This window comes from Burkholderia sp. Se-20373 (assembly GCF_017104705.1).
Classification (GTDB): Bacteria; Pseudomonadota; Gammaproteobacteria; order Burkholderiales; family Burkholderiaceae; genus Burkholderia.
Genome location: NZ_JAAGPH010000033.1, coordinates 1 through 56,392 on the forward strand (window position 1 = coordinate 1; position 56,392 = coordinate 56,392).

Genomic DNA, 56,392 nt, shown 5'->3' on the forward strand with positions numbered 1-56,392 from the left:
TCGACCTGCTCGACCACCGATAGCTTAAAAGCCAGGCTGTAGTCCCGCTGCGTCCGCTTGATCTCTTGCTCCACTTGGCACCTCTTCGTTTCAGCGAAAAAGTGTCAACCTATTTCAGGACGGGTCAGTCAGCACCATGAAAAAAGCCCGACCGGTTCACGGTCGGGCTTTTTCGTTTGATGGCGGCCGCTGCCGCGCGCCGCTTACTGCCCGGCGATCGTCATCTGCTCGATCAGCACCGAGCCCGTTTCCTTCGTGCCGCGCACGATCGAATCGGCACCGATCGCAACGATATGCCGGAACATTTCCTGCAGCGTGCTCGCGACGGTGATTTCCTCGACCGGATACTGGATCACGCCGTTCTCGACCCAGAAGCCCGCCGCACCGCGCGAATAGTCACCCGTCACGTAGTTCACCCCCTGCCCCATCAGCTCGGTCAGCAACAGGCCCGTGCCGAGCTTCTTCAGCATCGCATCGAAATCGTCGCCCGCCTGCGTGTTCGAGCTGCGCAGCGCGAGATTGTGCGAACCGCCCGCGTTGCCGGTGGTCTGCGTGCCGAGCTTGCGCGCCGAATAGGTCGACAGGAAGTACCCTTCGACGACGCCGTCCTTCACGACGCTGCGCGCACGCGTGCGCACGCCTTCCTCGTCGAACGGCGCGCTGCCCATCGCGCGCGGCACGTGCGGATCCTCGACGACCTGGATGTGCGGCGCGAACACCGGCTTGCCGAGGCTGTCGACGAGGAACGACGTCTTGCGGTACAGCGCACCGCCGCTCACCGCCTGCACGAATGCGCCGAGCAGGCCGGCCGCGAGCGGCGCCTCGAACAGCACGGGCACCTTGCGGGTATCGAGGCGGCGCGCGCCCATCCGCGCAAGCGCACGCTCGGCCGCGTAACGGCCCACCGCTTCGGGCGCCGCGAGATCGATCGCACTGCGCTTCGACGAATACCAGTCGTCGCGCTGCATGTGACGGCCGCTGCCCGCGATCGGCGCGCATGCGATGTAATGACGCGAGTACGGGTAGCCGGACAGGAAGCCGCGCGACGTGGCCAGCACGAACTGCGAATGCTGGGCCGACACGCTCGCGCCTTCCGAGTTGCGGATCTGCGGGCTGACCGCGAATGCGGCGTCTTCTGCGCGGCGGGCGAGCTCGACGGCCTCGTCGGCCGTCAGCGCCCACGGGTGGTAGAGGTCGAGGTCACGCGGGTCGGTTTCGAGCAGCTCGGCCTCGGCCAGGCCGGCCGCCTCGTCCTCGGCCGTGAAGCGCGCGATGTTGTACGCGGCGGCGACGGTATCCTTGATCGCGCCCGGCGAGAAATCCGACGTGCTCGCGTTGCCGCGCTTCTTGCCGATGAACACGGTCACGCCGACCATCTTGTCGCGGTTGTGCTCGATCGTTTCGACTTCGCCGCGGCGCACCGACACCGACAGGCCGTCGCCCTCGGAGATTTCGGTCGCGGCGTCCGTCGCGCCGAGCGCCTTCGCATGGCGAAGGATGTCCGAGGCGATTTCCTTGAGCTGGTCCTGCGTGTGCGGGAAATAGCGCGCTTGTACGTCGAGATTGGCTGCCATCGTCTTGGTATCCGGTGGCGGGCGGGCGCCCGCATGTTCAAAATGTTGCGTATCCCGCGATCATAGCAAGGTCCGGGGCCGGACACCGACAAGCTTGGGGTGTCCGCGGCGCGATACAATGCCGTCCATGACACGCAAAACCCGAATCCAGCCGATCGAGCATGCCGCCGAAGACGACGACAATGGCTACGATCGCCCCAGCAAATCCCAGTTGAAGCGCGAGATGCACGAGCTGCAGGTGCTCGGCCAGGCACTCGTCGATCTGCCGAAAGACGCGCTGAAACGCATGCCGATGCCCGAAAGCCTCGGCGACGCCGTGCGCGAGGCGCGCCGGATCACCGATCACGAAGGCAAACGCCGCCAGCTCCAGTACGTCGGCCGCGTGATGCGCTCGCTGACCGACGACGAGACGGCCGCGCTGCGCACCGCGCTCGACGCGCAACGCGGCGTGAACAAGGCTGCGACGGCCCGCCTGCACTGGATCGAACGCACCCGCGAACAATTGCTCGCGAGCGACGACGCACTGACCGAATTCCTGCGCCAGCACCCGGAAGCCGATATCCAGGAAGGCCGCACGCTGATCCGCAACGCACGCAAGGAAGCGCAGCAAGGCAAGCCGCCGCGCTATTTCCGCGAGCTGTTCCAGTGGATCAAGACCGCCGGCGGCACGTCCCACGCGGACGACGAAGCGGCGGACGACGCCGGAGACGACCATGACGACGACGAAGCGTAACCACCCGGACGAACTCGTTGTCGGCCTCGTGTCGATCAGCGACCGCGCGAGCACGGGTGTCTACGAAGACAAGGGCATTCCGGCGCTGCAGGAGTGGCTCGCCGGCGCGCTGGTGTCGCCGTGGCGCGCCGAAACGCGCCTGATCCAGGACGACGCGCCGACGATCTCCGCCACGCTCGCCGAACTCGTCGACGTCGCGGGGTGCGACCTCGTGCTGACGACGGGCGGCACGGGCCCGGCGCGCCGCGACGTGACGCCCGAGGCCACGCTGGCCGTGGCGACGAAGGAAATGCCGGGATTCGGCGAACAGATGCGGCAGATCAGCCTGAATTTCGTGCCGACCGCGATCCTGTCGCGGCAGGTCGCGGTGATCCGCGAGACAGCCGACCATGCGGCGCTGATCGTCAACCTGCCCGGCCAGCCGAAGTCGATCCGGGAAACGCTCGAAGGGCTCCGCGACGCCGACGGCAAGTCGACCGTGCCGGGCATCTTCGCCGCGGTGCCCTACTGCATCGACCTGATCGGCGGCCCGTACATCGAGACCGACGCCGCGGTGGTCGCGGCGTTCCGGCCGAAAAGCGCTCAGCGCGCACCGCGCTAGGCGCGTGCCGGCCCGCTCAGGCGGCCGGCGCGGACTCGCCTGCCGAAGCCGACGCAGCCGGAATCAGGAAATGCTCGCGGTAGTACTTCAGCTCGTCGATCGACTCGTGGATGTCCGCGAGCGCCGTGTGCATCGCCCGCTTCTGGAAGCCCTTGTAGATCGCGGGCTGCCAGCGGCGGCACAACTCCTTGAGCGTGCTGACGTCGAGGTTGCGGTAGTGGAAGAACCGCTCGAATTCGGGCATCCAGCGCGCCATGAAGCGGCGGTCCTGGCAGATCGAGTTGCCGCACATCGGCGACTTGCCGGGCGACACGTACTGCGCGAGGAAGGCCTGCAATTGCTCGGCGGCTTCGGCCTCGGTCACGGTCGACGCGCGCACGCGGTCGATCAGGCCCGAGCGGCCGTGCGTCGACTTGTTCCAGTCGTCCATCTTCGCGAGCGTTTCGTCGCTCTGGTGGATCGCGAACACGGGGCCTTCGACGGCGATGTCGAGCGTGGAATTGGTCACGACGACCGCGATCTCGATGATGCGGTCGTTATCCGGGTCGAGGCCCGTCATCTCCATGTCGAGCCAGACGAGGTTCAACTCGTTGCGCACGAGCGCGGGCTGGCTGGCGGAAGCGGCGGTATCGGTCATGAGTCATCCTGGAAAATGGCGGACGGCGCGCGGCGCCGCCCGGGCGGCCGGCATCGCATCAGCGGGGCCGGTCCGCTAGAACATATAATTCTCGCATAGAACCCTTTGGCGCCTTCGATGTCACCCTTTTCGTTCACCCTGCTGTTCGCGCTCGCCGTGCTCGCGATGGTCGTCACCAAGCTGTGGCTCGCGTCGCGGCAGATCCGCTTCGTTGCGGCGCACCGCAACGGCGTCCCCGCGCAGTTCAGCGCAACCATCCCGCTGACCGCCCACCAGCGTGCGGCCGACTATACGGTCGAGCGCACCCGGTTGACGATGCTCGAAATCGTCGTCAGCGCGGCCGTGCTGGTCGGCCTCACGCTGCTCGGCGGCGTCGGCGCACTCGACACGCTGCTCACCGGCTGGATCGGCCGCGGCTACGGGCAGCAGGTCGCGCTCGTCGCCGCCGTGCTCGTGATCACGAGCGTCATCGACGTCCCGTTCGAGTATTACCGCCAGTTCGGGATCGAACAGCGTTTCGGCTTCAACCGGATGACCAAGCGGCTGTTCTTCACCGACATGCTGAAAAACTTGCTGCTCGGCGCCGCGCTCGGCCTGCCGCTGCTGTTCGTCGTGCTGTGGCTGATGAACCAGGCCGGCAGCCTGTGGTGGCTGTGGACCTGGATCGTCTGGGTCGCGTTCCAGATGCTCGTGCTGCTGATCTACCCGACCTTCATCGCACCGATCTTCAACAAGTTCGAACCGCTGAAGGACGACGCGCTGCGCGCGCGCATCGAGTCGCTGATGAAGCGCTGCGGCTTTGCAGCGAAGGGGCTGTTCGTGATGGACGGCAGCCGCCGCTCCGCGCACGGCAACGCATACTTCACGGGCTTCGGCGCGTCGAAGCGGATCGTGTTCTTCGACACGCTGCTCGCGCGCCTGTCCGGCCAGGAAATCGAAGCCGTGCTCGCGCACGAACTCGGCCACTTCAAGCGCCGCCACGTGATGAAGCGGATGCTCGTGTCGTTCGTGCTGAGCCTCGTGCTGCTTGCGCTGCTCGGCTGGCTGGCGCAACGCACGTGGTTCTACACGGGGCTCGGCGTCACGCCGTCGCTCGACACGAGCAACGCGGGTGCCGCGCTCGTGCTGTTTTTCCTCGCGATTCCCGTGTTCCTGTTCTTCGCAACGCCGTTCGGCAGCCTCACGTCGCGCAAGCACGAATTCGAGGCCGACGCATTCGCGGCCAGCCAGACCGACGCGCAGGATCTCATCAGCGCGCTCGTGAAGCTCTATGAGGACAACGCGTCGACGCTGACGCCCGACCCCGTCTACACGGCCTTCTACTACTCGCATCCGCCTGCATCGCAGCGGATCGACCGCCTGATGCAGCACGCATGAGCCGGCCGACCTCCCGCAAGCCGGCCCCGCGCGCGTCGAATGCGCAACGGGTCGAAGGCCGCGTGATCGCGGCGCACGGGCGCCACTACATCGTCGCGCCCGACGACGGCGGCCCGATGCTGCAGTGCTTCCCGCGCGGCAAGAAGAGCGACATCGCAGTCGGCGACCGTGTCGTGTACGAACTCGCATCGGCCGACCAGGGTGTCATCGTCGAGATCGGCGAGCGGCGCAACCTGCTGTACCGCTCCGACCAGTTCAAGTCGAAACTGTTCGCGGCCAACCTCGATCAATTGCTGATCGTGCTCGCGACCGAGCCCTACTTCAGCGAGGACCTGCTCGGCCGCGCGCTGATCGCCGCCGAGGCGAACGAGCTGAAGCCGCTCGTCGTGCTGAACAAGATCGACGTCGAAGCCGCGCTGCCGGTCGCGCGCGAGCGTCTCGCGCCCTACCGCGCCCTTGGCTACGACGTGCTCGAGCTGTCGGTGAAGGGCTCGCCCGACGACGCGCGCGCGCAGTTGATGCCGCACCTCGCCGGGCATTCGACGATCCTGCTCGGCCAGTCCGGGATGGGCAAGTCGACGCTCGTGAACCTGCTCGTTCCCGATGCCGAAGCCGCCACGCGCGAGATTTCGGCCGCGCTCAACAGCGGCCGTCACACGACGACGTTCACGCGCCTCTACCCATTGGCGGGCGGCGGTGCGCTGATCGATTCGCCGGGCTTTCAGGAATTCGGCCTCTACCACCTGACGGAAGGCCGTCTCGAGCGCGCCTTTCCGGAGTTTCGGCCGCTGCTGGCCGACTGCCGTTTCTATAATTGCCATCATCTGCACGAACCCGGCTGCGCGATTCTCGACGCTGTCGCCGACGGCCGCATCGCCCCGTCGCGGCATGCGCTGTATGCGCAGCTCGTGCACGAGGCGAGCCAGATCGTCCGCTGACCGCGCGGCACGCGCGCGGCGGCAGCCGGTACCATGCGGGCCGGCGTTCACCGACAGGAGCCGCGATGCGTTTCAAGGCACCCGATCTCGCGACGGCGCAGCATTGGGCCAACGTGCTTCAGGTGGCCGGCATCGGTTGCGAGCTGCATAACTGCTACGCGACCGGCGCGCTCGGCGGCCTGCCCGCCGACGCGTGCACGCCCGAACTGTGGCTCGACGACGAACGCGACGACGCACTCGCGCGCCGGCTCCTCGATGCAGCGTCGCAGGGCCCGTCGGCCGGCGCCGCGCCGTGGCGCTGCCGGCAGTGCGGTGAGGCACTCGAAGCCCAGTTCACCGCGTGCTGGCAATGCGGCGCCGTGCGCGATCCGGTAGAAAACGGCTGACCCACAGCAAAAAGACCGGCTTCAAGCCGGCCTTCTGCCTTTCATCGGGTACCGCACTGCCCCGTCACGACACCCAGACGGCGAGCGTCAGCATCAGCAGCAGAATCATCCACAGGATCACCGCACGCCAGACGAGGCCCACCGCCGATTGCAGCGTACGCGGCGTGCAATCGTCACCGACCGTCAACGGACCGCTGTCGCCGACTGCCAGCGCATCGAGGCTCGACGGTTCCGCGAGCGGCCCCGCGAGGCGGGCGCCGAGCGCGCCGCTGCCGGCTGCCAGCAGGACGCCATCGTTCGGATCGGGCCACTGGCGCGTGTGGTTGCGCCACGCATAGATCGCATCCTCGAAATTGCCGACGATCGCGAAGCCGAGCGCGGTCAATCGCGCGGGAATCCAGTCGATCACGAAGAACGCACGCTGCGCGAACGTCGAGAACGCCGCCGTGCGGTCATCGCCCGGCGTCGACCAGCTGCGCGCGAGGTATTCGGAAATCCGGTACAGCACGGCACCGGCCGGGCCGATCGGCAGCACGTACCAGAAGAACACGCCGAACACGTGGCGATGCGATGCGACCACGGCGTGAATCAGCGTATGGCGGACAATTTCGCCGACCGGCATGTCGACCGTGTCGATGCCTGTCCACTCGTGCAGGATTTCGCGCGCACGCGGCACGTCGTCGTTATTGAGCGCGAGGTGGATGTCGGTGAAGTAATGGCTGAACTGACGGAAGCCGAGCGTGAAATACACGACGACGACGTTCCAGATGAATGCGAGCACGAAGCTCACCTTGAACAGCAGGAAATAGATCAGCGCGACGATCAGCACCCACGGCAGCACGACCGCGAGCCAGGCAAGGATGCCGTGCTTCTGCTTGCCCGCGTCGAGACCATGCGCGACGGTTTCCGCATGAAACTGGAACAGCGCGAACACCGGATTGTTCGGCGACAACGCGCGGACCTGTTCGATGATGAGAGCGAGGAGAACCGAAAAGAAAGTCATGCGTGGCGCCGTCTTCGGAGTTATGTCATTTTTTGCATAACGATAGCACAGCGTAAGCACCGGATGGCTGCCGGTGCAGTCGCCCGGCAGCCGGCCGCGCGCCCCAGACGCCGTGTGCGCCTAGCCGGCGACCAAGAAGCGGTACAGATTGCGCAACATGCCGGCAGTTGCGCCCCAGATGAAGTAATGCCCGCCGGGTTCGCCATTCGGATAGGGCATCGCAAAAAAACGACGCTCGCCGCCTTCCCAGCGGAACACACGGACCTGATGGTTCGCGGGATTCATCAGGAACGCGAGCGGGACCTCGAAAATCTCGGCCACTTCGAACGTGTCGGCCTGCACGGTGAACGGCGGATGCACGAGGCCGACCACCGGTGTCACGCAAAAGCCCGTACCGGTCAGGTAGTCGGGCAGCGCGCCGAGGATCTCGACACGTTCGTCTGCCAGACCGATCTCTTCCTTCGCCTCGCGCAATGCGGTGGCGGTTGCATCGCGATCGAACGGCTCGCGACGACCGCCGGGGAAGCTGATTTGTCCGGCATGGTCGTTCAGGTGGTCGGCGCGCTGGGTCAGCAGCATGGTGAGACCGGACTCGCGAACGACGAGCGGCACGAGGACGGCCGCGCTGCGTGGATCGACGCCCTCCTGCAGCCTCGCCTCACTGGGCTCGACGCTCCACTCGAGCGTGCGCGCGAAACGGTCGCGCAGGCCGGACGGCGTCATCAGGCGGGAATCGATGGCCGGCAGGCCGGCGCCGGTACCTTCGACCGGCAGGACTTCGGGATCGATGATGGGGCGGCGATTCAATCGGGCTCTCGGGTTCGTGTCGTATCGAGCATATTCTCGCGCCAGAATGAAAAAAGCACCCGGTTGGGTGCTTTTTCCTTACAGCTCTTACTCTTGGGAAGCTGCTGCGGCGCGATCCTTCGACACCAGCTTTTCCTTGATACGAGCCGACTTGCCCGAACGCTCGCGCAGGTAGTACAGCTTCGCACGACGCACATCACCGCGACGCTTCACGACGATGCTTGCCAGCAGCGGCGAGTACGTCTGGAACGTACGCTCGACGCCTTCGCCCGACGAGATCTTGCGGACGATGAAGTTCGAGTTCAGGCCACGGTTGCGAATCGCGATCACGACGCCTTCGTAAGCCTGAACGCGCTTGCGGTTACCTTCAACCACGTTCACGTTCACGATCACCGTGTCGCCCGGGGCGAATTCGGGGATCGTCTTGCCGGCGAGCGCGCGCTCGATTTCTTCCTGCTCAAGTTTTGCGATCAGATTCATTACTGACTCCTTATGCCATCGTGTCGGCGTTCACACCCGCCTGCTTCCAGGCCTGGCCCCGATAGAGGATGGATTCACATCAGGCGCCGCACACGCATGTACGGCACCGCCAATTCCCGCTCGCGCAGCCGCCTCAGGAGGCGTCCTTCGCTTCGCGTGCGAGGTTCGCAAGCCACGCCTCATCGGCGCGACTCAACAACTTCTCGCGGCGCGCCCGGACGATCAGATCCGGCCGCTTCCGCAACGTATTCCTCAATGCCTCCTGACGCCGCCACTTCTCGATCTCGGCATGATGCCCGCCGAGCAGCACGTCCGGCACGCGCACGCCGTCGTATTCCTCGGGGCGCGTGTAGTGCGGACAATCGAGCAGGCCATCAGCGAAGCTGTCCTGCACGGCCGACAACGAATCGTTCAGCACGCCGGGCAGCAACCGCACGACTGCATCCATCATCGCCATCGCCGGCAATTCTCCGCCGGACAGGACGAAATCGCCGAGGCTGATTTCCTCGTCGACGCAACGATCGAGCAGGCGCTGGTCGATCGCTTCATAGCGGCCGCACAGCACGACGACACCAGGTTCCTGCGCCATCCGCACCGCACGATCGTGCGTGAGCGGCGCGCCCTGCGGCGACATCATCACGACACGCGTACTCGCGATGCCCTGCTCCGCCTGTGCCGCTTTCGCGGCATCGATGGCAGCTTCGAGCGGCCTGGCCAGCATCACCATGCCCGGACCGCCGCCGTACGGACGATCGTCGACCGTGCGGTAGTTGTCCGTCGTGAAATCACGCGGGTTCCAGGTGCGCAGCCCGAAGCGCCCTTGCTTGACGGCCCGGCTGGTGATTCCCCAGTCGGTCAGTGCACGGAACATCTCGGGAAAGAGCGTGACGACGTCGAACTGCACCGCGCTCTCGGTAACCTGGTTCATTTCAGTAATCGGCTTCCCAGTCGACGACGATGCGACGCGCCGCCTGATCCACCGTTTTGACGTATACGCCGACGAACGGAATCAACCGCTCGTCGGTGGTCGGCTGACCGTCTTTGCCGGTCGCCGGATACTCGACACGCATGATCGAATGCACGCCATTGTCGATCATCCCGCTCACCTTCCCGAGTGCCACCGATTGCTCGTTGACGACGTCGAGACCGATCAGGTCGACCCAATAGAATTCGTCCGCGGCCAATGCCGGGAAATCTTCCCGGCGCACGAACACGCGAAAGCCGCGCATCGCGTACGCGGCATCGCGGTCGCTGACGCCCGCGGGTTGCGCAACGACGGTGTCGCTGTGCGCCTTCGACTGCACGATGCGGACGGAAAGCCGCTCCGCTCCTCGTTCCAGCCACCAGTGACGCGCCTTGAGCAGCGCATCGCCACCGCGGCCGGCGTCGGCATGCGTCGCCACCTTGACCCAACCCTTCAGGCCATAGGCGTCGACCACCGCTCCGACCTCGACGGCATCGTCGGGCCAGGCTTGCGCCATTTCGAGACTGCCCTGCTGCTCGGCAGCCTGACCGGCGTTCGCGACAGCGTCGCGCTCGACCGGCTTGCGGACGAATGCGCCAAACGACGCACGCCCGCGCCTTGCATTACCGGAATCGTGACCCGCCATCAATGCACCTCACAGCCGGCACGACCGGCACACCGTGCCATGTTAGGCAGCCGGTTGCGCCTTTTGCGCTTCCTTCACGAGACGCTGGACGGTCGGCGACAGTTGCGCGCCAACACCTTGCCAGTACGTCAGGCGATCCTGAGCGATACGCAGCGATTCGCCCTTCGTAGCGACCGGGTTGTAGAAGCCGACGCGCTCGATGAAGCGGCCGTCACGACGGTTGCGCGAATCGGTAGCAACGATGTTGTAGAACGGGCGCTTCTTCGAGCCGCCACGAGCCAGACGGATGATAACCATATGATGTCCTTCGGGAAAACCGGGTTCGAAACTACTGAAACACGCGATTATAGCCGGAAACCAGAGGTACAACAAACACTTACGCGTAAAAAATCCGGAGGCGGCCCGTCCGCCGGGCATACAATCGTCGCGTCCGGGACGTTCCACACCGTCATGCCGCCCCTTCGCGCCGCCTCGATGCGCCGCGCGCAGCACCGTTTCGCGGCGCTGCTTGCCGGCCTTGCCTGCCTCGCGTCCGCACTGGCGTTTGCCGCGCCGTTGCCGGTGGGCGAACTCGTCGTGCCGCCCGGCTTCCACATCGAAGTGCTGGCCGACGCGGTACCGACCGCGCGCGAAATGGCGTGGTCGCCGCGCGGCATCCTGTATGTCGGCACCCGGGAAGGCCGCGTTCACGCGTTCGTCATGCACGAGGGCCGGATCAGCGCGCGCTATGTTGTCGCGTCCGGGCTCGACATGCCGGTCGGCGTCGCCTACCGTGGCGGCGCACTCTATATATCCGCCGTCTCACGCATCCTGCGTCTCGATCACATCGACGACCGGCTGGCCACGCCGCCCGCACCTGCCGTCGTCACCGACGCGCTGCCGACCGAACACCATCACGGCTGGAAATTCATCGCGTTCGGCCCCGACGGCAAGCTGTATGTACCGACCGGCGCACCGTGCAACGTCTGTCTCGCCGATCGCAGCCGCTACGCGATCATCGCACGCATGAACGCGGACGGCAGCGGGAATGAGGTCGTCGCCCGCGGCGTACGCAATACGGTCGGCTTCGCGTGGCACCCGGATTCGGGCGAGCTTTGGTTTACAGACAACGGGCGCGACATGATGGGCGACGACGTGCCCGACGACAAGCTGAACCGCGCACCGCGCGCCGGCCTCGACTTCGGCTTCCCGTACTGCCATGGCGGCGACACGCCCGACCCCGAATTCGGCGGCGCCGACGTATGCCGCCGCTATGTACCGCCCGTATTGAAACTCGGTGCGCACGTCGCAGCACTCGGCATGCGGTTCTATACAGGGCCGATGTTTCCGGCGTCGTATCGCAATAACGTCTTCATCGCCGAACACGGCTCGTGGAATCGCAGTACGAAGGTCGGCTACCGCGTGATGCGCGTCGTCGTCTCCGCGGATGGCAGCCAGGCGCGCCAGACCCCGTTCGTCACGGGCTGGCTGCGACCCGACGGCACGGTATGGGGACGCCCCGCCGACGTACTACCGCTGCCGGACGGCTCGCTGCTCGTCAGCGACGACCATGCGGGCGCGATCTACCGCGTGACCTATGCGGCACCTTGACGCAGGACAGGGGTGACCGGGCCCGACCGGGCATCGTAGAATGCGTGCCGGGCCGCGCGCCCGCGCCGGCCCGCCGGCCGCCCATGCCAACGACAATACGCCGCCATCCATGTCCAGCAGCACCGCACCGTCCCGCCACTTTCGCTCCAAGACGCTCACCGCCGCCCTCGCGTTCCTGTTCGGATCGCTCGGCGCGCACCGCTTCTATCTGTATGGCTTTCGCGACGTGTTCGGCTGGGCGCACCTGCTCGCGACGATCGTCGGCATTCCGGGCTTCCTCCTGCTCGCCGCAACCCAGCGCAGCGCGGGCCTCGGTTGGTGGCTTGCCGTTCCCGGCGCGATCTCGCTGCTGGCGGCGTTCCTTGCCGCGCTCGTCTACGGGCTGCGCCCCGATGAAAAATGGGACGCGCAATTCAACGCGGAGACAGGCAAGCACAGCAAGTCGGGCTGGACCGTGATCTTCGTGGTGATCTTCTCGCTGCTGATCGGTGCCTTCCTGCTGATGACCGCACTCGCGCTGTCGTTCCAGACGTACTTCGAGTCACAGGTCGAAGCGGCGAAGCAGATTTCGCAGTAAGCGTAGCGGCCGCTACACACCGGCGCCCTGCTTCGGTTTGGCACGCCGGTCAGAACAGGTTCAATTGCGAGTCGTCACGCGACTGCGTCGACCGCGTTGCGGCTGAACGAACAGCAACGCGCGGCGCCGCGGTGGCCGGCGCACTGCGAAACTGTGACAGATCGAGAATCCCGTTCGTGCGTTCGTTCAACCCGAGCCGCTTGACGGCCTGGCGGAAACGCTGCCGCAGCAGGTCGGCCCAGATCCCCTCGCCCTTCATCCGTTTCGAGAAATCGGAGTCGTAGTCCTTCCCGCCGCGCATGTCGCGCACGCGGTTCATCACGCGCTCCGCACGATCCGGAAAATGCGCGGTAAGCCAGTTCTTGAACAGCGGCGCGACTTCCCACGGCAGCCTCAGGATGATGTAGCTCGCATGCGTCGCGCCGGCTTCCGCGCACGCCTCGAGCACGCGCTCCATGTCGGGCTCGGTGACGAACGGAATCATCGGGGCAATGCTCACGCCGACCGGCACGCCCGCCTCGCTCAGCGCACGAATCGTACGCAACCTGCGCGCCGGTGTTGCCGCGCGCGGCTCGAGCGTGCGCGCGAGATCGGCATCGAGTGTCGTGATCGTGACCGCCGCCATCACCTGCCCGCGTTCGGCCATCGGCGCGAGCAGGTCGAGATCGCGCTCGATCAGCGACGACTTCGTGATCGCGGCGAACGGCAACCCGCGATCATGCATCACCTGGATCACGCTGCGCGTGATGCGCAGGTCGCGCTCGACCGGCTGGTAGGCGTCGGTGTTGACGCCGAGCGCGATCGGCTCCGGCACGTAGCGCTTGCGTGAAATCTCGCGCTCGAGCAGTTCGGCCGCATTGACCTTCGCATAGATGCGGCTTTCGAAATCGAGCCCCGGCGACAGGCCGAGATAACTGTGCGTCGGCCGTGCAAAGCAATAGATGCATCCGTGCTCGCAGCCGCGATACGGATTGAGCGATACGCTGAATGGAATGTCGGGCGACTGGTTGCGCGTCAGGATGCTCTTCGCACGCTCCTCGAAGACCTGCGTGCGCAGCGGCGCGGGGAAATCGGTATCGTCCGACTCGTGTGTCCAGCCGTCGTCGACCGCTTCGCGCTGCGCGATCTCGTACCGCCCCTGCAGGTTGTCGACCGCGCCGCGCCCCTTGCGGGGCACGGGCGGCGCTATCGGAAATTCGTTGTCGGATCGATCGTCCATGTGCCCACCCATTCGCCTGCACCCAATACTGTATATTTATACAGTATTGGGTGCAGGCTGCCAAGGGCGGGATAAAGGGCCCGACGGTCTGCCGCAGGCGCGTCAGTCGCCCACCGCGATCGTCAGCGTCTCCTTGATTTCTTCCATCACGACATAGCTCTTCGACTGCACGGCGCCGGGCAGCTGCAGCAGGATGTCGCCGAGCAGCTTCCGGTAGTCGGCCATCTCGCCGATCCGCGCCTTGATCAGGTAGTCGAAATCACCGGACACGAGGTGGCACTCGAGCACCTCGTCGATCTTCATCACTTCGCGGCGGAATTGCTCGAACATGTTGCCGCCCTTGTGGCCGAGCGTGATCTCGACGAACACCAGCAGCGCGGCATCCAGCTGGTGCGGGTCGACCCGTGCGTGATAACCGGTGATCACGCCATCCCGCTCCATGCGCCGCACGCGCTCGATACACGGCGTCACGGTCAGTCCAACCTGTTCCGCGAGGTCTTTCATCGCCATCCGGCCGTCGTCCTGAAGCAGTTTCAGGATGCGTCGGTCGAGCTTGTCGAGCGAGCGTACGGGCTGACGTTGCGTTCTCATTTGTTTATGCTGAAAACCTGAAAAATACGATAACAAAACCTACACATTCGACAATACCATAGCGCAAAAAACTAGATCAGCTAGAGGTTACACGGAGACGCAGGTGCGCCCGGCCTCGATCTGGTCCCTTCCATCTGGAGCAGCTATGCGAGTCGTCATTCTGGGCAGCGGTGTGGTGGGCGTGGCAAGCGCGTATTACCTCGCGCGCGCCGGCCATGAAGTCACGGTGATCGACCGGGAAGCCGGCCCGGCGCTCGAGACGAGCTTCGCGAACGCAGGCCAGATCTCCCCCGGCTATGCCGCGCCGTGGGCCGCACCCGGCGTGCCGCTGAAGGCCGTCAAGTGGATGTTCGAAAAGCACGCGCCGCTCGCGATCCGCCTCGACGGCACGCGCTTCCAGCTCCAGTGGATGTATCAGATGCTGCGCAACTGCACGGCCGAGCGTTACGCGGTCAACAAGGGCCGCATGGTCCGCCTCGCCGAATACAGCCGCGACTGCCTGCAGACACTGCGCGCCGATACCGGCATCCAGTACGAGGGCCGCACGGGCGGCACGCTGCAACTGTTCCGCACGCAGCAGCAACTCGACGGCGCGGCGAAGGACATCGCCGTGCTTCAGGAAGCGAACGTGCCGTTCGAACTGTTGTCGCCGGCCGACCTGAAGAAAGCCGAGCCGGCGCTTGCCGCCGTCTCGCACAAGCTGACGGGCGGCCTGCGCCTGCCGGGTGACGAAACGGGCGACTGCCAGCTGTTCACGACGCGCCTTGCCGCGCTCGCCGAATCGCTTGGCGTGAAGTTCCGCTACAACACGCCGATCGATGCGCTCGCGATCGCGGGCGGCAAGATCGCCGGCGTGCAGTGCGGTAGCGAAACGGTGCGCGCGGACGCGTACGTCGTCGCGCTCGGCTCGTACTCGACGAGCTTCATCTCGAACCTGATGAAGATCCCCGTCTATCCGCTGAAGGGCTATTCGATCACCGCGCCGATCGTCAACGAAGCGGCCGCGCCCGTGTCGACCGTGCTCGACGAGACCTACAAGATCGCGATCACGCGATTCGACCAGCGCATCCGCGTCGGCGGCATGGCGGAAATCGTCGGCTTCGACAAGACGCTGCGTGCCGCACGCCGCGAAACGCTCGAAATGTGCGTGAACGACCTGTTCCCGGGCGGCGGCGACACGTCGAAGGCAACGTTCTGGACGGGCCTGCGCCCGATGACCCCGGACGGCACGCCGATCGTCGGCCGTACGCCGGTGTCGAACCTGTTCCTGAACACCGGCCACGGCACGCTCGGCTGGACGATGTCGTGCGGCTCGGGCCAGCTGCTCGCGGATCTGATCTCGGGCAAGATGCCGGCGATCCAGGCCGACGACCTGTCGGTGCATCGTTACCTGAAGGACGTGGCCGGCCAGACGCGCCCGGCATACGCATAAGCCGACGCTGCCCGCAGCCATGCGGGCCGGCAGCATCAAAAGGAAAGGCGCCCGCGGGCGCCTTTCTCGTTTCACCGGATGCGTGACGGAATCAGAACTGGTCTTCCGCTCGGGTTGCGGTCGCTTTCGACGTTCAGCGGGGCCAGCACGTCGCCGCAGCACTTCGCGGATTCGTCGAGCACGGCCTGCGCCGTGTCGTAACCAGCATCCTCGAAGCCCGGCAACTGCGCAACGGCGTCGGTCGGCCAGCTCCTTCAGCACGAACAGCATGTCCTTGACGGGGGCGTGATTGCTCATGGTGCGCCCCTCCCTTCTCGCTTCTGTCGATGGCGAAAAAAAGGGGCGCTCATGGCGCCCCTCTTCTCGTGTGCTTACCGCTGAAGCGTCACACTGCTTTAGCTGAGCTCGGCTACGAGCTCCGGCACGAGCGCGAACAGATCGCCAACGAGGCCGTAGTCGGCCACGCTGAAGATCGGTGCTTCCGGATCCTTGTTGATCGCGACGATCACCTTCGAATCCTTCATGCCGGCCAGATGCTGGATCGCACCCGAGATGCCGACCGCGATGTACAACTGCGGCGCGACGATCTTGCCGGTCTGGCCGACCTGATAATCGTTCGGCACGTAGCCTGCGTCGACTGCCGCGCGCGAAGCACCCAGTGCTGCCGACAGCTTGTCGGCCAGCGGCTCCAGCACCTTCGTGTAGTTCTCGCCGCTGCCCAGACCACGGCCGCCCGACACGATGATGCTTGCGCTCGTGAGTTCCGGACGGTCCAGCTTCGTCACTTCACGGCTCACGAACTGCGACTTGCCGGCATCGGCTGCCGCGTCGATCTTCTCGACCGACCCGCTGCCGCCTTCCGCTGCCACCGGATCGAAACCCGTCGCACGTACCGTGATGACCTTGATCGGATCGCTCGACTGCACCGTCGCGATCGCGTTGCCCGCGTAGATCGGGCGCTCGAACGTGTCGGCCGAATCGACCGCCGTGATGTCCGAGATCTGCGCGACGTCCAGCTTTGCGGCGATACGCGGGGCGATGTTCTTGCCGTAGGCCGTCGCCGGCGCGAGGATGTGCGAGTAGTCCTTCGCGATGTTCAGCGCGGTCGCTTCGACGTTTTCCGCGAGGCCCGCTTCGAGTTGCGGTGCGTCGGCCAGGAGGACCTTCGACACACCTGCGATCTTCGCTGCTGCGTCAGCAGCCGCTTGCGCATTGTGGCCTGCGACCAGCACGTGAATGTCGCCGCCGATCTTCGCCGCCGCCGCCACCGTGTTCAACGTCGCGGCCTTGATCGACGCGTTGTCGTGTTCTGCAATCACCAGAATCGTCATTTCTTTGCGCTCCCTCTTACAGCACCTTGGCTTCGGTCTTCAGCTTCTCGACCAGCGTCTTCACGTCCGGCACCTTCACGCCGGCTGCGCGCTTCGGCGGCTCGACCACCTTCAGCGTCTTCAGACGCGGCGTAACGTCGACACCCAGGTCTTCCGGCTTCACGGTTTCCAGCGGCTTCTTCTTCGCCTTCATGATGTTCGGCAGCGTCACGTAACGCGGCTCGTTCAGGCGCAGGTCGGTCGTGATGACGGCCGGCAGCGACAGCGACAGCGTTTCCGCACCGCCGTCCACTTCGCGGGCGACCGTTGCCTTACCGTCGGCCACCGTGACCTTCGATGCGAACGTCGCTTGCGGCAGGCCGGCCAGCGCAGCCAGCATCTGGCCCGTCTGGTTCGAATCGTCGTCGATTGCCTGCTTGCCGAGGATCACCAGTTGCGGCTGTTCCTTGTCGACCAGCGCCTTCAGGATCTTTGCGACGCCCAGCGGCTCGACGCCATCGTTCGATTCGACGAGGATCGCGCGATCCGCGCCGATCGCCAGCGCCGTACGCAGCGTTTCCTGCGCTTGCGCGACGCCTACCGACACGGCGATCACTTCGGTCGCCACGCCTGCTTCCTTCAGGCGCACGGCTTCTTCAACCGCAATTTCGTCGAACGGGTTCATCGACATCTTCACGTTCGCGATGTCGACACCCGTGTTGTCCGACTTCACGCGGACCTTGACGTTGTAATCGACCACTCTTTTCACTGGCACCAGGATTTTCATGCACACGCTCCAAAGTTACGAATACGACCAGAGGCCATTCTATAGCCAGGCCTCATGACTGCGCGGCCAAGCGGACCCAACCTTCGTGGTTGTCGAGGATACCGCTTCTTGGCGACGCGCCAATGATAGCGAACGGTCGTTCTATTTTAAAAGAGAAAAAACCCGGACGCAAAGCCCGGGTTTTCGATCATCGACTCTAATCTCGCCGGGCGCCCCGTGCTTCACCTGTTACCAGGCGGCGATGACCGCGCCGCCGAACTTGCTTTCGATGAATTGCTTCACCTCGGCCGAATGGTAGGCCGCGACCAGTTTCGCGACCCACGGCTTGTTCCGGTCCGCCTCGCGGATCGCGAGGATGTTCGCGTACGGGCCGTTCGGCCCCTCGATCGCGATCGCGTCCTGTTTCGGTTTCAACCCCGCTTCCATCGCGTAGTTGGTATTGATCGCAGCCGCGTCGACGTCACCGAGCGAGCGCGGAATCTGCGCCGCATCGAGTTCGACGATCTTCAGCTTGCGCGGATTGTCGACGATATCGAGCGGCGTCGCCTTCAGCCCCGCGTCCGCGCGCAGCTTCAGCAGGCCCTGCTTCTGCAGCAACAGCAGCGCACGACCGCCATTGGTCGGATCGTTCGGGACCGCGATGCGCGCGCCCGGCTTCAGTTCGGCCAGCGACTTCACGCGCTTCGAATAGATGCCCATCGGGAACGTGACGGTGTCCGCGACCTTGACCAGCTTGTAGCCGCGATCCTTCACCTGCGCCTGCAGATACGGATCGTGCTGGTAGCTGTTCGCATCGAGGTCGCCCGACGCCAGCGCGGCGTTCGGCTGCACGTAATCGGAGAATTCGACGATGCGGATGTCGAGGCCATTCTTCGCCGCGACCTTCTTCACCGCTTCCATGATCTGTGCGTGCGGCCCGCCCGTCACGCCCACCTTGATGGTTTCGGCCTGCGCGTGTGCGCCCGCGAACAGCGCGGCCGCGCCCAGTACCGCCGCGAATTTCAGCATGAAGCGTCGTTGCATCGAGTGTCCCCTAACGGATCAATCTTGTTTTACTTGTGGCTCAGCCGGCGGACGAGCCAGTCGCCGAACGACTGCACGATCTGCACGAACACGATCAGGATCGCGACCACCGTCCACATCACTTCGGGCAGATAGCGCTGGTAACCGTAGCGGATCCCGAGATCGCCGAGGCCGCCACCGCCGATCGCGCCCGCCATCGCCGAATAGCCGACCAGCGACACGAACGTGATCGTCAGGCCCGCGACGACGCCCGGCAGCGATTCGGGCAGCAGCACCTTGAAGACGATCTGCGACGTGGTCGCGCCCATCGATTGCGCAGCCTCGATCAGCCCGCGGTCGACTTCGCGCAACGCCGTCTCGACCAGACGCGCGATGAACGGCGCGGCCGCGAGCGTCAGCGGCACGACCGCCGCGGCCGTGCCGATCGACGACCCCGTGACGAGCCGCGTAAACGGAATCACCGCGACCAGCAGGATGATGAACGGCGTCGAGCGGACGGCATTCACGATGCCGCCGAGCACGCGATTCACCGCGAGGTTCTGCAGCACACCCTGGCGATCGGTCAGGTAGAGCAGCACGCCGAGCGGCAGGCCGACGAGCGCGCCGACCACTCCGGAGATGCCGACCATGATCAGCGTCTCCCAGAACGACTGCACGAACATATCGAACATCTCACTCAACATACGAAAGCTCCTCTACCACCACACCTTGCTCGCGCAGGAACGCGAGCGCCTGCCCGACCTTGCCCGGCTCGCCGCCCGCGAGCACCGCGAGCGAACCGAAGGCCTGCCCCTGGATCTCGTCGATCTGGCCATGCAGGATATTGAAATCGAGTTCGTACCGGCGGATCGTTTCGGACAGGATCGGTTGGTCGACACCCGAGCCCGTGAACGCGAGCCGCAGCAAATGCCCGCTGCCCGTCTTCAGCCGCTCGGCCACGCGCACCTTCAGCGCGGGCGGCAATTCCTGCGCGATCACGTCGCCGATCAGCGCGCGCGTCACTTCGTGATGCGGCTGCAGGAACACGTCGATCACGCGGCCTTCCTCGACCACGCGCCCCGCATCGAGCACCGCGACGCGATCGCACACCTGCTTGATCACTTCCATCTGGTGCGTGATCAGCACGATCGTCAGGCCAAGCTCACGATTGATGCGCTTCAGCAGGTCGAGAATCGAACGCGTGGTCTCGGGATCGAGCGCGGATGTCGCTTCGTCCGACAGCAGCACCTTCGGCCGGCTCGCAAGTGCGCGGGCGATGCCGACACGCTGCTTCTGCCCGCCGCTGATCTGCGACGGATAGCGATCCTTTTGCGCGGACAACCCGACGAGGTCGAGCAGCGGCAGCACGGCGGCCTCGATCTCGGCACGGCTTGCGCCGGCCAGTTCGAGCGGCAGCGCGACGTTGTCGAACACCGTGCGTGACGACAGCAGGTTGAAGTGCTGGAAGATCATGCCGATCTCGCGGCGCGCCTCGCGCAGCGCGCCAGCCGGCAGCAGCGTGAGATCGCGCCCGCCGACGACAACATTGCCTTCGGTCGGCCGCGTGAGCAGGTTGATGGTGCGCACGAGCGTGCTCTTGCCGGCACCGCTTCGGCCAATGATGCCGAACACCTCACCCTGCGGAATCGTCAGGTTGATGTTGCGCAGCGCCTCGACCCAGCCACCCGGCCCGGGAAATCGCTGCGAAAGATTGCGTAATTCGATCATGTAAACAAAACGGCGGCCCGGCTGGCGAGTTGGCCCGCCAGTCGGCCGCCGATGCATCTGGAATAACCATCGATTTTACCGCAAACCCCTCATTCCCCTTAATAATCGATTTCGATCTTTTCATAACCGCACGAAATTAGAGGAGCACCGCTGGCGCGCCGCGACGGCGCCGCGACTATGATCCGGAACACACATGCCAACCGACAGGGGACACGCCAGATGACCGCCACCACTACGCCGGCCGCCGCACCCACCACCGCCGGACCGGCGCCTTCGTCGCCGCCCGCGCCGACCATGGGCCGGCTGCGTACCGCGGACGGACTCGACCTGGCATCGTACCGGTGGCGCGCCGGCGACGGCTCCACGCCGCCGCGCGCGACGATCGCGCTCGTTCACGGTCTTGCCGAACACGCGGGCCGCTATGCCGCGCTCGCCGGCCGGCTGAATGCGGCCGGCATCGACGTGCTCGCGATCGACCTGCGCGGACACGGCCAGTCACCCGGCAAGCGCGCGTGGGTCGAGCGCTTCGACGGCTACCTGAACGATGCGGATGCGCTGGTCGCCGAAGCCGCGCGCGGCAATTCACCGCTGTTCCTGATGGGGCACAGCATGGGCGGCGCGGTCGCGGCGCTGTACGCGATCGAACGCGCGCCGACGCGCGGCCACGTGCTGACGGGCCTCGTGCTGTCGAGCCCGGCGCTCGCGCCGGGACGCGACGTGCCGCGCTGGATGCTCGCGGTGAGCCGCGTCATCAGCCGCGTATGGCCGACCTTCCCTGCCATCAAGATCGATGCAGCACTGCTGTCGCGCGATCCGGCCATCGTCGCGGCCAATCGTGCTGATCCGCTCGTGCATCACGGCGCGGTGCCCGCGCGCACTGGCGCGGAGATTCTCGACGCGATGGCGCGCATCGAAAGCGGACGCGGTGGGCTGCGCGTTCCGGTGCTCGTCTATCACGGGACCGAGGACAAGCTGACCGAGCCCGACGGCAGCCGGGCGTTCGGCGCACGCGTCGGCTCGCCCGATCGCACGCTGACGCTATACGAAGGCGGCTTTCACGAAACGATGAACGATCTCGAACGCGATCGCGTGATCGACGCGCTGATCGCATGGATTCACGCACGCGTGCCGGCGCGCTGAGCGCCCGGCACGGCCGGTCGATCGATTGTCAGATACCGGCCAGCACGCGCAGGTGCGCGACGACGCTGCGCCCGAGCGCGGACAGGTTGTAGCCGCCTTCGAGGCAGCTCACGATGCGGCCCTGCGCATGCCGGCGCGCCACGTCGACGATCTGCGCGGTCAGCCATTCGAAGTCGGCTTCGACGAGGCCGAGGTTGCCGATATCGTCCTCGCGATGCGCATCGAAACCCGCCGACACGAACAGCATCTGCGGCTTGAACGCATCGAGGCGCGGCAGCCAGAACATGTCGACGGCTTCGCGGATCGCCATCCCGTTGCTGCGCGCGGGCATCGGCAGGTTGACCATGTTCGGCGCCTGGTGATCGACGCCCGAGAACGGGTACAGCGGATGCTGGAAGAAGCTGCACATCAGCACGCGCTCGTCATTCGCGAATGCGGCCTCGGTGCCGTTGCCGTGATGCACGTCGAAATCGATGATCGCCACACGCTCCAGACCGTGTACGTCGAGCGCGTGCCGCGCGGCGATCGCGACGTTGTTGAAGAAGCAGAAACCCATCGCACGCGCGGGCTCCGCATGGTGGCCAGGCGGGCGCACGCCGCAGAACGCATTCGCGTAACGGCCTTCGATCACTGCGTCGGTCGCCGCGATCGCGGCACCGGCCGCACGCAGCGCCGCACGCCACGTATCGCGGTTCATCAGCGTATCAGGATCGATCTCGACGTAGCCGTCGACCGGCGTCATGCTCCGGATGTAGTCGATGTGCGCCTGCGTATGCACCCGGCCAAGCGCCACCTCGCTCGCGAACGGCGCGGTTTCGTGCACGATCAGGTCGTCGATGCGGCTCGCGATCAATTGATCCTGGATCGCCGACAGGCGGGCCGGGCATTCCGGATGCCATTCCCCCATCTCGTGCAGCATGCAGTCGGGGTGCGTATAGAAAGCGGTTGCCATAAGCTGTCATCCGCGGCGCACGGTGCGCCGCAGGTCTCCATCAATGATGTCCATCGTCTGCCGCGAATTCGCCGCTAACTTACCACAACGGGGGCCCGCGACGCCCCGGCGCGCCGGATCCGTCGGGTATACTGCGCCGACCCCAATCGCCTTGTCCGCCCGCTTCGACATGAATTCCAGCAAGCCTGCCGCCCTTCTCTCCGCGCTGTTCCGTGCTCGCGTGCCGCTCGTTGCGGCCGCTGTGGTCGCGGCCCTCGGCACCGCGCCTGCCGGCGCGCAGACGCCACCCGCGAAGTCCACGGGCAAGCTCGTCGCACAGGCCCAGCCGCAGCAGCCGACGCCGCAAGGCCAGACCTTCGAAGAGGAAATTGTTCCGCAGCGTTACGCGAACAACGCGAAGGTCGATGCGTTCATCGACGAGATGGTCAGCCGCAACGGCTTCGACTCCGCGAGCCTGCATGCGCTGTTCTCGCGCATCAGCTATTCGGCGACGGCCGTCAAGCTCGTGAAGCCGGCCCCGTCGCCGACGGTCAAGAACTGGCGCGTCTACCGCTCGCGCTTCATCGAGCCGATCCGCATCAACGCGGGCGTGAAATTCTGGAAGGCGAACCAGGCAACGCTGCAGCGCGCATCCGAGCAGTTCGGCGTGCCGCCCGAGGTGATCGTCGGCATCATCGGCGTCGAGACGATCTACGGCCGCTACATGGGCAATTTCCGCGTGCTCGACGCGCTGACGACGCTCACGTTCGACTATCCGGACACGCCGAATCGCGACAGCCGCCAGGCGACGTTCCGCAAGAACCTCGAGGATTTCCTGGTCTGGACGCGCGACAACCAGCTCGACCCGACCACCGTGCTCGGCTCGTATACGGGCGCGATCGGAATTCCGCAGTTCCTGCCGAGCAGCATCCGCGAGTATGCGGTCGACTTCGACGGCACGGGTCATGTCGACCTGCGCAGCAGTCCTGTCGATGCGATCGGCAGCGTCGCGAACTACCTGAAGCAGCACGGCTGGGAAACCGACCGCCCGGTGGTCTGGCAGATCACGCCCGATACGGGCAGCCTGGGGATCGCCCAGGCCGCCGCCGACGGCCAGCCCGAACCGCATTGGGCGCTGTCGCAACTGCTGCGCGCGGGCATGACGCTGAACGAGCCGACGGTCAACATCACGACCGAAGGCGGTACCCCTGTGACGGTGGTCGACCTGCCTTCGCCGGGGCGGGCGACCGAGTACATGCTCGGCCTCAAGAATTTCTATGTGCTGACGCGCTACAACCGCAGCTTCTTCTATGCGCTCACCGTGTACCAGCTTGGCGAGGCGGTGAAGGCGCAGATGGAAGCGAGCGGCGCACTTCAGCCGGCCACCGTCGACACCGAGTCGCAATAAGCACCGACCGCTCAAAGAAAAAGCGCCGCACAAGCGGCGCTTTTTTATCGCACGCGCGTTGCGCGCACCTGCCTGCGCTCAGGCAGGGAACACGCCCGTGGACAGGTAGCGGTCGCCGCGATCGCAGATGATGAACACGATCGTCGCATTCTCGACCTGACGCGCGATGCGCATCGCGACTTCACATGCGCCACCCGACGAAATGCCCGCGAAGATGCCTTCGACCGACGCGAGCCGGCGCGCCATCGTTTCCGCCGCGGCCTGGCTCACGTTCTCGACGCGGTCGACCCGGCTGCGATCGAAGATGGTCGGCATGTACGCTTCCGGCCACTTGCGGATGCCGGGAATGCGCGAACCGTCTTCCGGCTGCGCACCGACGATCTCGATCGCCGGATTCTGTTCCTTCAGATAGTGCGACGTGCCCATGATCGTGCCCGTCGTGCCCATGGCCGACACGAAGTGCGTGATGCGCCCTTCGGTATCGCGCCAGATTTCCGGGCCGGTCGCTTCATAGTGCGCAATCGGATTGTCGGGGTTCGCGAACTGGTCGAGGATCACGCCCTTGCCTTCGCGCTGCATCTGGTCCGCGAGATCGCGTGCCAGCTCCATCCCGCCCTTCACCGGCGTCAGGATGATTTCGGCACCGTAGGCAGCCATGCTCTGGCGGCGCTCGACCGACAGGTCCTCCGGCATGATCAGCACCATCTTGTAGCCGCGGATCGCCGCCGCCATCGCCAGTGCGATACCCGTATTGCCGCTCGTCGCCTCGATCAGCGTATCGCCCGGCTTGATGCGCCCGCGCGCCTCGGCCTTGCTGATCATCGACAGTGCCGGACGATCCTTCACGGAACCAGCCGGATTGTTGCCTTCGAGCTTCGCGAGCAGCACGTTGTTGCGCGCGCGAATTTCATCGTCCGGCAAGCGGACCAGTTGGACGAGCGGCGTATTGCCGATCGTGTCTTCGATAGTTTTGTAAGCCATGGATATACCGTGAGTACGAGGCCGATCAATCGATCGATTGTAAACCAGCACCGCTGCTCACGCCGGCAACCCCATTGCGACGATGGAATACGCGTGCCGTGCAACCCGCCGCCGCAGACACCGCGCCCACGCAAAAAACCCGCGGCATGCCGCGGGAAGCCGTCGCAATGACGGCGACTGAAGGAGCTCGTTGTCGGTCGCGCGCGTCGCGTTACTTCTGTGCCGTGCGGGCAGGCGGTGCCGCGGGCTTGCCCGGCGGCTTGCCCGGTGCCGGCAGCGTGGCACCCGTGCCGGCCGCGCCGATCGTCAGGCCTTCCTGCTGAAGCCGCTCGACGGTATGGCCGCCCATGCCTTTCACGCGCGACGCGAGATCTTCCGCATTCTTGAACGGACCGTGTGCGCCGCGTTCGTCGAGAATCGCCTTCGCCCGTGCCGGGCCGATGCCCTTGATGCCGACGAGCGCATCCTCGTTCGCGGTGTTGACGTCAACGGCCGCCCAGGCCGACGCGATCGTGCCGAGCATTGCCGCTGCGGCCAACCATTTCCTGATCATGTGCTGGATCTCCGATGAAAAACGGCCGGCGGCTGCCGACCGTGAGACCCAGTCTATCGATGCAACGCTTCCGTTTAAACCTGGCCAGATAGCCAACGCACATAGCGGTCGACGCCTTCCTGCACGGTCAGGAACGGTGCATCGTAACCGGCCGCACGCAGCTTCGTCTGATCGGCCTGCGTGAAGCACTGGTACTTGCCGCGCAGTGCGTCGGGGAACGGCACGTATTCGATCAGCCCTTGCTCGACCTGCTGCGCGAGTGTCAGCGGCGGCTGGTTGTCGAGCGCACGCAGCGTGTTCACGACCGTCGACGCAATATCGTTGAACGGCTGCGCCCGGCCCGTGCCGAGGTTGAAGATACCCGACTTCTCCGGATGATCGAAGAAGAACAGGTTCACCTTCGTCACGTCCTCGACCGACACGAAGTCGCGCGTCTGCTCGCCCGGTGCATAGCCGTTGTACTCGCCGAACAGCTTCACCTTGCCTTCCGCCCGGAACTGGTTGAAGTTGTGGAACGCGACCGACGCCATGCGCCCCTTGTGCGTCTCGCGCGGGCCGTACACGTTGAAATAGCGGAAGCCGGCGATCTGGCTCTTCGCGGTCGGCAACACGCGACGGATCACCTGGTCGAACAGGAACTTCGAATAGCCGTAGATGTTCAGCGGCGCCTCGACCTCGCGCTCCTCGACGAAGCGCGTCGATCCGCCGTAGGTCGCGGCCGACGATGCGTACAGGAACTGCGTGCCCTGCGCGAGGCAGGCGTCGAGCACCGCGCGGCTGTAGCGGAAGTTGTTGTCCATCATGTAGCGGCCGTCGGTTTCCATCGTGTCCGAACAGGCGCCTTCGTGGAAAATCGCGCGTACCTTGCCGAAATCACCGCGTGCGAAACGTTCGACGAATTCCGTCTTGTCCAGATAGTCGTCGATCTCGCAATCGACGAGATTCCGGAACTTGTCCGCACGCGTCAGGTTGTCGACTGCGATGATGCGCGTTTCGCCGCGCTCGTTGAGCGCCTTGACGATGTTCGCGCCGATAAAACCGGCTGCGCCGGTGACGATGAGGGTCATGATCGTCCTGCCTGAAAAGTGCGAGACATGCGTGCGGCGCGCTCGTCGCGCCACCGCATGCGCTCAGTGAAACAGTTCGTCGTAGTCCACCGTGGCCGTGCCGAGCTTGCCGACCACGATGCCTGCCGCGCGATTCGCGAGCACGACGGCGTCGACGAGCGGCACGCCCGCGCCAAGCATCGTCGCGACCGTTGCGATCACGGTATCGCCCGCGCCCGACACGTCGAACACCTCCCGCGCGAGCGCCGGTGCGTGCAGTTCGCCGGTGGCGGAAAACAGCGTCATCCCTTCTTCCGAACGGGTGAGCAGCAGCGCGTCGATGCCCAGTTCCGCGCGCAGCTTCGCGACGCGCGCACGCAGATCGTCTTCCGACTTCCACTGCCCGACCACTTCACGCAGTTCCGCGCGATTCGGCGTAATCAGCGACGCGCCGCGATAGCGTGCCCAGTCGTCGCCCTTCGGGTCGACGAGGACGGACTTGCCGGCCGCACGCGCCTTCTCGATCATCGTCGTGACGTGCGTCAGGCCGCCTTTCGCGTAATCCGACATCAGCACGACGTCGTGCTGCGGCAGCAGCGCATCGAAGCGCGCGAGCCCCGCGAGCAGCACCTCGTGCGTCGGCATGGCCTCGAAGTCGACGCGCAGCAGTTGCTGCTGGCGCGCGAGCACGCGCAGCTTGATCGTGGTCGGCAGCGCCGGGTCGCGCTCGAGATGCGGCGTCACGCCGCTGCTGCCGAGCAGCTCGACGATCCGCTCGCCGGGTTCGTCGCAACCGACGACGCACAGCAACCCGGCCTGGCCGCCGAGCGTCACGGCGTTGCGCGCGACGTTGGCCGCACCGCCGAGGCGCTCTTCCTGACGCTGCACGTGCACGACCGGCACCGGCGCTTCAGGCGAAATGCGATCGACGTTGCCGAACCAGTAACGGTCGAGCATCACGTCGCCGACGACAAGCACGCGCGAGCGCGCGAGCTGCTCGCGCGGCACCGGAACGACTTCGCGGAGAGTATTCATCGTGTGGTCAGCCACGGGTGGACGACTGGGGATCGACATACGGCCGGCCGATCGCGTAGTAGTCGATGCCCAGTTCGGCCATCGCATCCGGCTCATAGAGGTTGCGACCGTCGAAAATCACCGGCGCCTTCAGTTCGGCCTTCAGGCGCGTGAAGTCGGGGCTCCGGAATTCCTTCCATTCGGTCACGATCACGAGCGCGTCCGCCCCCGTCACGGCAATGTCCTGCGTCTCGACGAGATGCAGCCGCGCCAGCGCGTCCGGATCGGTGCCGAAATCGAGCGCAAACACACGCCGCGCCTCGTCGACCGCGACCGGATCGTACGCACGCACGGTCGCGCCGCGTTCGAGCAGCGCGGCGATCAGGCGACGGCTCGGCGCCTCGCGCATGTCGTCGGTGTTCGGCTTGAACGCCAGGCCCCAGACCGCGAACTCGCGGCCGGTCAGGTCAGCGCCGAAACGCTGCTCGATCTTGCTGATCAGCACGTCCTTCTGCGCATAGTTGGCCGCCTCGACGGCCTCCAGAATGCGCAGCGGCTGGCCGTTCTCACCGGCCGTGCGAATCAGCGCCTGGACGTCCTTCGGGAAGCACGAGCCGCCATAGCCGACGCCGGCGTACAGGAAGTGATAGCCGATGCGAGGATCGGAGCCGATCCCGCGGCGCACGGCCTCGATGTCGGCGCCGACCTTGTCGGCCAGATTCGACATCTCGTTCATGAACGAGATGCGCGTGGCGAGCATCGCGTTCGCCGCATATTTCGCGAATTCGGCCGAACGCACGTCCATGTAGATCGTGCGCTCATGGTTGCGATTGAACGGCGCGTAAAGCTTCTTCATCTTCTCGCGCGCGATCGTGCCCGTCTCGTCGTCGTCGACACCGATGATGATCCGGTCCGGACGCATGAAGTCTTCGACCGCGGCGCCTTCCTTCAGGAACTCGGGGTTCGACACGACCGAGAAGCGATGCGCGACGCTGCCTCCCAGACCGCGGGCGGCAAGCGCCTCGTCGACCACGCCGCGCACGCGCTGCGCGGTGCCGACCGGCACCGTCGACTTGTCGACGATCACCTTGAAGCCCGTCATGTGGCGGCCGATGTTGCGTGCGGCTTCGAGCACGTACTGCAGGTCGGCCGAGCCGTCCTCGTCGGGCGGCGTGCCGACGGCGATGAACTGGATCTCGCCGTGCGCGACGCTCGCCTCGATATCGGTCGAGAAGCGCAGACGCCCCGCCGCGCGGTTGCGCGCGATGATGTCCAGCAGCCCCGGTTCGTGAATCGGCATCCCGCCGTTGTTCAGGATGTCGATCTTGCGCTGATCGACGTCGAGACAGAAGACGTCGTGACCGATCTCCGCAAGGCACGCGCCCGTGACGAGACCGACATAGCCGGTGCCGATGATGGTGATTTTCATAGATGTTCCGGTACTTCCCGGTAATTGACTAACTTGGCCGCCGGGACGAGCCCGGCGGCAACCGCAGCGCGTTTCCGCTTGCCGGGATCAGCCCGGCATCGCAGGTTCGACGCGGCGCGGCGCATAGGTTTCCCAGCCGCTGCATCCGGGGCACTGCCAATAGAAGAGCCGTGCCCGGAAACCGCAATTCTGGCACGTATACCGTGGCAGATTCTTCGTGCGCTGCTTGATCAGCGCACGCATCATTTCAAGTTCCTTACGACGCGGTTCGTCGGCCGCGGCGATTTGCGCGTCGAGCAGATGCAGCATCCCCGACAGGTTCGGTGACTTCTCCATCTGCGTGCGCGCGAGCGTGTGCGCCGCATCCTGGCCACGCAACCCCGCGACGTGCTGGTACGCGATGTCGAGCAGGTCGTTCGACGGATAGCGGTCGATATAACCCATCAGCAGCTCGGCGCCTTCGGCATGCTTGCCGAGCGCGACATACGCCTTCATCAGCTTGTCGGCGACGAGCGGCAGATACGCCGGATTCTGCGCCTCGACGCGCTTCCAGTGCTCGATCGCGGCCGCGTGGTTGCCCTCCGCTTCCGCCGCGTCGCCGGACAGCACCGTCGCGCGCACGTTCTGAGGGTTCACGGCCAGCGCCAGGTGCAGCTGCTCGGCGGCCGCTGCCGCGTTCTTGCGCTGCAGCGCGTCCTGCGCGAGTTCGCAGTGGAACTGGGCGATTTCGACGCCAAGCGGCTTGTCGCTCATCGACTCGATGCGCTTTGCCGTATCGATCGACTTGTTCCAGTCCTTCTCGATCTCGTAGATCGTCAGCAGCGCCCGCTGCGCGCCGAGCGCGTAATCGCCGTCGGCGAGCTTGTGAAACGCCTCTTCGGCACGATCGAGCAGCCCGGCCTTCAGGAAATCCTGGCCGAGCTCGTACAGCGCATGGTCGCGCTCGTTGACCGGCAGGTCCGTGCGGCTCAGCAGGTTCTGGTGCACGCGGATCGCGCGATCGGTCTCGCCGCGGCGACGAAACAGATTGCCGAGCGCGAAGTGCAGCTCGACCGTCTCGGGATCGAGCTTGGCGACCTCGATGAACGCATCGATCGCCTTATCGGGTTGTTCGTTCAACAGAAAATTCAGGCCGCGAAAATACGATCGCGGCAGGTTGGCACTCTCCGACAGGAGATTCTTCAGGTCATAGCGTGACGCCGCCCAACCCAGCGCGAACGCGACCGGAATCGCGAGCAACCACCAGAAATCCAGATCCATGCGAAATATCGAAGCAAAGACGAAAACCGCGCGATGATCGCGCGGCGTCCGTGTTAAATGACGGGCGGCATCGGCGGCTGGTCGATGACGGCCGGCGTTTCGCGCGCCGCACGCAGATCGCGCTTCAGGCGCCCGTTCTCGAGACGCAGGCGGAAGATCGAAGGCAGCGCGGACAGCAAGCCGGCCAGCAGCCCCACGGCGAAGAATGCCAGGCCGATCAGGATGAGCGGCGCTTGCCATGAATAGCCGGCAACGAAATTCAGCGTCGCGGTTTGCGTATTGGCCAGCGCAAGCACCAGCAGCAGTACGAACACCAATACCCGGATCAGCCAGACGATAAACTTCATGAAGCCCTCTCTTTGTTGAGGTTTGCCGCGGCGCGCGACTCCCCTTCGTCGCGCCGAATCGACCCGTATTGTAAAGGATGCGTTTCCGCGGCTGCGCAGATCCTGCGTGCCGCCGTTGCGCGGCGATCGCCGGAAATGAAAAAAGCGCCCGCAAGGGGCGCTTTTCTTTTCAGCCTTCGCCGGATGGGTTCCGGGCAAACCGGATGACGCTTAACGCTCGTCGTCCGGATCATCAGCCTTCAGCGGTTCACCGGCGCGGCCGTCGACGCGTTCGCGCAATTCCTTGCCAGGCTTGAAGTGCGGCACGAACTTCTCGGGCACCTGCACTTTCTCCCCTGATTTCGGGTTGCGTCCGACGCGCGCCGGGCGACGGTTGAGGCCAAAGCTGCCGAAACCCCGAATTTCAATGCGATGCCCTTTCGCCAGGGCATCAGACATCGCATCGAGCATCGTTTTCACCGCGAAATCCGCATCCTTGAGGACAAGTTGCGGAAATCGCGATGCCAGCTGCGCGACCAACTCGGATTTGGTCATACTTCAGCAGACCTCGTGAGGCTTACTGGTTCTGGCCGTCGAGCTTCGCCTTCAGCAGCGCGCCGAGGTTGGTCGTACCGGTCGCAGCAGCGCTGGAGTCCGACTGCAGGCCGCGGATCGCTTCCTGTTGTTCAGCCGAATCCTTCGCCTTGATCGACAGGTTGATGCCGCGCGACTTGCGATCGATGTTGATCACCATCGCGTTGACCTTGTCGCCTTCCTTCAGCACGTTGCGTGCGTCTTCGACGCGATCCTGCGAGATTTCCGACGCGCGCAGGTAGCCTTCGATGTCACCCGTCAGCGTAACGACCGCACCCTTCGCATCGACCGTCTTCACGACGCCGTCGACGATCGAGCCCTTGTCGTTCATTGCAACGTAGTTGCTGAACGGGTCGCCTTCGAGCTGCTTGATGCCGAGCGAGATACGTTCCTTCTCGACGTCGATACCGAGGACGATTGCTTCGACTTCGTCGCCCTTCTTGTACTTGCGAACCGCTTCTTCGCCAGCTTCGCTCCACGACAGGTCCGACAGGTGGACCAGGCCGTCGATGCCGCCCGGCAGACCGATGAACACGCCGAAGTCGGTGATCGACTTGATTGCGCCCGTGATCTTGTCGCCCTTCTTGAAGTTGCGGCTGAAGTCATCCCACGGATTCGGCTTGCACTGCTTCATGCCGAGGCTGATACGACGACGGTCTTCGTCGATCTCGAGGACCATGACTTCGACTTCGTCGCCCAGCTGGACAACCTTCGACGGAGCAACGTTCTTGTTGGTCCAGTCCATTTCCGACACGTGGACGAGGCCTTCGATGCCCGATTCCACTTCGACGAATGCGCCGTAGTCGGTGATGTTCGTGACCTTGCCGAACAGGCGCGTGCCCGACGGGTAACGGCGCGAGATGCCTTCCCACGGATCGTCGCCCAGTTGCTTGATGCCCAGCGAGACGCGGTTCTTCTCTTGGTCGAACTTGAGGATCTTCGCGGTGACTTCCTGGCCAACCGACAGGACTTCGCTCGGGTGACGCACACGACGCCATGCGATGTCGGTGATGTGCAGCAGGCCGTCGATACCGCCGAGGTCGACGAACGCGCCGTAGTCGGTGATGTTCTTGACCACGCCGTTGACGATCGCGCCTTCCTTCAGCGTCTCGAGCAGCTTCGCGCGCTCTTCGCCTTGGGTTGCCTCGATCACTGCACGACGCGACAGCACGACGTTGTTACGCTTGCGATCGAGCTTGATCACGCGGAACTCGAGCGTCTTGCCTTCGTACGGGGTCGTGTCCTTGACCGGACGCGTGTCGACCAGCGAACCCGGCAGGAACGCGCGGATGCCGTTGACCATCACGGTCATGCCGCCCTTCACCTTGCCGGTGATCGTGCCGGTGACGAGTTCGTTGTTGTCGAGCGCCTTTTCCAGCGACAGCCACGATGCAAGGCGCTTCGCCTTGTCGCGCGACAGGATCGTGTCGCCGTAGCCGTTTTCGAGTGCGTCGATTGCGACGGACACGAAATCGCCCGACTGCACCTCAACCTCGCCCTGATCGTTCAGGAATTCCTCGATCGGAATGTAAGCCTCGGACTTGAGGCCTGCATTGACGACCACGAAGTTGTGGTCGACGCGCACGACTTCGGCGGAAATCACTTCGCCGGCGCGCATGTCTTGGCGGGTCAGCGACTCTTCGAACAGAGCCGCGAAAGATTCAGTATTCGGGGTAGAGGTTTGCAGGTCGGACATAAAAATCTGATTGTGCATGGATCGCTGTGCCACGCCGGCCGGAATGGCAGGCTGAAAGGGCCAGATCGATGACCACACGGGGTTAAGGGTTCGAAACACGCTCCGCGCTTACGGCGTGAAGCACCTACCGCGACCCGCCTTCTCAGGCGGGCTGGCCGAGCGCCCGGTACCACTGCAGCACCTGGTCGACCGCTTCATCGACCGAAAGCGCCGACGTATCGAGCAGCTTGGCATCTGCCGCGGGCTTCAGCGGCGCGGCTGCGCGATTGCTGTCGCGCGCGTCACGTTCACGAAGATCCCGGAGCAAGTCATCTATATTAGCAGAAAAACCTTTTTGCATCAATTGCTTATGCCGTCTGGTCGCGCGCGCCTCGGCGCTGGCCGTCAGAAACACCTTCAGCACGGCGTCCGGGAAGATCACGGTGCCCATGTCGCGCCCGTCTGCAACGAGACCCGGCGTCTTGCGGAACGCGCGCTGGCGCGCGACGAGCGCGGTACGCACCGGCCCGTGCACCGCAATCGCCGATGCGCGGTTGCCGACCGCTTCGGCACGGATGTCGTTCGACACATCGACGCCGTCGAGCTGCGCGCAACCTTCGCGGAACGTGATGTGGAGATCGTCGATCAGCTTCACCAGCGCGTCGATATCCTCCGCCTCGATGCCGTAGCGCACGCTCGCGAGCGCGGCAAGCCGGTACAGCGCGCCGCTGTCGAGCAGGTGGAAGCCAAGATGCGCGGCAACGAGCGCAGCGACGGTGCCCTTGCCGGAAGCAGTCGGGCCGTCGATCGTGATGACGGGAGTCGGGTGAAAGGGTCGGGTCGATTTCATCAGAACAGTGGGTCAGGCTTTGGCGAGCGCGGCGAAGCGGTCGAAATAGTCGGGGAACGTCTTGCCGACGCACTTCGGATCGTTGATCCGCACGGGCACGCCGCCCAGGCTGACGAGCGAGAAGCACATCGCCATCCGGTGATCGTCGTACGTGTCGATCGCCGCGTTCGGCGTGAGCTTTTCCGGCGGCGTGACGACGAGGTAGTCCGGACCTTCCTCGACGATCGCGCCGACCTTGCGCAGCTCGGTCGCCATCGCGGCGATGCGGTCGGTTTCCTTCACGCGCCAGCTCGCGATGTTGCGCAGCGTGCTCGTGCCGTTCGCGAACAGCGCCGCGACCGCGATGGTCATCGCCGCATCGGGGATCAGGTTGAAGTCCATGTCGATCGGCTCGAGCTTGCCGTGGTCGTGGCCGATGCCGCGCACGTCGATCCAGTCGTCGCCCATCGTCACGTTCGCGCCCATCTGCATCAGCGCGCTCGCGAAGCCGACATCGCCCTGGATGCTCGCCCGCCCCACGCCCTCGACGCGCAGCGGGCCGCCGCCGAGCGCGCCGGCCGCGAGGAAGTACGACGCGGACGACGCATCGCCCTCGACCATGATCCGCCCCGGCGAGCGGTAGCGGACGCCGGCCGGCACGACGAAGCGCTGCCAGCCGTCGCGCTCGACGGTCACGCCGAAGCGCTCCATCAGCCGGATCGTGATGTCGATGTACGGCTTCGAGATCAGCTCGCCATCGACCTCGACGACGATCTTGCCGTCCTTCGCCTTCACGAGCGGCAGCGTCATCAGCAACGCCGTGAGGAACTGGCTCGACACGTCGCCACGCACGCGGATCGGCGCGTCGACGGAAATGTTCGCGGGCTTGATCCGAAGCGGCGGGTAGCCTTCGTTCAGCTCGTAGTCGATCTGCGCGCTGATTTGCCGCAGGCCGTCGACGAGATCGCCGATCGGCCGCTCGTGCATGCGCGGCACGCCGTGCACGCGATAGTCGCCGCCGTTCACCGCGAGCGCGGCGGTCAGCGGCCGCACGGCCGTGCCCGCGTTGCCGAGGAACAGGTCGGCCGTCTTCGCGGTGAATGCGCCGCGCGTGCCCATCACGACGCAGGTGTCGCCATCGCGCGCGAGCTTCACGCCGAGCTTGCCGAGTGCATCGAGCATCACGCGCGTGTCGTCGGAGTCGAGCAGGTTGGTGATCGTGGTTTCGCCTTCGGCAAGCGCCGCGAGCAGCAGCACGCGGTTCGAAATGCTTTTCGAGCCGGGCAGGCGCACGGTGCCCGAGGCGCTGGAGTACGGGCCGAGATCGAGATAGTCCATGGGAATCGTCCTGTTATTTCTTGACCGGTTCGGCAGCGGGCGTACCGCCGCGCTCCTGCCATGCCTTGCGCGCAGCGCGCGAGCGCGTGAACACCGCTTCGAGCGCCGCGCCGTCGCCGGCGTCGATCGCCGCGCGCAGCCGCGTGAGCACACGCGTGTAGCCATCGAGTTCGTCGAGCAGCGCCGCGCGGTTCGCGACGCACACGTCGCGCCACATCTCCGGGCTCGACGCCGCGATGCGCGTGAAATCGCGGAAGCCGCCCGCCGCGTACGAAAATTTCAGTTCCGCGTCGGCCTCGCCGAGAATCTGCTCGACGAGCGCGAACGACAGCACGTGCGGCAGATGGCTGATCGACGCAAATACGCGATCGTGCTGCTCCGTGCTCATCGTGCGCACGTCGGCGCCGGTCGCACGCCACATCGCGTCGATTCGCGCGACCGATTCTGGGGCGTTCTCCGGCAGCGGGCACAGCACGACGTTGCGGCCGACGTACAGATCCGGCAATGCGGCCTCGACGCCGCTCGACTCACGGCCGGCGATCGGATGCCCCGGCACGAACTGCGCGATCCGCGCGCCGAGCGCTTCACGCGCGGCCGCGACGACATCGGACTTGGTGCTGCCCGCATCGGTGACGATCGTCGCCGCTTCAAGCCACGGCGCGATGCGCGCGAGCAACGGGCCCGTCTGCGCGACAGGCGCCGCCAGCAGCACCAGATCGGCGCCAGTCAGCGCGTCGCGCAATTGCGCGTCGTCGTCGAGCGCTGCCGCGCGGTCGATCACGCCGAGTGCGAGCGCACGCTCGACCGAAGCACGCGAACGGCCCACGCCGACAACCTCGCCGGCGCCGCCCGGCGCGCGCTCGCGCAGCGCGCGGGCCAGCGATCCGCCGATCAGGCCGACGCCGAAGATGACCAGTTTGTTGAATGCAAAGCCTGACACGACAAGAGCCAAGTTACGCGCACAGGACGACACCCCGCACGCGGAATTCCAGATTCCGGGCCACGGGCCCGCATCCGGCGCAACCTGCGCCGGATACCGCCCGAACCCGCCTTCGGCAGCACCGATTGGCCTGCCCTGCCCGCGTGGCCCCCACGCCTGCGCAAACAGGCGACGGGCCGCCACGCATCAGCGTGCGCGCGGATACGAACCGAGTATCTTCAGGAACGCGGCCTTCTGGCCGAGTTCCGCGAGCGCGGCCGCAACCGATGCATCGTCCCGGTGCCCTTCGATGTCGATGTAGAAGTAGTACTCCCACGTGCCGACGCGCGCCGGACGCGACTCGAAGCGCGTCATCGACACGCCGTGCCGCGCGAGCGGCTCGAGCAGCTTGAACACGGCGCCCGGTTCGTTCTTCACCGACACGATCAGCGACGTCTGGTCGTGACCGCTCTGCCCGGCCGGCTGCTTGCCGACGATCACGAAGCGCGTGCGGTTGTGCGGATCGTCCTGGATCAGCGAAAACGCGATCTGCAAGCCGTAGTGTGCGGCCGCGCGGTCGCCCGCGATCGCCGCGACGGTCGGATCGGCCGCCGCGAGACGCGCAGCCTCCGCGTTGCTCGCCACCGCCTGCCGCTCGAGCTGCGGCGCATTCGCCGCGAGCCACTGCTGGCATTGCGCAAGCGCCTGCGCGTGTGCGCAGACGCGCTTCACGCCGTCGAGCGTGCCGCTCTGCGTCAGCAGGTTGTGATGGATCGGCAGCGCGAGTTCGCCGCTGATCAGCAGTTGCGTCTGCAGCAGCAGGTCGAGCGTGCGCGACACGGCGCCTTCGGTCGAATTTTCGACCGGCGCGATACCGAACGCGGACGCACCGGCCTCGACCGAGCGGAACACCTCGTCGATCGACGGGCACGGCAGCCCTTCGATCGACTGGCCGAAATACTCGAGCATCGCTTGCTCGCTATACGTGCCGACCGGCCCGAGGAACGCAACGTGGATCGTCTGCTCGAGCGCGCGGCTCGCGGCCATGATCTCGCGCCAGATGGCGCTGATGTGCTCGCTCGCGAGCGGCCCCGCGCTCATGTCCTGCAGCCGGGCGATCACTTGCAGCTCGCGCTCCGGCCGAAACACCGGCGCGTTGAAATGCTTCTTGACCTCGCCCACCTCCAGCGCCACCGCGGCACGCTGGTTCAGGAGCGCGATCAGCTGCGCGTCGATCGCATCGATGCGATCGCGCAACGGTTTCAGGCGGGAATTCAGTTCGTCGTCCATGCGTTTTGCCGTGCTGTTTGAACAGCGCCGCCGTCAGGCGCCGCGCTGCTCGAAGTCCTTCATGTACTCGACGAGCGCTTTCACGCCCTCGAGCGGCACCGCGTTGTAGATCGACGCCCGCATACCGCCGACGGACTTGTGGCCCTTCAGCTGCAGCAGCCCGCGCGCCTTTGCGCCGGCAAGGAAGTCTTCGTTGCGCGTTTCGTCGGCCAGGAAAAACGGCACGTTCATCCGCGAACGTGCTGCCGGCTCGACCTTGTTCAGATAGAAACTGCTCGCGTCGATCGTGTCGTAGAGCAGCTTCGCCTTTTCGATATTGCGGGCCTCGATCGCTTCGAGGCCACCCTGCCGCTTCAGCCACTGGAACACCAGGCCCGCGATGTAGATCGCGTAGGTGGGCGGCGTGTTGTACAGCGAGTTGTTCGCGGCGATGGTCTTCCATTCGAACGCGGACGGGCAGATCGACAGCGCGCGGTCGAGCAGATCCTCGCGTACGATCACGAGCGTCACGCCGGCCATCCCGATGTTCTTCTGCGCGCCGCCGAACAGCACGCCATACTTCGCGACGTCCATCGGACGCGACAGGATGTGCGACGAGACATCCGCGACCAGCGGCACGTCGCCGAGATCGGGAATCTCGAACGTCTCGACGCCGTCGATCGTCTCGTTGGTACACAGATGCACGTAGGCCGGATCATCCGACAGCTGCCATTCGGCGCGCGCGGGTGCGCGCGTGAAGCCGTCTTCCGTCTTGCCGGTGGCGGCGAGATGCGGCGTGCCGTATTTCTTCGCTTCGGTGAACGATTTCTGCGACCACGAGCCCGTGACGACGAAGTCGGCCGTCTTGCGCGACCCGAGCAGGTTCATCGGCACGATCGCGTTTTCCGCGATACCGCCGCCCTGCAGGAACAGGATCCGGTGACTGGCCGGCACGCCGAGCAGGTCGCGCAGGTCGGTCAGCGCGGCCTCGTGGATCGACATGAATTCCTTGCCGCGATGGCTCATTTCCATCACGCTCATGCCGCTGCCATGCCAGTCGAGCATTTCGTCGGCAGCTTGCCGCAGCACTTCCTCGGGCATCGCCGCAGGGCCGGCGGAGAAATTAAAGACGCGCATCGTGAAAACCTCGGAGGGACGCGACCGGCTCGCCGCCGGCAGAACGCGCCAGAAAAGGAATGGCCGCTTGCGCTCGCGCGCAAACGGCCATTATCGCACTGTCGTCAGGCTCCCGCCAAACCCGGCCGAACGGCCGGGGGCGTGCCCGGACGGCTTTACTTGCCCGGCTTGACTGCTGCGACTTCCTTGTCAGCCTGCGTGCGCGTTGCCTGGATAGCTTGCGGCATGTACTTCTGCATCAGGCCGTTGACCACGTCGCGACCGACCTGATCCTGAACCTGGATGAACTTGCGGCCCGTCGGGCTCTTGTAGAACGTCGTCAGATCCTTGATCTCCGACGTGCTGTAGTACTTCGCGTAGGCGTCGTACTGAGCCGACATCGCATCGTTCTGGAACTGTTGCGTACCGAACACCTTGCCTGCGCCGTCGACCAGCTTCGGCACCGCGTTCTTCTGCAGCGTCGGAACGGCAGCCTGCTTCTGCTTGTCGTTCAGCGTCTTGTTTTCCGACAGCGCGTCCGACAGGATCGCCGGAACGAGTTGCTTGGCCTGCATTTCGGCGCTGTTGCCGATTGCCGACACGAGCTTCGGCGCGTCGATCGCGTCGAGCAGATCCTTGATCGCGGCCTTCTTGTCGGCGTCGATCGGCGCAGCTGCTGCCGGAGCTGCCGGTGCGGAATTCGACAGCGCTTGCGCCATCGCGAACGTCGGCACCAGTGCAGCCAGCAGAACCAGTTGCTTGAATTGCTTTTGCATCATCACTCCCTTTTGGAAATATGAATGGTTGCTCGCCGGCCGCGGCGCTTCGCGCCTGCGGCGGCTAGAGTCTCATCCGTTCTTCAGGCTTCGCCGTCCGACGCCTCGTCGGCTTCGCCCTCTCCCTCTTCGGCCTCCGCGATCTGCTGCAGGCCAGAGAGCTTGGTACCCTCATCGAGACTGATGAGTGTAACACCTTGCGTGGCGCGCCCCATCTCGCGAATCTCCGAGACACGGGTGCGAATCAACACGCCGGCCGTCGTGATCAGCATGATCTGATCTTCGGCATCGACGAGCGTTGCAGCCACGACCTTGCCGTTACGCTCGGACGTCTGGATCGCGATCATACCCTTCGTGCCGCGGCCGTGACGCGTGTACTCGGTGATCGGCGTGCGCTTGCCGTAGCCGTTCTCGGTCGCGGTGAGCACCGTCTGCTCCTCGCTGCCGGCGACCAGCATCGCGATGACCTGCTGACCATCCTCGAGCTGCATACCGCGCACGCCGCGCGCCTCGCGCCCCATCGGACGCACGTCGTTTTCGTCGAAGCGCACGGCCTTGCCGGAGTCGGAGAACAGCATCACGTCGTGCGCGCCGTCGGTGATCGACGCACCGATCAGGAAGTCGCCTTCGTCGAGGCCGACCGCGATGATGCCCTTCTTCATCGGACGGCTGAATGCCTCGAGCGGCGTCTTCTTCACGGTGCCGAGCGACGTTGCCATGAAGATGAACTTGTCGGCCGAGAATTCCTTGACCGGCAGCACGACGTTGATCTTCTCGCCTTCCTGCAGCGGGAACATGTTGACGATCGGGCGGCCGCGCGAGTTGCGCGAGCCCTGCGGCACTTCATACACCTTGACCCAGTACACGCGGCCGCGGTTCGAGAAGCACAGGATGTAATCGTGCGTATTCGCGATGAACAGCGTCTCGATCCAGTCGTCTTCCTTCATCTGCGTCGCCTGCTTGCCGCGACCGCCACGCTTCTGCGCCCGGTACTCGGACAACGGCTGCGACTTCACGTAGCCCGCATGCGACATCGTGACGACCATGTCCTGCGGCGTGATCAGATCTTCGGTGTTCAGCTCGGTCGCGTTCAGCTCGATCTTCGAGCGGCGCGCATCGCCGAACTCGGCCTTCACCGAGGTCAGCTCCTCGCCGATCATCGTCGTGATCCGCTCGGGGCGCGCGAGGATGTCCAGCAGGTCGGCGATCTGCGCCATCACTTCGCGGTACTCGCCGATGATCTTGTCCTGCTCGAGGCCGGTCAGGCGCTGCAGACGCATCTGCAGGATTTCCTGGGCCTGCGTGTCGGACAGGCGGTACAGCCCGTCGACCTGCATGCCGAACGCCGGGTTCAGGCCTTCCGGACGGTACGCGGAACGGCCGCCGGCCGCCGCGTTCTCGCTCTCGGCACGTGTGAGCATATCGCGCACGAGCGACGAATCCCACGGCTTCGCCATCAACTCCGCCTTCGCGATCGGCGGCGTCGGCGCGGCCTTGATGATCGCGATGAACTCGTCGATGTTCGCGAGCGCGACCGCGAGACCCTCGAGCACGTGGCCGCGTTCGCGGGCCTTGCGCAGTTCGTAGATCGTGCGGCGCGTCAGCACTTCGCGTCGATGCGACAGGAAGCACTGCAGGATTTCCTTCAGGTTCAGCAACTTCGGCTGGCCGTCGACGAGCGCGACCATGTTCATGCCGAACGTATCCTGGAGCTGCGTCGCCTTGTACAGGTTGTTCAGCACCACTTCCGGCACTTCACCGCGCTTGAGCTCGATCACGACACGCATGCCGCTCTTGTCGGACTCGTCGCGGATGTCGGAGATGCCCTCGAGCTTCTTCTCGTTGACGAGCTCGGCGATCCGCTCGAGCAGCGAGCGCTTGTTCACCTGGTACGGCAGCTCGTCGACGATGATCGCCATCCGCTGGCCGCGGTCGATCTCCTCGAAGTGCGTGGCCGCGCGCATCACGACACGGCCGCGCCCGGTGCGATAGCCGTCGCGCACGCCGGCGACGCCGTAGATGATGCCGGCCGTCGGGAAATCCGGCGCCGGGATGATCTCGATCAGCTCGTCGATCGTCGCTTCCGGGTTGCCCAGCAGGTGCTGGCACGCGTCGACGACTTCGTTCAGGTTGTGCGGGGGGATGTTGGTCGCCATGCCGACCGCAATACCCGACGAGCCGTTGATCAGCAGGTTCGGGATGCGCGACGGCAGGACCGACGGCTGCATTTCGTTGCCGTCGTAGTTCGGCTCGAAATCGACCGTTTCCTTGTCGATGTCGGCGAGCAGCTCGTGACCGATCTTCGCCATGCGAATTTCGGTGTAACGCATCGCCGCGGCATTGTCGCCGTCGATCGAGCCGAAGTTGCCCTGCCCGTCGATCAGCATGTAGCGCAGCGAGAAGTCCTGCGCCATCCGCACGATCGTGTCGTAGACCGCGGTATCGCCGTGAGGGTGGTACTTACCGATCACGTCACCGACGATACGCGCCGACTTCTTGTACGCGCGGTTCCAGTCGTTGTTCAGTTCGTGCATCGCGAACAACACGCGCCGGTGCACGGGTTTCAGGCCATCGCGGACATCCGGGAGGGCACGTCCGACGATCACGCTCATCGCGTAATCGAGATACGAACGGCGCATTTCCTCTTCTAGGGAGGTGGGCAGGGTCTCTTTGGCGAATTGATCCATGTATCCGTATCGTTTCGGAGCGAAGACGGCGAACGCCTTTCGCGTGGGCGCTGCATGCGCAACGCAACGCGAGATTCTAACATGCGCCCATCAGCCGCCAATTCGCCCCCTCTATATATGAATAGCAAAAATCGCGGCGTCGGCGAATCGACCGCGATTGCACATCGCAATCCTCCCCGACTCGGCATCACAGACGATTGCCGCATCACGTGTTCTTCGCGCACGAGTAAACAACTGCATTCATCGGCGCAATTTCACCGCCACACTCTTGACAATTTCTAAAAGTTACGGCAGGCCAGTGTTGCGCATGCACCACAAAGTTGAAGCGATCTTGGGGTGGGGAGGATTTTTTTTCGTAGGAAGGGAACGATATGGCAAAATGCCAACGCACTGAAAGTTAGACGCTGCTCGAAGTCTACACAGAGGCGGCGCCGCGTTTTTTGTGCCGCACCAATGTTATACTTCGAGCAATGTATGACTTGTCACCGTCAACAGGCTCGCAGTAAACCTGCGGTAATCTCAATTTCGAGAGGAGAAATATGAATAAACTTTCAAAGCTCGCGTTCATTGCAGCTACCGCAGTTATGGCTGCATCCGCTTCGGCACAGTCGGTGCCGGCGTCGCGCCAAGCCGTCAATGACAACTGGGTCAACGGCACGGGCGAATGGGTGTGGATGAACGGCACGAACGAGCTCTGCTGGCGCGATGCGTTCTGGACGCCGGCCACCGCCAACGCGAAGTGCGATGGCGCACTGGTCGCCCAGGCACCGGCACCGGCTCCGGTCGCTCCGGTCGCTCCGGCCATCACGAGCCAGAAGATCACGTATCAAGCTGACGCACTGTTCGACTTCGACAAGGCAACGCTCAAGCCGCTGGGCAAGCAAAAGCTGGACGAACTGTCGTCGAAGATCCAGGGCATGAACACGGAAGTGGTCGTCGCAACGGGCTACACGGACCGCATCGGTTCGGACAAGTACAACGACCGTCTGTCGCTGCGCCGTGCGCAAGCCGTGAAGTCGTATCTGGTCAGCAAGGGTGTGCCGGCCAACAAGATCTACACGGAAGGCAAGGGCAAGCGCAACCCGGTTACGACTGGCTGCAACCAGAAGAACCGCAAGCAACTCATCGCCTGCCTCGCACCGGACCGCCGCGTGGAAGTCGAAGTGGTTGGTACGCAAGAAGTCCAGAAGACGACCGTTCCGGCAAACTAAGCCGCGGTTTTCGACTGCTTCAAAGCCCCGCTCCGGCGGGGCTTTTTCTTTGACGCTCGCCCAAGGCGCTCGCCGCTTCGCCGCTCGTCCGCTTCTTATATACTCGGGGCTGACGAATCGCAGTACCGCCCTCCTTCCGTAGCCCGTTTGCCGACATGACCAACGCCGATCCGCACGAACTCCAGAAATTCAGCGACCTCGCCCATCGGTGGTGGGATCCGAATGCCGAATTCAAGCCGCTGCACGACCTGAACCCGGTCCGGCTCGGCTGGATCGATGCGCATGCGCACCTCGCCGGCAAGCGCGCACTCGACATCGGCTGCGGCGGCGGCATCCTGTCCGAATCGATGGCCGGACTCGGCGCGCAGGTGAAAGGCATCGACCTGTCGACCGAAGCACTCGGCGTCGCCGACCTGCACAGTCTCGAAAGCGGCATCTCGGTCGATTACGAGGCCATCGCGGCCGAAGCGATTGCCGCGCGCGAACCGGGCACCTACGATGTCGTCACGTGCATGGAAATGCTCGAGCACGTGCCGTCGCCCGGCGATATCGTCGCCGCCTGCGCGACGCTCGTGAAGCCGGGTGGCTGGGTGTTCTTCTCGACGCTGAACCGCAACCTGAAGGCATACCTGTTCGCCGTGATCGGCGCGGAGTACATCGCACAGATGCTGCCGAAGGGCACGCACGACTACGCGCGCTTCATCCGTCCTTCGGAACTGGCCAGCTTCGTGCGGGCAACGGATCTGCACATCGTGGAGATCAAGGGCATCACGTATCACCCGATCGGCAAGCGCTTCGCGCTGTCGAACGACGCCGACATCAACTACCTCGTCGCGTGCCGTCGCGGCGCGTGACCTTCCAACCGGCATGACGACTCCCCTCTCGACCGCGCGGGCGGCACTCGACGAACCGCGCCTGCTGCACTGCGATGCCGTGCTGTTCGACCTGGACGGCACGCTCGCCGACACGGCCCCCGATCTCGCGGCCGCCGTCAACAAGATGCAACGCGTGCGCGACCTGCCCGAGACACCGCTCGACGTGTTGCGGCCGCTCGCCTCGGCCGGCGCGCGCGGCCTGCTCGGCGGCGCGTTCGGCATCGATCCGCACACGCCCGGTTATGAAGCGATGCGCGACGAGTTCCTGGCCAACTACGCGACGGATCTATGCGTGCATACGACGCTGTTCCCCGGCATCGACGACGTGCTCGACGAACTCGACGCGCGCGGCGTGCGCTGGGGCATCGTCACGAACAAGGCCATGCGGCTCACGGCGCCGCTCGTCGACCTGCTCGGCCTCGCGCGGCGCGCCGCCTGCGTCGTCGGGGGCGACACAACGCCGCACCCGAAGCCGCACCCGGCCCCGCTGCTGCATGCGGCCGACCAGCTGACGCTCGCGCCTGCGCGCATCGTCTACGTCGGCGACGACCTGCGCGACATTCAAGCCGGCAGCGCCGCCGGCATGGCGACAGTCGCGGCGGCGTACGGCTATTGCGGGGATGGCGCCGCGCCGGCCGACTGGCAAGCGCAGCATCTCGTCGACACGACGCTGCAACTGCGCGAACTGCTGCGCGATGTTGGGCTATAATGATCGATCTTATCCGCGGGGGCGACCTGGTTTCGACAGGGGTTGTGAAGCGGCTAGGGCATGTCGAGGACCCGTCACCTCGTTAATCAATGGGAAAATCGTAACTGCAAACGACGATACGTTCGCACTGGCAGCCTAACGGCCGCCGTCCTCTGCCTAGTTCACTGACGGGCTAGTGTCGCAAGACCGGTAGCAATACCGCCAGAGGTCATTTACGTCAGTTAAGCCTTGTCGGCGTCGCGACGCCAAGGTCGAAAACCTAGCGAATCGCCGTAGTGCAGCGTGTTCGTCCGCGTCGCTGCGGTTAAATCAAATGACTGAACTAAACATGTAGAACTAGTCGTGGAGCGCTTCTGGACGCGGGTTCGATTCCCGCCGCCTCCACCATATTCCGCGCTCGCCGCACGAACCCCGCATGACGCAAGTCTGCGGGGTTTTTTGTTGCCGGCGAAGCGCACTCGCCCACTCCTTCCGAAAAAGCGCCCAGCCACGGGTGGGCCGGGCGGAATGCCACCGGACTTCCGGCGACAGGAGGTGGCGGATAGCCTGCCGTGCCCGCGCACTCATCGATCGCGCCAGGCAGCGGCCCGCCCGGGTGCTGCGGCTCCAGGCGCGACGCGTCGTCGCACCCGGCATTCACGCACACCGGGCAATACGCGGTTCAGCTGCCGCGATACAGCGACTTCATTTCTTCAGCGGTGGCCGGACGCACGCCCATCGCACGCGAGCCCGACGCCGATGCGCCCTGTGCCTGTGCGCCGTAACCGCTGGCGTCGGCGCCTTGTGCTTGCGCCAGCGCAGCGCGCTGCTGCTCTGCAACACGCGCCGTGGCAGCCTGGATCGCTTCCGGGTAGTGCGGATCTTCACCGCGAGCGGAGTTGTAACCAGCCTGCTGCAGCTGGACCAGTTCGGCACGAACCTGCGCGCGGGTGATCGTCGAACCCGACTGGGCAAACGACACGACCGGGGCAACGAGAGCGGCAGCAATGACAACAGCTTGAACGAGCGACTTCATGATGACCTACCTCCAGATTTGTCTGTGTTCGCGGTGAACACCTTGTTCATCGCTGACAATCCGAAGTTTATGTAGGCGGATGCTTAAGAATAAGGCAGGTTTCTGGAAGACATTCTTCCTGATTTACGGGTTAACCCTAAATCATCCGCCGGGCCGGCAATGCACATCCCCTTCATCGTCCGGCATCGAATCGAATGACGATTCGACGGAAAGCAAAAGCCCCGCGAAGCAGCAAACGCTTCGCGGGGCTCGGACAAAGCCGGAATCGCACGGTAATCCGGTTGTCGCCGGTCAGCCAGGTCGACATGCGCGCGCAACATCCGCCGATCGAATCGGTGCTGCGGGCGGGCCCTCGTTCGGACGCGCCCGTGAGCCCGGTTACCGGCTATCCATCGGACACTTCAGATTGCAGCCATTGGGATCACCCAGGTCACCCTTGCGGCGCAAGGCCGACTTCTTGCCGCTCTGGTATTTCTGCGACGGCGCGGACGCTGCGAACGGCATCTGCGGATGCTCGTTCAGGCGAAACTGTTCGCTCAGGATACCGCCAGGCACACCGGGCGAATTCTGCGCGAGCGCAAACGGCGAAACAGCGGCCAGCAGCCCCGCGGTCAACACTGCCGCGGTGAGGGGAACGGAAAATTTCATGGCGGGATGACGCTTGAACGGCGTACTTGTTGGAACGTTGGTCAAGCGGCAAGCGTAGCGCAAATCCCCTGCTGCTGCATCGCGGTTCGATCGCGTCCGCGTTACCGGGAATTGCCCGCCGGCACGCTCGCGCCGTCGCCGCCGGCCAGCCCCGACGCGATGCTCGTCAGCGTTCCACACGCAGCCGGATCGTAGCCGTCGAGATGCGCGACGCGCTCGACGAAGCGCGTGTCGCGCAGCAGCGCCAGCACGCCGGCGAGCGGTCGCGCATCGAGCCGCGCGCGCTCACATGCGAAGTAATAGTCTTCGTCGACGACCGGGATGAAATCGAGCCCGAAATGACGGGCGGCCGGCTCGACGCCGAAGCCGAGATCGGCCATCCCGCTCGCGACGAACGCCGCGATCGCCGAGTGCGTGAGCTCGGCCGACGCGTAGCCGTCGATGCGCTCGGGATCGATGCCGATCGCGCGCAATGCGAGATCCAGCAACATGCGCGTGCCCGACCCCGGCTGGCGGTTGACGAAGCGGATGTCATTGCGCGCGAGATCCGCGAGCCCGCGAACCTGCTTCGGGTTGCCGCGCGGAATGAACAGCCCCTGCTGGCGCCGTGTCAGGTGGATCAGCACATGGCGCGTGTCGTCGAGCCACGGCCGGTAGATCTGCGCGCACTGCGCGCGAAACGCGCCGCGCGGCAGATGGAAGCCGGCCAGGTCGCACTCGCCGCGGGCAAGCGCCTGCACGGCCTCGACGCTCTCGCGATACTTGATGTCGACAGCCGCCTGCGCATCGACCAGCGCGGAGACGAGCGTCGCGACCGCGTAGCCGTGCGACGCATGGATACGCACGGCGCCGTCGCGCTGCGCGAGCCGCCGGTTCAGGTCGCTCGCCACTTCGGCGGCCAGCGTGCGCAGGTTCCCGTCGAGCCGGCTGCGCGCGAGGCGCTGCGCATCGACGACGGCCTGCCCGAGCGCCGACAGCGTCGAGCCCTTGCCGCGCGCGGTTTCGATCAGCTCCCCGCCGATGCACGCCTCCAGCGCGCGCAGCATGCCCCATGCGTGCCGGTAGGACAGCCCTTTCGCTTGCGCGGCCTGCGCAATGCTGCCCGTGTCGGCCACGAGTTCGAGCAACGGCGCGACATCCGACAGGCTGGCCGCACGGCCTTCCGTGTCGCGTACGGTCAGATACGCGTCGCATTCGATCCGAATCAATTATGCACTCCGATTTCCTATTGCGACCGCCAAATCTTCCGCTTATCGTTGTTCAAAATCAATCAGAACGAAGTTTCGATGTGCACTATATGAATCTTGAGCACATATGAGACTTTGGAGGAGCACAACTGATGTCCCCGAATTCCCAAGCGCCCGACGCGCTCGTCGAGCGCCATGCACGCGCCGGCCGGTCGCTCGTGGCGATCCTGCACGCGATCCAGGACGACGCGGGTTACGTGCCGCCAGGCTGCGTCGCGCCGCTCGCCCGCACACTCAACCTGTCGCGCGCGGAAGTGCACGGCGTCCTGACCTACTACCACCACTTCCGCACCGCGCCGCCCGCCCGCGTGACGATCCAGATGTGCCGCGCCGAAGCGTGCCGCAGCATGGGCTGCGAAGCGCTGGCCGCGCATGCGGAAGCCCGCACGGGTTGCCGGTTCGACACGGCGCACGGCGATGCCGCCGATGCGCATGCCCCCGGTGACGTCGCACTCGAATCGGTCTACTGCCTCGGACTGTGTGCGCAGTCGCCGTCGCTGACGGTCAATGGCGTGCTGCATGCCAAGGTCACGCCGGAAAAATTCGACGCGCTGCTTGCCGACGCCGTCGCCCACACCCCGGAGGCCGCATGACGACCCGCGTCTACGTCCCGCGCGATTCGTCCGCGCTGGCGCTCGGCGCCGACGCGCTCGCCGCCGCGATCGAGGCGGAAGCCGAACGCCGCGGCATCACCATCGAACTGGTCCGCAACGGTTCGCGCGGGCTGCTGTGGCTCGAGCCGCTCGTCGAGGTCGGCACGGCCGCCGGCCGCGTCGGCTATGCGAACCTGTCGGCCGCCGACGTGCCGGCCCTGTTCGACGCAAACTGGCTCGAAGGCGGCACGCATCCGAGCGGCGTCGGCCTCGTCGACGCACTGCCCTATCTCGCGCGCCAGCAACGCCTCACGTTCGCCCGCATCGGCCTGACCGACCCCCTGTCGATCGACGACTACCTGCGATACGAAGGGCTCGCCGGCCTGAAGAACGCGCTCGCGCTCGACGGCGATGCCGCGTGCGAAACACTGATCGAATCGGGGCTGCGCGGCCGCGGCGGTGCAGCGTTCCCGGCCGGCATCAAGTGGCGCACGGTCCGGCAAGCACGCGCCACGCAGAAATACATCGTCTGCAATGCGGACGAAGGCGATTCGGGTACCTTCTCCGACCGCCTGATCATGGAATGCGATCCGTACTGCCTGATCGAAGGGATGATCATCGCGGGCGTCGCGACCGGCGCGACGGTCGGCTACATCTACGTGCGCAGCGAATACCCGCACGCGATCGCCACGCTCGAAGCCGCGATCGTCCGCGCACGCGAAGCCGGCTGGCTCGGCGAGCACGTGCTCGGCTCCGCGCACGCGTTCGAGCTGCACGTCGCGAAAGGCGCGGGCTCGTACGTGTGCGGCGAGGAAACGGCACTGCTCGAATCGCTCGAAGGCAAGCGCGGCGTCGTGCGCGCGAAACCGCCGCTGCCCGCGCTCGCCGGCCTGTACGGCCAGCCGACCGTCATCAACAACGTGATCACGCTCGCGACCGCGCCCGTGATCTTCGCGCGCGGCGCCGCGTTCTATCGCGATTACGGGATGGGCCGCTCACGCGGCACGCTGCCGTTCCAGCTCGCCGGCAACATCCGCCACGGCGGCCTCGTCGAACTCGCGTTCGGGGTCACGCTGCGCGAGCTGCTGTTCGACTTCGGCGGCGGCACGGCCAGCGGCCGGCCCGCACGTGCCGCGCAGGTCGGCGGCCCGCTCGGCACCTACCTGCCCGACCAGCAGTGGGACGTGCCGCTCGACTACGAAGCGTATACGGCGATTGGCGCGGTGGTCGGCCACGGCGGCATCGTGCTGCACGACGACACGTCGAACCTCGCCGAGCTCGCCGAATACGCGATGAAGTTCTGTGCGATCGAGTCGTGCGGCAAGTGCACGCCGTGCCGGATCGGTTCGACGCGCGGCGTCGAGACCATCGCACGCATTCGCCACGGCGATACGTCGGAGCGCCAGGTCACGCTGCTGCGCGACCTGTGCGACACGATGCTGGCCGGTTCGCTGTGCGCCATGGGCGGCATGACACCCTACCCGGTGCTGTCCGCGCTCGACCATTTCCCCGAAGATTTCGGGCTCGCTGCCGGCAAACATGCCGCGTCGGGTCCGGTCAAGGCTGCGGCCTGACCCAGAAGGAGCCCTGCATGTCCCTCGACACGAACAACGTCCGCCAAGGCGGCTGCGGCTCGGGCCAATGCGCGTGCAAGAGCGCTGCGCAGGCGCGTGCCATCGATCCGTTCGACGATACCGACTACGGCACGCCGCAACGGCATGCCGATACCGACGTCACGCTCGAAATCGACGGCCAGCCGGTCACGGTACCGGCCGGCACGTCGGTGATGCGTGCGGCGATCGAAGCCGGCGTCAACGTCCCGAAGCTCTGCGCGACCGATTCGCTCGAACCGTTCGGCTCGTGCCGGCTGTGCCTCGTCGAGATCGAAGGCCGGCGCGGTTATCCGGCGTCGTGCACGACACCTGCCGAAGCGGGCATGAAGGTGCGCACGCAGTCGGACCGGCTGCAGTCGCTGCGTCGCAACGTGATGGAGCTGTACATCTCCGACCATCCGCTCGATTGTCTCACCTGCCCCGCCAACGGCGACTGCGAGCTGCAGGACATGGCCGGCGTCGTGGGGCTGCGCGAGGTGCGTTACGGCTTCGACGGCGCGAATCACCTGCGCGACAAAAAGGACGAATCGAATCCGTACTTCACGTACGACCCGTCGAAATGCATCGTCTGCAACCGCTGCGTGCGCGCCTGTGAGGAAACGCAGGGCACGTTCGCGCTGACGATCGCCGCACGCGGCTTCGAATCGCGCGTCGCGGCCGGCGAAAGCGAATCGTTCATGGCGTCGGAATGCGTGTCGTGCGGCGCGTGCGTCGCCGCCTGCCCAACCGCCACGCTGCAGGAAAAATCCGTCGTGCAACTCGGGCAGGCCGAACACTCGGTCGTCACGACCTGCGCATACTGCGGCGTCGGCTGCTCGTTCAAGGCCGAGATGAAAGGCACGCAGGTCGTGCGCATGACGCCGCACAAGAACGGCCTCGCGAACGAGGGCCATGCGTGCGTGAAGGGGCGCTTCGCGTGGGGCTATGCGACGCACAAGGACCGCATCACGAAGCCGATGATCCGCGAGAAGATCACCGACCCGTGGCGCGAAGTCAGCTGGGACGAAGCCCTCACCTACGCGGCAACGCAGTTCCGCAAGCTGCAGGACAAGTACGGCCGCGATTCCATCGGCGGCATCACGTCGTCGCGCTGCACGAATGAGGAAACCTACCTCGTGCAGAAGCTGGTGCGCGCTGCGTTCGGCAACAACAACGTCGACACCTGCGCACGCGTGTGCCACTCGCCGACGGGCTATGGCCTCAAGACGACGCTCGGCGAATCGGCTGGCACGCAGACGTTCGCATCGGTCGGCCAGGCCGACGTAATCGTCGTGATGGGCGCTAACCCGACCGACGGCCATCCGGTGTTCGGCTCACGGCTGAAGCGGCGCGTACGTGAAGGCGCGAAGCTGATCGTGATCGACCCGCGCCGCATCGACGTCGTCGACGGCCCGCATGTAAAGGCCACGCACCACCTGCAACTGCGCCCCGGCACCAACGTCGCGATCGTCAACGCGCTCGCGCACGTGATCGTCACCGAAGGGCTCGTCGCCGACGCATTCGTCGCCGAGCGCTGCGACACGCGCGCATTCGAGCAATGGCGCGACTTCGTCTCGCGAGCCGACAACTCGCCCGAGGCGAGCGCCGACGTGACGGGCGTGCCGGCCGAGTTGGTACGCGAAGCCGCGCGCCTCTATGCGACGGGCGGCAATGCCGCGATCTATTACGGCTTGGGCGTGACCGAACACGCGCAGGGCTCGACGACGGTGATGGGCATTGCGAACCTCGCGATGGCGACCGGCAACATCGGCCGCGAAGGCGTCGGCGTCAATCCGCTGCGCGGCCAGAACAACGTGCAGGGCTCATGCGACATGGGCTCGTTTCCGCACGAACTGCCCGGCTACCGGCATATCGGCGACGAAGTCGTGCGCACGCAGTTCGAAGCAGCGTGGTCGGCGAAGCTGCAACCGGAACCGGGGCTGCGCATCCCGAACATGTTCGACGCGGCGCTCGACGGCAGCTTCAAGGGGCTTTACTGCCAGGGCGAGGACATCGTCCAGTCGGACCCGAATACGCAGCACGTCGCGGCCGCGCTGTCGGCAATGGAATGCATCGTCGTGCAGGACATCTTCCTGAACGAGACCGCGAAATACGCGCACGTGCTGCTGCCGGGCTCGTCGTTCCTCGAGAAGGACGGCACGTTCACGAACGCGGAGCGCCGCATCTCGCGCGTGCGCAAGGTAATGCCGCCGCTCGCGGGCTACGCGGACTGGGAAGTCACGCTGATGCTGTCGCGCGCGCTCGGCTACGAGATGGACTATGCGCATCCGTCGGAAATCATGGACGAGATCGCGCGGCTCACGCCGACCTTCTCGGGTGTGTCCTACGCGAAGCTCGACACGCTCGGCAGCATTCAGTGGCCGTGCAACGAGCACGCGCCGGAAGGCACGCCGACGATGCACATCGACGCGTTCGTGCGCGGCAAGGGCAAGTTCGTGATCACGCAGTTCATCGCGTCGCCGGAGAAGGTCACGCAGCGCTATCCGCTGATCCTGACGACGGGCCGCATCCTGTCGCAGTACAACGTCGGCGCGCAGACCCGCCGCACCGAGAACGTGCGGTGGCACGAAGAGGATCGCCTCGAGATTCATCCGCACGACGCGCAGGATCGCGGTATCCACAGCGGCGACTGGGTGGGCATCGAATCGCGTGCGGGGCAGACGGTGCTGCGCGCGCTCGTGACCGAACGCATGCAGCCGGGTGTCGTTTATACGACGTTCCACTTCCCCGAATCGGGCGCGAACGTGATCACGACGGACAGCTCGGACTGGGCGACGAACTGCCCCGAGTACAAGGTGACGGCCGTGCAGGTGCTGCCCGTCGCGCAGCCGTCCGACTGGCAGCAAGCGTATGCGCGCTTCAACGCGGAGCAGCTCGACCTGCTCGAGCGCCGCGCCGCCGCGACCGCCGGCGTGACGACAGGCAAGTGAGGAAGCGATGGACAACGGACACCTGATCGACATGGCCAACCAGATCGGCGCATTCTTCGAATCGATGCCCGATCGAGACGAAGCGCTGACCGGCATCGCCGACCATATCCGGCGCTTCTGGGAACCGCGGATGCGCCGCGCGTTGCTCGCGGCGCTCGACGATCCGTCGAGCGAGGCCGGGCAACGTGCGGCACCGATCGTGCGCGACGCGATCGCCGTTCACCGCGCGTCGCTCGTACCTGCCGCGGCGAGCGCCTGACGGCACCGCTACGCGGACCGCGACATGCCCGCGAACCAGCTTTCGCAATGGCGCAGCAGCGCGTTTGCGTCGGTCGCCGTGCGCCCGCGCGCGGCGACGTAACCATCCGGCCGCAGCAGGTAAAACGACGGCCGCGAGCGGCCGTATTCCTGCGCGAGCCCGGTATCGCCGCCTTCGGCATCGGTGACGCGCCAGACGCGCACCGCATCCGGCATGATCCGGTCGAGCCCCTGCACGAGCGCCTGCGCATCGGCCGGCATCGGCGGCACCGCGCCGGTGTCGGCATTCACCGGCTCTTCCAGCAGCAGCAACGTGAAGCTCGCCGGATCGTGCAGGTCGTATAGCCGCGCCGTTCCGGGCGCCTGACCGAGCGGTCCGTCGAGCACCCGCACGCGCGCGTCGGGGGCCCGCTCGCCTGCGCGCGGCCCGCCATCGAGCACGCGCTCGAGCGTCAGCGGACTCTTCCGGTACTGCACGCCGAGCTCGCTGACCGTGCGCCGCACCGCGTCGCGCATCGGCCCGAACGACGCCAGCACCGGCACGACGTGATCGCGCAGCAGCTTCATCGCGCCACGCTCGGCTTCGACGATCTGCGTGACGAAACCGGTCTGCCGCAACACGTCGCGCTCGATCGGATGACGTTCCGCGTGATACGTGTCGAGCAACCGCTCGGGCGTGCCCGCGCCCAGCACGCGCGCAAGCTTCCAGCCGAGATTGAACGCCTCCTGGATGCCGGTGTTCATGCCCTGCGCGCCGGCCGGGCTGTGGACGTGCGCGGCGTCGCCCGCGAAGAACACGCGGCCGTGACGCAGCCGGTCGACCATCCGGCTGTGCAGATGAAAATACGACGACCACGCGAGATCGCTCGGCGAGATCGACACGCCGACACGGGCACGCACGATCGCGTCGCATTCCGCGAGCGACGGGGTCGGCGCATCGGGCGACGCGTCGCTGCCGGGCGGGCGGTCGGCCACGAGCCGGTAACGTCCGCCGCCCATCGGAAACAGGCCGGCGATGCCTTCGGATGTCGTGAACAGGTGGATCTCTTCGTCCGGCCAGTCGGGTATCGCCGCGAAATCGGCGAGCAGGAAGGTCTGCTCGAACGCATGCCCGGCGAAGCCCAGGCCGAGCAGATGCCTGACCGTGCTGTGCGCGCCGTCGGCGGCGATCAGGTACGACGGCGCGAACGATTCGTCGCGGCCGTCGGCGCAGCGGATCGACACGTCGAGCGACGCACCGCCCGCCTCGCACGCGGTCAGCGTCGCGCCGCGCTCGACCGTCACGCCGAGCCGGGCCAGATGTTCGGCAAGCAGGCGCTCGGTGACGGTCTGGTCGAGAAACAGCAGGTACGGATAGCGCGTTTGCAACGGATCGAAATCGAGCCGCGCAATCACGCGGCCGTCGGCATGCAACTCGGCCGCATGGGCACGATGACCGAGCGCGAGAAACGGCTCGACCGCGCGATGCTGCTCCAGCAGTTCGAGCGTGCGCGCCTGGATGCCGATCGCGCGCGAATGCGGCGCGGGCGCGGCGAGCCGATCGATGATGCGCACCGGCACGCGGGCTCGCGCGAGGCTCATCGCCGCGGCAAGGCCGGTCGGCCCCGCGCCGACGATCAGCACGGGCGGGATATCGGGCAGTGTGTCAGCCATGAGAACCTCGATGACACGCGACCCTGCAAGTCTACGCCGCTCCGCGTGACGGGGCCATATGCCGATCGGCCGACGCGCGGCACCATCGCGCGGTGTGGGAAAATACGCGCTTTCCGCCAGTTTTCGCGTTATGGATTCCGCATTCGACCGGGCGTATGCCGCACACCGCGCGGGCCGCCTCGCCGAGGCCGAGCACGGCTATCGCAACGCGCTCGCCTCCAATCCCGCCGACGCCGACGCGCTGCATCTGTTCGGCGTCCTGCGGCACCAGCAGGGCCAGCATGCCGAGGCGGCCGATCTCGTCGGCCGCGCCGTCGCGCTGCGGCCGGGCGATGCCGCGCTGCAGCTCAATCTCGGCAACGCGCTGAAGGCGCTCGGCCGGCTCGACGAAGCAGTCGACCGCTTTCGCAATGCGCTGACGCTCGCACCCGAATTTCCGCTCGCGCACTACAACCTCGGCAACGCGTATGCGGCGCTGCAGCGCCATGACGACGCGATCGACGCATTCGGCCGCGCGCTGCGGCTCACGCCCGACGATGCCTCGATCCACAACAATCTCGGCAACGCGCTGAACGCGCTCGGCCGCCACGACGACGCGCTCGCCGCGTTCCATCGCGCGCTCGAGCTGCGGCCCGGGCATGCGGGCGCGCACAACAACCTCGCGATGGCGCTGAACGCGATGGGCCGCGCCGACGACGCAATCACGCACTTCCAGGCCGCGATCGCCGCGCAGCCGCGCTTCGTTGCCGCCCATTTCAATCTCGGCAACACGTTCGATGCAGTCGGCCGGCATGCGGAGGCGGCCGCCGCGTTCGAAGCCGCGCTCGCGCTGCATCCGCCGTTTCCGCTCGCGCTGTTCGGGCTCGCGAACGCCCTGAGCGCGCAGGCCCGCCACCGCGACGCGCTGCCCTACTACGAGCGTGCGGTCGGGCTCGATCCGTCGTTCAGCCTGGCCTGGCTGAATCTCGGCAACGCACATCGCGCGCTCGGCGCGCACGAGATGGCGCTGCGCGCCTTCGACCAGGCACTGCGCGTCGCGCCCGATCTCACGCTCGCACGGCTGCACCGCGCGGTCACGCTGCTGACGCTCGGCGACTTCACGCGCGGCCTGCCCACCTACGAAGCGCGCCACGATACGCCCGGCGCGACGCCGCTCGGCGCGCTGCCACGCTGGCAAGGCGAGCCGATTGCGTCGCGCACGCTGCTGATCCGCGCGGAACAGGGCTTCGGCGACACGCTGCAGTTCGTCCGCTTCGTGCCGCTCGCCCGCGCACGCTGCGCGCGTATCGTGCTCGAAGTCCAGCCGGAACTGGTTACGCTGCTGGCGCCGGCCGCGGCGCGCTGGCGCGTGACGCTCGTCGCGCTGGGCGCGGCAAAACAGCCTGCCGCCGATGTCGCGTGCACGCTGATGAGCCTGCCGTTCCTGCTCGGTCTTCAAACGAAGGAGGACATCGTCGCGGGCGCGCGCTACCTCGACGCCCCCGACGGCGCCGGCCGGCGCTTTCGCGGCTCGCTCGGCGGCCAGTCGAAGCGCAAGTTCGGCCTGGCGTGGTCGGGGCGCCGGCAGGCGCAGGAAAACCGTTCGATGCCGTTCGACGCGCTCGCACCGCTGCTCGCGCTGCCGGACATCGACTGGATCGTGCTGCAGCCCGCACTCGACGACGACGAACGCGCGCGCGTCGACGCGCATCCGCGCGTGCATCGGCTCGACGGCCGGCTGAACGACTTTGCCGACACGGCCGCGCTGATCGATCGGCTCGACGGCGTCGTCACGATCGATACGGCGGTCGCGCACCTCGCCGGCGCGCTCGGCAAGCCGCTGTGGGTGATGCTGCCGTTCGCGCCCGACTGGCGCTGGTTCACCGGCGACGACTGCCCGTGGTATCCGCAGGCCAGGCTCGCCCGCCAGCCCGCGCCGGGCGAATGGCACGACGTGGCGGCCGCGGTTGCCGGCATGCTGCGCGAAG

Annotated in this window: 54 protein-coding genes, 1 other RNA gene and 1 pseudogene (1 of these 56 cut by a window edge); 19 read left to right on the top strand and 37 right to left on the bottom strand. The window is 65.7% G+C overall.

All coding sequences use genetic code 11. The features are described 5' to 3' along the window. Positions 1-203: 203 nt before the first annotated feature. On the bottom strand, positions 204-1,574 hold the full coding sequence (pmbA, locus tag G3N96_RS13750; RefSeq protein WP_011351368.1) for a metalloprotease PmbA: 1,371 nt from the start codon (positions 1,572-1,574) through the stop codon (positions 204-206). Between the two features lie 127 nt (positions 1,575-1,701). Here pmbA and yjgA point away from each other — a divergent pair, with 127 nt between their 5' ends. Together yjgA and mog are read left to right on the top strand one after the other, a co-directional pair. Then, positions 1,702-2,307: a ribosome biogenesis factor YjgA gene (gene yjgA / locus G3N96_RS13755; protein ID WP_272482667.1), complete on the top strand. Its 606-nt coding sequence runs from the start codon at positions 1,702-1,704 to the stop codon at positions 2,305-2,307. After that, positions 2,288-2,908 carry a molybdopterin adenylyltransferase gene (mog, locus tag G3N96_RS13760; protein ID WP_011351366.1) on the top strand — a complete coding sequence of 207 codons (621 nt, stop codon included), beginning with the start codon at positions 2,288-2,290 and terminating at the stop codon, positions 2,906-2,908. The genes yjgA and mog overlap by 20 nt, the downstream gene beginning before the upstream one ends. A gap of 16 nt (positions 2,909-2,924) precedes the next feature. On the opposite strand, the gene orn is transcribed toward mog, so the two are convergent. Further along, a complete protein-coding gene (gene orn, locus G3N96_RS13765) occupies positions 2,925-3,545 on the bottom strand; it encodes an oligoribonuclease (protein WP_046545212.1) in 621 nt (206 codons plus the stop codon). Between the two features lie 117 nt (positions 3,546-3,662). Here orn and G3N96_RS13770 point away from each other — a divergent pair, with 117 nt between their 5' ends. From G3N96_RS13770 to G3N96_RS13780, 3 genes are all read left to right on the top strand, one after another. Next, positions 3,663-4,922, top strand: coding sequence for a M48 family metallopeptidase (locus G3N96_RS13770; protein ID WP_206137557.1), 1,260 nt, complete (start codon positions 3,663-3,665; stop codon positions 4,920-4,922). Continuing rightward, complete coding sequence (rsgA, locus tag G3N96_RS13775; RefSeq protein WP_089430775.1) at positions 4,919-5,860, top strand: ribosome small subunit-dependent GTPase A; 942 nt, start codon at positions 4,919-4,921, stop codon at positions 5,858-5,860. Before G3N96_RS13770 ends, rsgA begins: the two co-directional genes overlap by 4 nt. 65 nt (positions 5,861-5,925) lie before the next feature. Next, a complete protein-coding gene (locus G3N96_RS13780; protein WP_124575992.1) occupies positions 5,926-6,246 on the top strand; it encodes a DUF2007 domain-containing protein in 321 nt (106 codons plus the stop codon). Between the two features lie 64 nt (positions 6,247-6,310). Here the strand turns inward: G3N96_RS13780 and G3N96_RS13785 are convergent, their stop codons facing one another. The 6 genes from G3N96_RS13785 to rpsP form a co-directional block, all read right to left on the bottom strand. Further along, positions 6,311-7,249, bottom strand: a complete 939-nt coding sequence (locus G3N96_RS13785; RefSeq protein WP_011351361.1) for a CobD/CbiB family protein — start codon at positions 7,247-7,249, stop codon at positions 6,311-6,313. Positions 7,250-7,369: 120 nt separating this feature from the next. Further along, positions 7,370-8,056 (bottom strand): CoA pyrophosphatase, encoded by a 687-nt coding sequence (locus G3N96_RS13790; RefSeq protein ID WP_206137558.1) that lies wholly within the window; start codon positions 8,054-8,056, stop codon positions 7,370-7,372. Positions 8,057-8,143: 87 nt separating this feature from the next. Next, entirely contained in the window at positions 8,144-8,536 is a 393-nt protein-coding gene (gene rplS, locus G3N96_RS13795; RefSeq protein WP_006753174.1) for a 50S ribosomal protein L19, read from the bottom strand. A gap of 133 nt (positions 8,537-8,669) precedes the next feature. Next, positions 8,670-9,464, bottom strand: coding sequence for a tRNA (guanosine(37)-N1)-methyltransferase TrmD (gene trmD / locus G3N96_RS13800; protein WP_006476548.1), 795 nt, complete (start codon positions 9,462-9,464; stop codon positions 8,670-8,672). Between the two features lies 1 nt (position 9,465). Next, complete coding sequence (gene rimM / locus G3N96_RS13805; RefSeq protein WP_124575994.1) at positions 9,466-10,146, bottom strand: ribosome maturation factor RimM; 681 nt, start codon at positions 10,144-10,146, stop codon at positions 9,466-9,468. Between the two features lie 42 nt (positions 10,147-10,188). Further along, entirely contained in the window at positions 10,189-10,443 is a 255-nt protein-coding gene (gene rpsP / locus G3N96_RS13810) for a 30S ribosomal protein S16 (protein ID WP_006476550.1), read from the bottom strand. 153 nt (positions 10,444-10,596) lie between these two features. Between rpsP and G3N96_RS13815 the strand changes: the two genes are divergently transcribed. Continuing rightward, entirely contained in the window at positions 10,597-11,736 is a 1,140-nt protein-coding gene (locus tag G3N96_RS13815; RefSeq protein ID WP_124575995.1) for a PQQ-dependent sugar dehydrogenase, read from the top strand. A 109-nt stretch (positions 11,737-11,845) separates the two neighbouring features. Continuing rightward, the gene (locus G3N96_RS13820; RefSeq protein WP_206137559.1) at positions 11,846-12,313 is read left to right on the top strand and encodes a TM2 domain-containing protein; all 468 of its coding nucleotides are present in this window, start codon (positions 11,846-11,848) and stop codon (positions 12,311-12,313) included. Between the two features lie 49 nt (positions 12,314-12,362). On the opposite strand, the gene G3N96_RS13825 is transcribed toward G3N96_RS13820, so the two are convergent. Together G3N96_RS13825 and G3N96_RS13830 are read right to left on the bottom strand one after the other, a co-directional pair. Next, positions 12,363-13,544 (bottom strand): PA0069 family radical SAM protein, encoded by a 1,182-nt coding sequence (locus tag G3N96_RS13825; RefSeq protein ID WP_124575997.1) that lies wholly within the window; start codon positions 13,542-13,544, stop codon positions 12,363-12,365. Between the two features lie 90 nt (positions 13,545-13,634). Then, on the bottom strand, positions 13,635-14,123 hold the full coding sequence (locus tag G3N96_RS13830) for an Lrp/AsnC ligand binding domain-containing protein (protein ID WP_011351353.1): 489 nt from the start codon (positions 14,121-14,123) through the stop codon (positions 13,635-13,637). Positions 14,124-14,268: 145 nt separating this feature from the next. Between G3N96_RS13830 and G3N96_RS13835 the strand changes: the two genes are divergently transcribed. Then, positions 14,269-15,555: a D-amino acid dehydrogenase gene (locus G3N96_RS13835; RefSeq protein WP_206137560.1), complete on the top strand. Its 1,287-nt coding sequence runs from the start codon at positions 14,269-14,271 to the stop codon at positions 15,553-15,555. 107 nt (positions 15,556-15,662) lie between these two features. Here G3N96_RS13835 and G3N96_RS13840 read toward each other — a convergent pair. The 6 genes and pseudogenes from G3N96_RS13840 to G3N96_RS13865 all read right to left on the bottom strand — a co-directional run. Further along, positions 15,663-15,852: pseudogene (locus G3N96_RS13840) on the bottom strand (acyl-CoA dehydrogenase family protein); the annotation flags it as partial. Between the two features lie 98 nt (positions 15,853-15,950). Beyond that, positions 15,951-16,886 (bottom strand): electron transfer flavoprotein subunit alpha/FixB family protein, encoded by a 936-nt coding sequence (locus G3N96_RS13845; RefSeq protein ID WP_124575999.1) that lies wholly within the window; start codon positions 16,884-16,886, stop codon positions 15,951-15,953. 16 nt (positions 16,887-16,902) lie between these two features. Continuing rightward, positions 16,903-17,652 carry an electron transfer flavoprotein subunit beta/FixA family protein gene (locus tag G3N96_RS13850; protein WP_089439507.1) on the bottom strand — a complete coding sequence of 250 codons (750 nt, stop codon included), beginning with the start codon at positions 17,650-17,652 and terminating at the stop codon, positions 16,903-16,905. A 228-nt stretch (positions 17,653-17,880) separates the two neighbouring features. Next, positions 17,881-18,675, bottom strand: a complete 795-nt coding sequence (locus G3N96_RS13855) for a MetQ/NlpA family ABC transporter substrate-binding protein (protein ID WP_124576000.1) — start codon at positions 18,673-18,675, stop codon at positions 17,881-17,883. A gap of 29 nt (positions 18,676-18,704) precedes the next feature. After that, positions 18,705-19,358 carry a methionine ABC transporter permease gene (locus tag G3N96_RS13860; RefSeq protein ID WP_011351347.1) on the bottom strand — a complete coding sequence of 218 codons (654 nt, stop codon included), beginning with the start codon at positions 19,356-19,358 and terminating at the stop codon, positions 18,705-18,707. Continuing rightward, positions 19,348-20,382 (bottom strand): methionine ABC transporter ATP-binding protein, encoded by a 1,035-nt coding sequence (locus G3N96_RS13865; RefSeq protein WP_089430771.1) that lies wholly within the window; start codon positions 20,380-20,382, stop codon positions 19,348-19,350. Before G3N96_RS13865 ends, G3N96_RS13860 begins: the two co-directional genes overlap by 11 nt. 219 nt (positions 20,383-20,601) lie before the next feature. Here G3N96_RS13865 and G3N96_RS13870 point away from each other — a divergent pair, with 219 nt between their 5' ends. Continuing rightward, positions 20,602-21,522 (top strand): alpha/beta hydrolase, encoded by a 921-nt coding sequence (locus G3N96_RS13870; protein WP_206137561.1) that lies wholly within the window; start codon positions 20,602-20,604, stop codon positions 21,520-21,522. Between the two features lie 28 nt (positions 21,523-21,550). Here G3N96_RS13870 and G3N96_RS13875 read toward each other — a convergent pair whose 3' ends face one another. Then, positions 21,551-22,474: a histone deacetylase family protein gene (locus G3N96_RS13875; protein WP_011351344.1), complete on the bottom strand. Its 924-nt coding sequence runs from the start codon at positions 22,472-22,474 to the stop codon at positions 21,551-21,553. A 43-nt stretch (positions 22,475-22,517) separates the two neighbouring features. On the opposite strand from G3N96_RS13875, the gene mltB reads away from it, so the two are divergent. After that, positions 22,518-23,861 (top strand): lytic murein transglycosylase B, encoded by a 1,344-nt coding sequence (gene mltB / locus G3N96_RS13880; protein WP_206137562.1) that lies wholly within the window; start codon positions 22,518-22,520, stop codon positions 23,859-23,861. A gap of 78 nt (positions 23,862-23,939) precedes the next feature. On the opposite strand, the gene cysM is transcribed toward mltB, so the two are convergent. The 16 genes from cysM to gyrA form a co-directional block, all read right to left on the bottom strand. Beyond that, a complete protein-coding gene (cysM, locus tag G3N96_RS13885; protein WP_089439501.1) occupies positions 23,940-24,842 on the bottom strand; it encodes a cysteine synthase CysM in 903 nt (300 codons plus the stop codon). A gap of 211 nt (positions 24,843-25,053) precedes the next feature. Continuing rightward, positions 25,054-25,395 carry a helix-hairpin-helix domain-containing protein gene (locus tag G3N96_RS13890; RefSeq protein WP_124576003.1) on the bottom strand — a complete coding sequence of 114 codons (342 nt, stop codon included), beginning with the start codon at positions 25,393-25,395 and terminating at the stop codon, positions 25,054-25,056. 74 nt (positions 25,396-25,469) lie between these two features. Next, positions 25,470-26,462 (bottom strand): ADP-glyceromanno-heptose 6-epimerase, encoded by a 993-nt coding sequence (gene rfaD, locus G3N96_RS13895; RefSeq protein WP_039343257.1) that lies wholly within the window; start codon positions 26,460-26,462, stop codon positions 25,470-25,472. Positions 26,463-26,525: 63 nt separating this feature from the next. Then, on the bottom strand, positions 26,526-27,476 hold the full coding sequence (rfaE1, locus tag G3N96_RS13900; protein ID WP_011351339.1) for a D-glycero-beta-D-manno-heptose-7-phosphate kinase: 951 nt from the start codon (positions 27,474-27,476) through the stop codon (positions 26,526-26,528). A 7-nt stretch (positions 27,477-27,483) separates the two neighbouring features. Continuing rightward, positions 27,484-28,884, bottom strand: a complete 1,401-nt coding sequence (locus G3N96_RS13905; RefSeq protein ID WP_124576005.1) for a UDP-glucose/GDP-mannose dehydrogenase family protein — start codon at positions 28,882-28,884, stop codon at positions 27,484-27,486. Between the two features lie 87 nt (positions 28,885-28,971). After that, a complete protein-coding gene (gene lapB, locus G3N96_RS13910) occupies positions 28,972-30,144 on the bottom strand; it encodes a lipopolysaccharide assembly protein LapB (protein WP_206137563.1) in 1,173 nt (390 codons plus the stop codon). Positions 30,145-30,197: 53 nt separating this feature from the next. After that, entirely contained in the window at positions 30,198-30,491 is a 294-nt protein-coding gene (locus G3N96_RS13915) for a LapA family protein (RefSeq protein WP_021157458.1), read from the bottom strand. A gap of 210 nt (positions 30,492-30,701) precedes the next feature. Continuing rightward, positions 30,702-31,025, bottom strand: coding sequence for an integration host factor subunit beta (locus G3N96_RS13920; protein WP_006486894.1), 324 nt, complete (start codon positions 31,023-31,025; stop codon positions 30,702-30,704). Between the two features lie 22 nt (positions 31,026-31,047). Further along, on the bottom strand, positions 31,048-32,778 hold the full coding sequence (rpsA, locus tag G3N96_RS13925; RefSeq protein ID WP_011694214.1) for a 30S ribosomal protein S1: 1,731 nt from the start codon (positions 32,776-32,778) through the stop codon (positions 31,048-31,050). A 124-nt stretch (positions 32,779-32,902) separates the two neighbouring features. Then, entirely contained in the window at positions 32,903-33,589 is a 687-nt protein-coding gene (cmk, locus tag G3N96_RS13930) for a (d)CMP kinase (protein ID WP_039343267.1), read from the bottom strand. 12 nt (positions 33,590-33,601) lie between these two features. Next, positions 33,602-34,906, bottom strand: coding sequence for a 3-phosphoshikimate 1-carboxyvinyltransferase (gene aroA, locus G3N96_RS13935; RefSeq protein WP_206137564.1), 1,305 nt, complete (start codon positions 34,904-34,906; stop codon positions 33,602-33,604). A 13-nt stretch (positions 34,907-34,919) separates the two neighbouring features. Further along, positions 34,920-35,846, bottom strand: coding sequence for a prephenate dehydrogenase/arogenate dehydrogenase family protein (locus G3N96_RS13940; RefSeq protein ID WP_089424800.1), 927 nt, complete (start codon positions 35,844-35,846; stop codon positions 34,920-34,922). Between the two features lie 186 nt (positions 35,847-36,032). Beyond that, positions 36,033-37,115, bottom strand: a complete 1,083-nt coding sequence (gene pheA, locus G3N96_RS13945) for a prephenate dehydratase (RefSeq protein WP_011351331.1) — start codon at positions 37,113-37,115, stop codon at positions 36,033-36,035. A gap of 33 nt (positions 37,116-37,148) precedes the next feature. Continuing rightward, positions 37,149-38,231, bottom strand: coding sequence for a 3-phosphoserine/phosphohydroxythreonine transaminase (gene serC, locus G3N96_RS13950; protein WP_124576008.1), 1,083 nt, complete (start codon positions 38,229-38,231; stop codon positions 37,149-37,151). A gap of 155 nt (positions 38,232-38,386) precedes the next feature. Then, positions 38,387-38,986, bottom strand: coding sequence for a DUF2059 domain-containing protein (locus G3N96_RS13955; protein WP_011351329.1), 600 nt, complete (start codon positions 38,984-38,986; stop codon positions 38,387-38,389). 83 nt (positions 38,987-39,069) lie between these two features. Further along, positions 39,070-41,673 carry a DNA gyrase subunit A gene (gene gyrA / locus G3N96_RS13960; protein ID WP_206137565.1) on the bottom strand — a complete coding sequence of 868 codons (2,604 nt, stop codon included), beginning with the start codon at positions 41,671-41,673 and terminating at the stop codon, positions 39,070-39,072. A gap of 539 nt (positions 41,674-42,212) precedes the next feature. Between gyrA and ompA the strand changes: the two genes are divergently transcribed. The 4 genes from ompA (at position 42,213) to ssrA (ending at position 44,855) form a co-directional block, all read left to right on the top strand. After that, the gene (ompA, locus tag G3N96_RS13965; RefSeq protein WP_039343284.1) at positions 42,213-42,884 is read left to right on the top strand and encodes an outer membrane protein OmpA; all 672 of its coding nucleotides are present in this window, start codon (positions 42,213-42,215) and stop codon (positions 42,882-42,884) included. 155 nt (positions 42,885-43,039) lie between these two features. Then, positions 43,040-43,738 (top strand): bifunctional 2-polyprenyl-6-hydroxyphenol methylase/3-demethylubiquinol 3-O-methyltransferase UbiG, encoded by a 699-nt coding sequence (ubiG, locus tag G3N96_RS13970; protein ID WP_089424797.1) that lies wholly within the window; start codon positions 43,040-43,042, stop codon positions 43,736-43,738. 13 nt (positions 43,739-43,751) lie between these two features. Continuing rightward, positions 43,752-44,468, top strand: coding sequence for a phosphoglycolate phosphatase (gph, locus tag G3N96_RS13975; protein WP_089455806.1), 717 nt, complete (start codon positions 43,752-43,754; stop codon positions 44,466-44,468). Positions 44,469-44,485: 17 nt separating this feature from the next. Then, positions 44,486-44,855, top strand: a transfer-messenger RNA (tmRNA) gene (ssrA, locus tag G3N96_RS13980). Between the two features lie 274 nt (positions 44,856-45,129). On the opposite strand, the gene G3N96_RS13985 is transcribed toward ssrA, so the two are convergent. The 3 genes from G3N96_RS13985 to G3N96_RS13995 form a co-directional block, all read right to left on the bottom strand. Beyond that, positions 45,130-45,483: a DUF4148 domain-containing protein gene (locus G3N96_RS13985; RefSeq protein WP_206137566.1), complete on the bottom strand. Its 354-nt coding sequence runs from the start codon at positions 45,481-45,483 to the stop codon at positions 45,130-45,132. Positions 45,484-45,861: 378 nt separating this feature from the next. Then, a complete protein-coding gene (locus tag G3N96_RS13990; protein ID WP_089460584.1) occupies positions 45,862-46,131 on the bottom strand; it encodes a hypothetical protein in 270 nt (89 codons plus the stop codon). 101 nt (positions 46,132-46,232) lie between these two features. Next, a complete protein-coding gene (locus G3N96_RS13995; protein WP_124576024.1) occupies positions 46,233-47,339 on the bottom strand; it encodes a substrate-binding domain-containing protein in 1,107 nt (368 codons plus the stop codon). Between the two features lie 131 nt (positions 47,340-47,470). Here G3N96_RS13995 and G3N96_RS14000 point away from each other — a divergent pair, with 131 nt between their 5' ends. From G3N96_RS14000 to G3N96_RS14015, 4 genes are read left to right on the top strand one after another with little or no spacing between them, the layout of a single operon-like run. Beyond that, the gene (locus G3N96_RS14000; RefSeq protein WP_124576025.1) at positions 47,471-47,971 is read left to right on the top strand and encodes an NAD(P)H-dependent oxidoreductase subunit E; all 501 of its coding nucleotides are present in this window, start codon (positions 47,471-47,473) and stop codon (positions 47,969-47,971) included. Continuing rightward, positions 47,968-49,545 carry a formate dehydrogenase beta subunit gene (locus G3N96_RS14005; protein ID WP_206137567.1) on the top strand — a complete coding sequence of 526 codons (1,578 nt, stop codon included), beginning with the start codon at positions 47,968-47,970 and terminating at the stop codon, positions 49,543-49,545. The genes G3N96_RS14000 and G3N96_RS14005 overlap by 4 nt, the downstream gene beginning before the upstream one ends. Positions 49,546-49,562: 17 nt before the next feature. Next, positions 49,563-52,514 carry a formate dehydrogenase subunit alpha gene (fdhF, locus tag G3N96_RS14010; protein ID WP_206137568.1) on the top strand — a complete coding sequence of 984 codons (2,952 nt, stop codon included), beginning with the start codon at positions 49,563-49,565 and terminating at the stop codon, positions 52,512-52,514. 7 nt (positions 52,515-52,521) lie between these two features. Next, positions 52,522-52,773: a formate dehydrogenase subunit delta gene (locus G3N96_RS14015; protein ID WP_047850534.1), complete on the top strand. Its 252-nt coding sequence runs from the start codon at positions 52,522-52,524 to the stop codon at positions 52,771-52,773. 8 nt (positions 52,774-52,781) lie between these two features. On the opposite strand, the gene G3N96_RS14020 is transcribed toward G3N96_RS14015, so the two are convergent. After that, positions 52,782-54,425 (bottom strand): FAD-dependent monooxygenase, encoded by a 1,644-nt coding sequence (locus G3N96_RS14020; protein WP_206137569.1) that lies wholly within the window; start codon positions 54,423-54,425, stop codon positions 52,782-52,784. A 58-nt stretch (positions 54,426-54,483) separates the two neighbouring features. Here G3N96_RS14020 and G3N96_RS14025 point away from each other — a divergent pair, with 58 nt between their 5' ends. Further along, on the top strand, positions 54,484-56,392 hold the 5' portion of the coding sequence (locus G3N96_RS14025) for a tetratricopeptide repeat protein (protein ID WP_206137570.1). It continues 5 nt past the right edge of the window; only the first 1,909 of its 1,914 coding nucleotides appear in the window; its start codon is at positions 54,484-54,486; its stop codon lies off the right edge, out of view.

Coding starts and splice junctions, on each gene's coding strand:
- pmbA (WP_011351368.1), bottom strand. CDS start 1,574: ATGGCAGCCAATCTCGACGTACAAGCGCGCTATTTCCCGCACACGCAG.
- yjgA (WP_272482667.1), top strand. CDS start 1,702: ATGACACGCAAAACCCGAATCCAGCCGATCGAGCATGCCGCCGAAGAC.
- mog (WP_011351366.1), top strand. CDS start 2,288: ATGACGACGACGAAGCGTAACCACCCGGACGAACTCGTTGTCGGCCTC.
- orn (WP_046545212.1), bottom strand. CDS start 3,545: ATGACCGATACCGCCGCTTCCGCCAGCCAGCCCGCGCTCGTGCGCAAC.
- G3N96_RS13770 (WP_206137557.1), top strand. CDS start 3,663: ATGTCACCCTTTTCGTTCACCCTGCTGTTCGCGCTCGCCGTGCTCGCG.
- rsgA (WP_089430775.1), top strand. CDS start 4,919: ATGAGCCGGCCGACCTCCCGCAAGCCGGCCCCGCGCGCGTCGAATGCG.
- G3N96_RS13780 (WP_124575992.1), top strand. CDS start 5,926: ATGCGTTTCAAGGCACCCGATCTCGCGACGGCGCAGCATTGGGCCAAC.
- G3N96_RS13785 (WP_011351361.1), bottom strand. CDS start 7,249: ATGACTTTCTTTTCGGTTCTCCTCGCTCTCATCATCGAACAGGTCCGC.
- rplS (WP_006753174.1), bottom strand. CDS start 8,536: ATGAATCTGATCGCAAAACTTGAGCAGGAAGAAATCGAGCGCGCGCTC.
- trmD (WP_006476548.1), bottom strand. CDS start 9,464: ATGAACCAGGTTACCGAGAGCGCGGTGCAGTTCGACGTCGTCACGCTC.
- rimM (WP_124575994.1), bottom strand. CDS start 10,146: ATGGCGGGTCACGATTCCGGTAATGCAAGGCGCGGGCGTGCGTCGTTT.
- rpsP (WP_006476550.1), bottom strand. CDS start 10,443: ATGGTTATCATCCGTCTGGCTCGTGGCGGCTCGAAGAAGCGCCCGTTC.
- G3N96_RS13815 (WP_124575995.1), top strand. CDS start 10,597: ATGCCGCCCCTTCGCGCCGCCTCGATGCGCCGCGCGCAGCACCGTTTC.
- G3N96_RS13820 (WP_206137559.1), top strand. CDS start 11,846: ATGTCCAGCAGCACCGCACCGTCCCGCCACTTTCGCTCCAAGACGCTC.
- G3N96_RS13825 (WP_124575997.1), bottom strand. CDS start 13,544: ATGGGTGGGCACATGGACGATCGATCCGACAACGAATTTCCGATAGCG.
- G3N96_RS13830 (WP_011351353.1), bottom strand. CDS start 14,123: ATGAGAACGCAACGTCAGCCCGTACGCTCGCTCGACAAGCTCGACCGA.
- G3N96_RS13835 (WP_206137560.1), top strand. CDS start 14,269: ATGCGAGTCGTCATTCTGGGCAGCGGTGTGGTGGGCGTGGCAAGCGCG.
- G3N96_RS13845 (WP_124575999.1), bottom strand. CDS start 16,886: ATGACGATTCTGGTGATTGCAGAACACGACAACGCGTCGATCAAGGCC.
- G3N96_RS13850 (WP_089439507.1), bottom strand. CDS start 17,652: ATGAAAATCCTGGTGCCAGTGAAAAGAGTGGTCGATTACAACGTCAAG.
- G3N96_RS13855 (WP_124576000.1), bottom strand. CDS start 18,675: ATGCAACGACGCTTCATGCTGAAATTCGCGGCGGTACTGGGCGCGGCC.
- G3N96_RS13860 (WP_011351347.1), bottom strand. CDS start 19,358: ATGTTGAGTGAGATGTTCGATATGTTCGTGCAGTCGTTCTGGGAGACG.
- G3N96_RS13865 (WP_089430771.1), bottom strand. CDS start 20,382: ATGATCGAATTACGCAATCTTTCGCAGCGATTTCCCGGGCCGGGTGGC.
- G3N96_RS13870 (WP_206137561.1), top strand. CDS start 20,602: ATGACCGCCACCACTACGCCGGCCGCCGCACCCACCACCGCCGGACCG.
- G3N96_RS13875 (WP_011351344.1), bottom strand. CDS start 22,474: ATGGCAACCGCTTTCTATACGCACCCCGACTGCATGCTGCACGAGATG.
- mltB (WP_206137562.1), top strand. CDS start 22,518: ATGATGTCCATCGTCTGCCGCGAATTCGCCGCTAACTTACCACAACGG.
- cysM (WP_089439501.1), bottom strand. CDS start 24,842: ATGGCTTACAAAACTATCGAAGACACGATCGGCAATACGCCGCTCGTC.
- G3N96_RS13890 (WP_124576003.1), bottom strand. CDS start 25,395: ATGATCAGGAAATGGTTGGCCGCAGCGGCAATGCTCGGCACGATCGCG.
- rfaD (WP_039343257.1), bottom strand. CDS start 26,462: ATGACCCTCATCGTCACCGGCGCAGCCGGTTTTATCGGCGCGAACATC.
- rfaE1 (WP_011351339.1), bottom strand. CDS start 27,476: ATGAATACTCTCCGCGAAGTCGTTCCGGTGCCGCGCGAGCAGCTCGCG.
- G3N96_RS13905 (WP_124576005.1), bottom strand. CDS start 28,884: ATGAAAATCACCATCATCGGCACCGGCTATGTCGGTCTCGTCACGGGC.
- lapB (WP_206137563.1), bottom strand. CDS start 30,144: ATGGATCTGGATTTCTGGTGGTTGCTCGCGATTCCGGTCGCGTTCGCG.
- G3N96_RS13915 (WP_021157458.1), bottom strand. CDS start 30,491: ATGAAGTTTATCGTCTGGCTGATCCGGGTATTGGTGTTCGTACTGCTG.
- G3N96_RS13920 (WP_006486894.1), bottom strand. CDS start 31,025: ATGACCAAATCCGAGTTGGTCGCGCAGCTGGCATCGCGATTTCCGCAA.
- rpsA (WP_011694214.1), bottom strand. CDS start 32,778: ATGCACAATCAGATTTTTATGTCCGACCTGCAAACCTCTACCCCGAAT.
- cmk (WP_039343267.1), bottom strand. CDS start 33,589: ATGAAATCGACCCGACCCTTTCACCCGACTCCCGTCATCACGATCGAC.
- aroA (WP_206137564.1), bottom strand. CDS start 34,906: ATGGACTATCTCGATCTCGGCCCGTACTCCAGCGCCTCGGGCACCGTG.
- pheA (WP_011351331.1), bottom strand. CDS start 37,115: ATGGACGACGAACTGAATTCCCGCCTGAAACCGTTGCGCGATCGCATC.
- serC (WP_124576008.1), bottom strand. CDS start 38,231: ATGCGCGTCTTTAATTTCTCCGCCGGCCCTGCGGCGATGCCCGAGGAA.
- G3N96_RS13955 (WP_011351329.1), bottom strand. CDS start 38,986: ATGCAAAAGCAATTCAAGCAACTGGTTCTGCTGGCTGCACTGGTGCCG.
- gyrA (WP_206137565.1), bottom strand. CDS start 41,673: ATGGATCAATTCGCCAAAGAGACCCTGCCCACCTCCCTAGAAGAGGAA.
- ompA (WP_039343284.1), top strand. CDS start 42,213: ATGAATAAACTTTCAAAGCTCGCGTTCATTGCAGCTACCGCAGTTATG.
- ubiG (WP_089424797.1), top strand. CDS start 43,040: ATGACCAACGCCGATCCGCACGAACTCCAGAAATTCAGCGACCTCGCC.
- gph (WP_089455806.1), top strand. CDS start 43,752: ATGACGACTCCCCTCTCGACCGCGCGGGCGGCACTCGACGAACCGCGC.
- G3N96_RS13985 (WP_206137566.1), bottom strand. CDS start 45,483: ATGAAGTCGCTCGTTCAAGCTGTTGTCATTGCTGCCGCTCTCGTTGCC.
- G3N96_RS13990 (WP_089460584.1), bottom strand. CDS start 46,131: ATGAAATTTTCCGTTCCCCTCACCGCGGCAGTGTTGACCGCGGGGCTG.
- G3N96_RS14000 (WP_124576025.1), top strand. CDS start 47,471: ATGTCCCCGAATTCCCAAGCGCCCGACGCGCTCGTCGAGCGCCATGCA.
- G3N96_RS14005 (WP_206137567.1), top strand. CDS start 47,968: ATGACGACCCGCGTCTACGTCCCGCGCGATTCGTCCGCGCTGGCGCTC.
- fdhF (WP_206137568.1), top strand. CDS start 49,563: ATGTCCCTCGACACGAACAACGTCCGCCAAGGCGGCTGCGGCTCGGGC.
- G3N96_RS14015 (WP_047850534.1), top strand. CDS start 52,522: ATGGACAACGGACACCTGATCGACATGGCCAACCAGATCGGCGCATTC.
- G3N96_RS14020 (WP_206137569.1), bottom strand. CDS start 54,425: ATGGCTGACACACTGCCCGATATCCCGCCCGTGCTGATCGTCGGCGCG.